The organism is Pedobacter heparinus (genome assembly GCF_032678725.1).
GTDB lineage: Bacteria > Bacteroidota > Bacteroidia > Sphingobacteriales > Sphingobacteriaceae > Pedobacter > Pedobacter heparinus_A.
In genome coordinates, this window is the sequence record NZ_JAVTSC010000018.1 from 1 (window position 1) to 57,135 (window position 57,135).

Sequence of the window (57,135 nt, forward strand, 5' to 3'; positions counted from 1 at the left end):
GTTGGGTATAAGGCAGCGTTTGTGTTGCTGGGAGTGTTTGAGCTGTATATCGGCGGCATGATGCTATCGGGTTTGAAGCTGGGTTGCAGTTGTGGGGGTGTGGTGAGTTTGCTTTCGTGGAAAGGGCACCTGGTTTTTAACGCTGGGTTTATGGGGGTGGCATGGTTGGGGATGAGGGGCTTGGCGGGTAAATGGCCGCTAAGGCGTTCGCTATAAAGCACCATGGTAGGGCTGTGCATGCCCCATCCCGTCATCTCGAGGGAAGCGCAGCGACGAGAGATCTCTTGATTAGGCATAGTTCAAGAGGTCTCTCCTATCGTCGAGATGACGGGTTGGGGCATGCACAACGATAACGAGATTATTAAGCTAATAATTAACTACTTACTTATAAAAAACATATTGAAACTAACTATTTATAAATAAACAAAATGACAAAACCTTTAAAAATAAACTTGATGATCATTGCCCTGGCAGTAGCCACCGTAGGCGCCTTTGCTACAAAACTGGCATACGCGCCTGCAGCAACAGCGGAAGTGTATACCTGGCACAGAACCTTCGGCGATCCGCTACCTAATGAACAAAGTTATTTTATAGGCACAGAAGAACAAGCTGCAAGTTACTATGGTTGCGACGGCAGCTTTGATGAGTGTGCAGTTGGTGTACCTGCTGATCCGCTTGGGTCTCCTGTGGTGGTGCTTTACCAGAACTAATTTTTTGGGCTGCGCCCCATACTTAAATCCTGAATATTACCGCGTCCGGAAGCGTGAATAGATTATAAATGTCTAATTATCAATTTTTAAAAAAACAAAATCATGAAGAGAAACTTCAAAACAAGTATGATGGTGGCTGCGCTGACAGTGGCTACCCTGGGCGCTTTTGCCACAACAATTGCAAATATGCCAGCGGCTAATGATGAGGAATATACCTGGCACCGGACAGGTGGCGAAGCCCCACCGGAAGAGACCAATCCTTTTGTGGGCAGTAAAACTGACGCCGAGAATTACTACGGCTGCAGCGGCACAGTAAACGAGTGTGCTGTAGGTACACCGAGCAACCTGAGCTTACCGCCAGAGGTGATTTACCAGCAGTAAGCCCCTAGGGTTAAACAGGGCCTTGAATTTGGGCAAGGCCCGGGGGCAGGAGAATGGTTCCTGCCCTCAATTAATCGATCTCAGATTGTGATGTAGGATTCCTGGAAAGGAGCTATGGGTTTGTTCTTTGATTTATGGTTTGATACAAGATTTTGAGCTTAATACCAGTATTTTGTGATTTTTGATTAATTAAATTTCTTTTTGATTAATTAACATCTTTTATTTAGCTTTGCTTCAGCAAGCAGTAGGTAATTGGATTTTTAAACTTAAATAACGAAATTTGATGAAACATCAATTGATTATGCCATCGTCTATAGATCATTTAAGGAATGCTATAATTGATAAGCTAATGGCTATTTCTAACAAGGATTATTTGGTCGCGTTAAATAAGCTTATGGAAAGTGCAGTGGAGAATGATGTTGTTCAACTTTCGCCCGAGCAGATCTTAATGCTAAAAATGAGTGATGATGACATTAAAAACGGTAATGTTATTGGTCAGGATGATTTAGACCAAGAAGATTTGAAATGGTTGAAGACACTGTAGCCTGGACTTCTACTGCAGTTAAACAAAGAAGGACTATTTTTGAGTATTGGACTTTAAAAAATCACTCAACTGCGTACGCTACGAAGCTAATGAAACTAATCAATAAGCGCGGTAAACTTATTGCAAGATATCCTGAATCTTATCAATTAACTATTTATCCTGGATCAAGAGTTTCTACTCTGGGACATTTTAGTATGATATATAAGATTTCAGGTCGGCAAATAATAATTACGGCTTTCTGGGACAATAGGCAAGATCCCAAAAAATTATCGGAAGTATTGTTATCAGCTTCGGGTAACAAAAAAATACTTCCTCAACACGTGATTGAGGGAATTAAAAGAGGACATGCTGATTTTGAAGCTGGTCGCAGCATTTCATTTGAGGAATTTAAAAAGAGGCTAGATGCGAAGCTGTGACTGGCCAATTTCCTTGTATTAAGCTATTTCAAAATTTAAATCCACCATTTATAGAATGAGATGCTTTTGTAATCTGCAAAAGCGAAGGCTTGATGCTATACCAGGTCTTCAATTAAAATTAACGTTTTTATTTAATGTGCAATGATGAATTGTTGCTCACGATTTACAAAATGAAAAACCGGCAGGGCTGCCTGGTTTTTAAAAGTGCGGGTAAACTGCAGCGGATTTTTAACCTGATGGAGGTTTTACATTTTGTTGGCGAAATGAAACTGCACAGTGCAGCTATCGACACCGGTGCTGAACAAAGATGCAGTAATCCTTATCCTTTACAATGTGCCGATGGTTTGGAGCGTTTACTGACCTGCTGTTTTGTACAGGAGGTAGTAGCGTTGGAGCTTAAAGTAAAACAAAGGGTTAAGTTTAGCTGGCAGGGCACAGCCAAGGAGTTTAAGGCTGCGGTTGACCGGATGATAGCGAAGCTGCCGCGATTTTTTTAACCGCCATGGCGTCATCTCCACTCCTTTGTCATTCCGAGGCACGAGGAATCTAGATCCTTCGCATTCGCTCTGGATGACAAATTCTTTATGCTACGCGCTTAAAACAACAACAACAACAAAAAAGAAAACCTGATTACTAACATTGCTAACAACAGGCTAACAAAGTTGCAATCGTAAAATAACCCATAAAAAATAGAAAATGGGGAAATACAAAAAAGGAATCCTTGGTCCGTTTCGCGGCAAGGTCGGAACGGTCGTTGGATCGAGCTGGAATGGTCAGTTTTATCTAAAAAGTGTCCCGGATTTTGGGGATTATCAACCCTCAACCGCACAATTAAATGTTCAGGCCAAACTGGCCTTTGTAACGGGCTTTTTAAAGCCGCTTAAACCAGTCTTAAATATAGGTTATAAGCATTTTAATAAGGGAATGACTCCCATGAACAAAGCAACTTCTTATCACTTAAAGAACGCGGTAACAGGTACAAGTGCGTTAAACTTTGCCATTGACTATACCAAAGTGATGTTTAGTGAAGGTAATTTACCTATGGCAGATCAGACTGAAGTGAATGTTACTGTAGTTAATAAACTTGATTTTGTTTGGGTGGATGATTCGGATGTGGACAGCAACAACGATACGGACTTGGCTGCTTTTCTGGTTATTAATCCAGCAAAGGGAAGTTATACCAGGATATTTGGTGCTGCGCCAAGATCAGCGGAAGCTTATGTGCTTGACCTTCCTGGATACAGTGGTGATGAAGTACAGGTTTACATTGCATTTATTAGTGCAGATGGTAAGCAGGTAAGTGATTCATTTTATGTAGGGGAGTTTATAGTCCTTTAATTCAATGGGGTGGTGCGCCGCACCACCTCTTTTTACTTTAAAAATAGAGTTATGATAAGAGATATAAATATTAAGTATTGGGGTATGAACGTGATTAACCTTGTAAATGAGGTTAAAAAAGAGCACCGGTTAATGGTGGGGTTAATGCTTTTATGGAGCATAGTTACCGAATTGTTTAGCAGCCCGGAGATGAGTACTGGGATTAACCAAAGTATTCCATTAATGGTGGTGTTAAGCTTAATCACCTTTTTATTGCTGCTGGAACTAAGCTGGTGGTTATTGACGAGGTTTTGGCTGCGGGTAGGATTGCCTGGAGTTGACAGTATATTTTTAAACTATAAAAATCTGGAAGTATGGCAGCAAATCGCATTTTTCTGGGCATCATTTTGCTTGGTGTTACTGGTGGGGCTGGGGTGTTTAGTAGCGGTAATTTAACCTACCCGTCATCTCGACCCGCAGGGAGAGAACTCTTGGTCACGCATAGTTCAAGAGGTCTCTCGTCGCTGCGCTCTGTCGAGATGACGACCGTCTATACATGTTGGGCGTATCTGCCTCATGCTGGGTGTGTCAAGATTTCAAACAATAGAGGTATGCCGGAGAGAAGGCATTGGCTGGTATGTGACCGTAGGGAGCTTAGCAGGCGCAGCCTTCGACCGGCTACCGAAATTGTTATACGAAGTTATGACTAATAGATCCTTCGCATTCGCTCTGGATGACAAAACGTTCGCTCTGGATGACAAAACACTCCCTCTGGAAGACAAAAGGTATCGCAAATCATTAACAAAACAAATTATGAACTATACAGAAGAAGAAACAATCAAAGGATCAGCGCTTCACTTGATGAACTTTATTACCATGGAATTGCTGCGCTATGGCTTTTTGATCGCCATGCACGATGAGCTGAAAGATTTAAAAGGGCTGGTAAAGGCCGAAGACAATAACTGGCTTTCTGAGCCCAGGGAATATGTATGTTTAGATGCCGAGCTGGAACTGTTAGGGCAAGTAAAAGATCCGGTAGTAAAAATTGTCATGAGCTCCATTGATAAAATAGCCCGATTTAAGGATACCTATTTAATGATCAACAACCTTGATGCCCTTGAGCTTGTCTTTACCGATGAATTTAACGAAGCAGCAGGCGAAATCTATCACACCTATGCCTTCGACATGGATTGCGATGGCAGCTATCATAGTATTTATACCAACCTGCTAACCTATTACTGGCCAATAGAGCTGATCCTGTTTTACATCGTAACCCAATTTATGCTCAATAAAGAAGAAGTATACGAAGCGGCAGATGAAAACTATCACCATTACCAAACTACAAAAGGATTTGAAATTTTAACGGAGAACAAGAACGCCTTACTGTTGCTCGATTTGATTGCAGCATTAAACAAAGACGGATACCACATTGGCGAATGTGATTTAAAAACAACTCATAAAAACAAAGATGGCAACATATAAAAACGGAATAAACGGAGCGATATCCGGGAAAATAGGAAATGTGGTAGGAGCTAGCTGGCGGGGCGTAGATTACCTGCGCATTTTAGCAGATCACAGCAACAGGACCTTTTCTGAAAAGCAACAGAACCAGCATTTTTTGCTGGGCATGGTGAGCAGCTGGCTGAAACCATTAAAGTACATTATTGAAATCGGTTACCAGCTATTTGTAACCGGCAAAACACCCATGAACCAATGTATCTCCTATCACATGAAAAATGCAGTTACAGGAAATACACCTATTGAATACCTGATTGATTTTGCAAAAGTGATTTTTAGCAGGGGCGAACTGCTGGTGCCTTTTATTAAAGAGATATTGACATTACTCGATGCCGTACTGCATATCAAATGGGAAAACGCATCAACATCCATATTTAGTAATGAAGATGACCGCGCAATATTTATCATATATAAGTCCTGACAAACAAAGCTTTTCAACCTTTCAGGATATAGCCCAAAGAGGAGATAAAGAAGCAATTTTGCAATTGCCGGCAAATTATGCCGGCGATACGATCCATTGCTGGCAGCATTTTGTAAATGCTGCAGGCGACGCGGTAAGTACCACCGTTTATTTGGGGGAGCTAAGGCTGGTGTAAAAAATGAGCGTCAATCTTGTATGAGCATTTTAGCCAGTGCTTCGTCTCTGGCATAAATGTCTTTTCTGAAGTTCAGTAGGTTGTTCCGGTCGGTAAAAGCCGTAAAATATGCAATGAACACGGGCACTTTATGTTTCAAAGTTATATATTGTTCTTTGCCTGATTGAATGACACCCTCTATTTTCTGTTCATTCCAGTTATCGTAGTTTAATAAAAATGTGGCCAGCTTAAATGGATTGGCCACACGGATACAACCATGGCTAAATGCCCTGGAGCTTTCATTAAAAAGCGATTTTGCCGGGCTGTCGTGCAAATAGATGTTGTAACTGTTTGGGAAAAGAAACTTAACCAGCCCCAGGGAATTCTGTGGGCCGGGTTTTTGTCGTACAATAGGGATGCCGTCTTTGTATCCGGTAATCTCCATTTTGTGAGCGTTTATATAATCCGGATTTTGCCTCATTGCAGGCATAATCTCCTTACGTACGATACTTTCAGGGACATTCCAATACGGATTAAACACTACATATTTTATATCTCCGGAAAATATCACCGTGCGGTGTACCGATTGTCCGACCACCACATTACTACTCCACAACAGGCTGTCTGCGCGGTAGGCATGTAGTTTAAACTCAGGAATATTTACCCCAAGATAGACGGAATCCATATGCACTGGCAGCCAGCGGCTGCGTTCCATATTGACCAGGATCTGCCTGATCCTTGTGGCGAGGGGTACATTCATCTCGCTGAGGGTTCCCCTTCCAATAGCCCCGTCTGCGGTTAGGCCATGCCTGGTCTGAAACTGCTTCGTTGCGGCTTCCAGCTCTTCGTTATAGTGGTTGTTGAGTGTGTCCCCCTTAAAATCGCCCAATTTAAAAAGTCTTTTTTTAACCTCGGCTATCAGTGTTGCCGAATCACCTGGTTTGTAAGATTTGGCCGGGCCTGTAATGGGTTTCCATGAATTCTGGTTTTGCAGGTCACGGTATTGGAGCAGGTGTTTCTTCAATAGGTCATACTGTCTGTATACCGGTGCTTCTGCTTTAGAAACCTTTTGAGGTACTTTAATCATACTGTCCAGATAGGCAGCATAAGACAACTTTTTGCGTGGCAAAAACCACTGCGAGGACTTGCTGATAGACGTATCCATACCTTCCCAGGCTAATTTTGCAAAGGCAAAGTAATTGGCGGTAAGCATCAGTTCCAGTTGCAAATCGGGTTTGCCTGTTCCCTTTGCGTACAACAAGGAATCCAATGTGTTTCGGTAAGGGATATCTTTAGAGATGCCCTCATTTTTGAGATTCTTTATCCGGTCTGCAAGGTTGCCTGCTTGCTCGATTAACCGTTTGTCTGCATACCAGGCATAAGCATGGTTGCGGCCTGTATAAAATTCACGGATGGACGGTGCATGATCTTTAAATAGAGGGTATTTGATCAGGAAGGTTTCTATTTCAACCGAATCTAAAAACCAGTTGTGTTCTGCGCTAAAGTTGCCCGGAATGGTTTTGTTCCAATCCTTAATGGCTTTTGATTTTTCGTGGTCTTGTGTTTTTGCTTTTTTCTCATTTTGCCTGCAGCTTGTAATGCTGATTGCACAGATGCAGAGTATGATGTAAATTTTACCCGAAGTCACTATTTTCATAGACAGAATTAAATGTTTAGATACTCAAAATAAGTAAAATATGATCAAATATTCCGCTAAGGTTGATATCGGGTTACAATTGGAGTTGGCTAATCTTACTGTGTTTGCTGTTTTATGCTGTATTTATTTAATTTTTAAATTAAATTAGCGTTTTTATGCGGCTATTAGATTATTTATTTGCGTTTTTTTGCGATTTTTAAAATAATTGTCTAGCTTTAAATAACGCATAAACTATGACAAAGCCCATACGTCACATCAGGATCCTCCGTTACTGCCTTCTGTTTGCTTGCTGTACAGCTTTTGTACAGGAAGCTGCCGGACAAAACCAGTCTTTTGTTGAATCGCATGGTGCCATTGTCCGGGGCAATCCGGCTTCGAATAAACTGGCCCTGGTTTTTACGGGTGATGAGTATGGAGACGGGGCGGCATTTATTGCAAATGCTTTAAAAAAAGAACAAGTGCATGCATCTTTTTTTTTGACTGGTAATTTTTACCGAAATAAACATTTTAAAAAAGTGATCGGACAGCTGAAGCAGGATGGTAATTACCTGGGTTCTCATTCGGACAAGCATTTGCTGTATTGCGACTGGGGTAAAAGGGACAGCTTGCTGGTTACGCGTGCACAGTTTGAAAAGGACATTAACAACAGCTATGCAGAATTGAAGAGATTCGGCATTGATAAAAAACAGGCTGCTTATTTTTTACCTCCTTATGAATGGTATAACCATGCCATCGCTGCATGGACATATGACATGGGGCTTCAGCTGGTTAATTTTACCCCTGGTACCCGCTCTGCTGCGGATTATACTTATCCGGAAATGGGCACAAAGTATGTAGACAGTGAAAAAGTGCTGACATCTATCCTCAGTTATGAGCAAAAGGACAAAAATGGTTTAAACGGCTTTATGTTATTGGTCCATATTGGAACCGATCCAAGAAGAAAAGATAAATTCTATACCCGTTTACCCGAGCTGATCCAGGCTTTAAAAGGCAAGGGCTATCAGTTTGTACGGGTTGATGAATTGTTGGGCGCGTTATGAGATTACTGGCAATTGATTTGGGTGGAACAAAACTGGCCGCGGCTACCTTTACGGAGCATGGGGTGGTTAGTACCAGGGATTCGGTTCTTTTAAATGGAAGAAAGGGCAGGCAGGTTGGCAAGCTGATCACCGATCTCGTTACAGAACAGCTCAGCTTTGCTGAGCAGCAGGCGGAGCCTGTTGTTGCCATTGCGGTTTCGGTACCCGGTATCAGCAATGTTAAAAATAACATGGTCTGGGCGCCGAACATCCCAGAATGGGAAGCCTATCCTTTGTTGAGAGAAATTGAGGCAGTTGGCGGAGGCATCCCGGTAACCATTGAAAGCGACCGGAGCTGTTATATTTTGGGTGAGGTATGGCAGGGTGCCGCCAAGGGTTGTCAGGATGCCATTTATTTATCGGTGGGTACTGGGATTGGAGCAGGTATACTTGCCGGCGGGCAAATTTTGCGCGGGGCAAATGATATTGCCGGTGCCATCGGTTGGCTGGCCTTGAGGCCTCCTTATCAGGACAGGTATAAGAATCATGGACATTTTGAATATTATACTTCGGGAGAAGGGATTGTGAGGCTGTGCAGGGAACTGTTGCATGCCCGCCCCGACTATAAAGGCGTACTCCGTAGCAAGGACCCTTCAGTGCTTTCTACGCAAAAGGTATTTGCTGCTTTTAAGGCCGATGATGAGATCGCGGTCCAGGTTTTTAAACAATGCGTGGAATACTGGGGGATGGCGGTAGCCAACCTGGTTAGCCTGTTTAACCCGGAAAAGATCATTATGGGAGGTGGGGTATTTGGCCCGGCAATTCCTTTGATCCCGGAGATTTATAAAGAAGCAAAAAAATGGGGTCAGCCCATCAGTACGGATTTGTTTGTTTTAGCCGGCTCGGCATTGGGTGCCGACGCGGGCTTATACGGGGCAGGTTATGCCGCTTTAAAAAACTTTCAGCGAATTCAACACTAAAGGTATGTTTAACAAAAAGATCGTTTTCCTATCCGCCTGCTTTGGTATGCTTTTGTTTGGTGTTACACTGATCACCCTTGGTTCGGTTGCGCCCATGCTGATCGGCAGGTTTAATCTGGACCAGCTTGCTTCGGGCACCTTATTTTCCATTCTGCCTTTTGGTGTGCTGACCGGCTCATTGCTGTTTGGCCCTTTCTGCGATAAATACGGATACAAATATTTGCTGGCTTTTTCAGCCTTGCTGATCGGTATTGGTTTCGAAGGGATTGCTTTTTCTTCTTCTTTTTTATGGCTTAAGGTTTGTATTTTCCTGTTTGGCTTGGGAGGCGGGGCAATTAACGGGGCTACAAATGCGGTGGTTGCCGACATCAGTATTAAAGATAAGGGGGCCAACCTAAGCCTTATTGGTGTGTTTTTTGGCCTCGGGGCGCTGGGTATGCCTTTTATCCTGGGCTTTCTGGAAAACGTAGTGTCAACTTCGGTGATTGTAGCCAGTGTCGGACTGCTCGCTTTTTTGGCAGCAGCTATTTTTGGCTGCATTAATTTTCCGCTGCCTAAACACATAAATGGTTTTCCCATCAGGAGGGGGCTTGCTTTGTTAAAAGACCGGATGCTGATGCTGATTGCGCTTTTTTTGTTTTGTCAGTGCAGTTTTGAAGCCATTGTGAACAACTGGACTACTACCTACCTGATTAAACAGATTGGGGTCTCGCAAAGCAAGGCGCTGTATGCCCTTTCTTTATTTGTAGTGGGCATGACCCTGATGCGTTTGCTGATGGGCAGTGTGCTCAGGAACCTGAGTATAAAAGCCATACTGACCATTTCCTTTGTATTGCTGCTGGCGGGGATAGCCTTGCTGAACACTTCAGTTTACCTGAGGGCAATTGCTGGCCTGGTATTGATGGGCGGAGGTTTGGCAGCAGGATTTCCGGTAATGCTGGGCATCGTGGCCACCCGCTATGCGGATCTTTCGGCAACGGCTTTTAGCCTGGTGCTGGTGATGGCGTTGTTCGGGAATATGGTGGTCAACTACCTGATGGGGATGCTGGCCAATACTTACGGGATCCGGTACCTGATCTATATGGCCCTTGCAGAACTTATCCTGATGACTTTACTTGGGTTCCTGGTTTTGGGGAACCAGAAAAATAAACAGCTTAAAATTTAAAATACATATGATGCTAGCAAAAGAATGGCTCAATAATGCAAGGGCAATTATGACCCAGATTGAGGAAACGCAAATGGATAACATCCGCAAAGCGGCGGAAATAATGGCCGACTCTATTGAGGCCGGCAGATGGGTACACACTTTTGGCTGCGGGCATGCCACCATCCCGATCGAAGAGATGTACCCCAGGATCGGGGGTTTTGTGGGCTTTCACCCGATGATCGAATTGCCCCTTACTTTCTTTACCCGGATTACCGGGGAAATGGGTGTACACCAGTTTGTGTTTTTAGAAAGGGTAGAGGGCTATGGTATAGAGATCATGAAAGGTTACAACTTTGATACGCGCGATACCATGTGGCTGTTCTCCCATTCGGGGATAAACAATGTGAACATTGATGTGGCGCTGGAAGCGAAGCGGAAAGGGATGAAAGTGATCGTGTTCGGTTCAGCAGCCGAAGCAAAAGGAAAGCAGACCCGCCACTCCAGTGGAAAGAATATTTTTGATATTGCCGACCTGGTGGTGGATTCCTGTGCGCCGATTGGTGACGCCTCTGTATCGCTCAAAAACCACCAGGATAAAATAGGACCGGTATCTACTATGGCATTCATCACCTGTGTATGGATGACGGTGACTACGGTTGCTGAAATACTGGCTGAAAGAGGAGTGAAACTGTACATCCATCCTTCGCATAATGTTCCTGGAGATGAAACGGCTAAAGACCGTTTGGAAGAAGCGTTGCGGGTATATAAGGAAAGGATTACAGGGGTTTAACGATTTATCTGCTATCTGATGTCGAAAAACTGCTGGTATTTTTTCAGTTTGGCATCGCCCGGGGAAAGTTCGGTAACCAGGTGGTCTACCGCGTTTAGGTTACAGACGGTTAAGTTTTGCGCTGCACCGATTTTTTCAGAAATGGTCAGGATGGCGGTTTTTCTGGCCGACCTGATCATTTGTTGTTTTACCTGCACTACTTCCCAGTCCTGCTCTGTTACACCTTCGCTTACAGAGATGCCATTGGTGCCCAGGAAGCAGAGGTCTGCCCTGATCTCTGAAAGTTGATGGATCACCGTAGAACCCATACAGATGTATGCATTTCTGGAAAGCTTTCCAGCGAGTAAGATCACATCGATGGTGGACCTTTGGGTGACTTCCAGGGCAACCAGGGGGCTAACAGTAAAGAATGTGCCTGTCAGATTTTCCGGGATCATTTTTGCCAGTTCGAGCATGACCGTTCCGCCGCCGGCAAGAATGGTCATGCCATCCTGGATTAATGTTAAGGCCTTTCTGGCGATTTCCTTCTTTTTTTCTTTAGCATATATAGCTGGTTGCTGAAAGGGATAATGAAAGAATTTTGAGATGGCACCTCCATGTACTTTAACCAGTTTGCCTTCCTGTTCCAGATCGGCAAGATCCCGCCTTATGGTATCCAGGGAAACATCCAGCTCGGTACAAAGATTGGCGGTATGAACTTTGTTATTGATATTGATCTGGTTTAAAATATAGTTTTGTCGCTCTTCTCTTAACATGGTGTCTTATTCCGGGAAATCAATATAACTAATTATTTTGAAACAGAGATTTCTTTCGTGATAAGGGGATATTTTTTTAAATTGCGTGGGTAGAGCTTAAAATCATCATGAAGAAATATTTTTTTATTGTATTAGTGCTAATTGGCATCAATACGCTAGCAAAAGCCCAGCAAAATAAAATGCCGACAGCTCAGGAAATGACGGCTAAAAATGTGGATGAGCTGGAAAAGCGACTGAAACTGAGCCCCACTCAGAAAAGTGTGATCTATACTTATGTTTATGACATGTCTAAACAGCAGCTTGACCTGATCAAAAGGCAGCAGGCAGGTACTTCAAAAGAGGATGATGTGACTAAATTTTATAAGCTTCAGAACGACACCAATGACAACATCCGTACCATCCTTAAGGGTGATCAGCTTCCTGAATTTGAAAAGGTACTGGAAGAAAGATTAAGTGGTATTGACCGGAAAAAGAAGAAGAAAAAAGGGAAACAAGAGGAAGACGTAGTATCGGATATTTCCGGGCTCAAAGTTAAACCCTAATGCTCGTTTTGCTAAAAATTGTTTGATTTTCTGGTTGAAAATTGTTTTTTCTTGTTTGTTCTCTTGGCTTTTTATGAATTTTTTGGTTTTTTTCTGATTTTTATTAAAAAGAATATATTTTCTAGTGTTTTTTATGCTTAAAGCTGGGTGTTGATCGATATTGAGTGCTGGTTTTGCAGAAAAAAGGATAACTTTGCTTCGCTAACCCTTATTTTATGGCCAATAAAAAAGTACTAAAAGTAGGATTGGATTCGGCGGCACCATTTCCGATGCATTCCGATTACAATTCTGAAAATTTTGAAGGATTTGAGGTCGATCTGCTTGGGGCCATTACCAGTCATCTCGGTTTAGCAGTGGAATACGAAGTTTCTTTATGGTCTACTATACTGGAAAAACTGTTTAAGGGTGAGCTGGATATCATTTGCTCTGCAGTAACGGTGACTGCTTCGCGCCAGCATATTCTTGAATTTAGCAATCCATACTTGTACTTCAGGTTGTGTGCGGTGGTTGGGCAGGAGGATACTTTAGCTGGTTTAAACCATTTTAAAAACAAAACCATCGGTGTGCGGGAAGCTACCGAAGCCGAAAAATATGTTCGGGAACAATTTCCCTCCAATAATATTGTATATGCGGTAACCAACAAGGAGCTGTACAGGAAGCTGGTTTCGGGAAAAATTGACCTTCTGGTGGATGATTCGCCCATAGCCGGAGGTTTCCTGCAAAAGAATAAGAAGTTGAAAATCGGCATGTTCCTGCCTAAAACGGATTCGTCTTATGCCATAGCGATGAAAAAAGGGGATTTGCAGCTTAAAACCCAGTTTAATGATGTCTTGAGGTTGCTAAAGGAAAATGGTACCTATCACAATATCTATAAAAAATGGTTTAGCGATATCCAGTTTTAGTCTTCGTTTACTACTACAGTAATATCCTTTTCCAGTTTAATGGTGTGCAGCACCTTGGTTTTTTCACTATAGACCACCACTTTGTTCTCGTCAAGGTATTGTACCAGGCGGTAAGGTGCCGAAATTTGAACATAGCGCCATTGGGTATAAAATTGTTCCTGTAATACTTTTTCTTCTGGTAAGAAAGTAACGACTACCTCAATATCCGTTACATGATCAATAAAGAAACGACTGCTGGTCTGCAATACCTGTTGCGCGGTAGGATTGCTGCGGAATTCTTCCAGTGTAATTTCACGGAGCTGATGGGCGGGTTTGCTGGGGTTGCGGTTAATTGCTTCCACGATCAGGTTGCTTACCTCATCTTTGGTTTTTAAGAATTTTCCGTTCCCAACCTTTAGTACTTTAAAATAGATTTTCAATGGCTTCATTTTATAAATGTAATAAAATTGGGATTGCATTTGATATTGCATCTCAATTAACTTAGCTTTGCACAAAAAATTTAAAGATACATGAGTGTTTTAGTAAATAAAGATTCAAAAGTTATTGTTCAGGGTTTTACTGGAAATGAGGGTACTTATCATGCTTCACAAATGATTGAGTACGGAACTAATGTTGTTGGTGGGGTAACACCTGGCAAAGGCGGACAAACTCATTTGGATAAACCGGTTTTTAATACGGTAAAGGATGCGGTTGATAAAGCCGGCGCAAATGTATCTATCATATTTGTTCCTCCTGCATTTGCAGCAGATGCCATTATGGAAGCTGCTGAAGCAGGAATTAAAGTTATTGTTTGTATCACCGAAGGTATCCCGACTAAGGATATGATCCAGGTTAAAGAGTATATCTCTGGCAAGGATTGTCGTTTGATCGGTCCTAACTGCCCTGGTGTAATTACTGCTGATGAAGCTAAAATTGGTATCATGCCAGGTTTTATCTTCAAAAAAGGTACAGTAGGTGTGGTATCTAAATCAGGTACATTAACTTATGAGGCTGTTGATCAGGTAGTGAAAGCTGGTTTGGGAATTACAACAGCTATCGGTATTGGTGGTGACCCGATTATTGGTACCACCACTAAAGAAGCGGTGGAGTTGCTGATGAACGATCCGGAAACTGAAGGTATCATCATGATCGGTGAAATTGGTGGTGGCATGGAAGCTGAAGCTGCCCGCTGGATCAAAGCCAACGGCACCAAGCCGGTAGTTGGTTTTATTGCCGGACAAACTGCTCCTGCAGGACGCAGAATGGGCCATGCCGGTGCTATTGTTGGTGGTGCTGACGATACTGCTGCTGCTAAAATGAAAATTATGGCTGAGTGTGGTATCCGTGTGGTGGAAAGCCCTGCAGAAATCGGTGCTGCTATGGCTGCCCTTTTAAAGAAATAAATAAAGATCTTCTTGTATAATGTAAAGGCTCTGGTGATTTAATTCATCGGAGCTTTTTGCTTTATTACAATGTGATGATGCTCATTTTTAGGTTTGAACAAACCAAAATAGCTTTTTGGCCGTATATTGTATTAAAATGTTAGATATGAAGACCTGGATGGACAAAACATTTGTGCTTGCTGTATTGTTGGTTTCAATGCAGCTGGCAGCCTGCGGTCAGCAGCCAAAAAAAACGGATACAAAAAAAGCAACCAATAATATGGAGTGGAATAAATTAACCAAAGAAGAAGAGGATGTGATTGTGCGCAAGGGTACAGAATATCCTGGTACCGGTAAGCTGTTAAACAATAAGGAAAAAGGCACTTATACCTGCAAGCGGTGTAATGCCGCATTATACCGGTCGGAATCTAAATTCGAATCGCATTGTGGATGGCCAAGTTTTGATGATGAAATTAAAGGAGCTGTGGAGCGGATTCCTGATGCGGACGGGATGCGTACAGAGATTGTATGTGCAAATTGTAAGGCACATTTAGGACATGTATTTTTGGGAGAGGGTTTTACTGCAAAGAATACCCGTAACTGTGTGAACTCTATTTCTATGAACTTTGTTCCCGATAAGAAATAATTTATTTCTGACTGATATTATTATAGTGCCCGGCGACAAACTGCCGGGCATTTCTTGTTTTTACGGATTTAGTTTACTTATGTTTGTCCGTTCACCAATTATAGTAAATATGAAGTATTGTTTATTGTTATGTGGTATGCTAATTTCTTTTATGGGTTTTACCCAGGATGTTTCAGAGGAACCGGCCTCAACTCCGGTGTATGAAAAATCAGCAGAATCCACATCCAAAAGCTCTTCTAAATTAATCTCAAAAACAGTTTACGCAACCTATTACGCCAGGAAATTTGAAGGCCGCAGAACAACCAGCGGGGCCAGGTACCGCAGGAGTAAAATGACGGCTGCACATATGTCTTTGCCTTTTGGAACTATCGTGACGGTGACCAATCCTGAGAACGGCGAATCTGTAGATGTTGAAGTAAATGACAGGGGGCCGCATTCGAAGAAATTTAAAATAGACCTTTCAGAAGCGGCAGCAAAAGCACTTGGCTTTTACAAAAAAGGCGTGGCAAAAGTTGAAATCAGTTATTTGCCTGAAGAAGACTAGCCTTTTAACTTTAATGTCGTTATAGTCAGTTTCTTGAATTTATTAACACCTTTTTTTGCAGCTCATGGTTCCTGAAAAGAAATAAATAACAAATTTCAGGCGTAATTACTGTGTCAATTTCTCCTTTTAGTGTTGATAAAAATGCCCGCTTGTTAACAACTATTGTTCTCTTATCAGGGGTCGGTACTTTATATTTGTTTACATAAAGTTCTTTAATAAATCACACACAGATTTTTAGTTAAAGTTTTAATATTTAGTTGCTTAAGGTTGCCGGAGGATTTCATGTCTTTTAAACTTTTAATAACTGGGTACGGATGGCTTGGCTACTGGATTTATGAAGCTTTAGGAATCAAATTACATTTACCCTATTAAATAGATGCTTATGCAAGAAGAAGAAGTATTATTAAAAGAAAACAAAGACAGGTTTGTTCTTTTGCCGATTAAATATCCTGAAATCTGGGAAATGTATAAGAAGACTGAGGCTAGTTTCTGGACAGCCGAAGAAATTGATCTGTCAGACGACCAGAAACACTGGGATAACCTGAATGACGGGGAAAGGCATTTCATTTCTCATATCCTGGCCTTCTTTTCGGCCAGTGATGGTATCGTAAATGAGAACCTTGCAGTGAACTTTATGAGTGAGGTGCAATTACCGGAGGCACGTTGTTTTTATGGTTTTCAGATCATGATGGAAAATATCCATGCAGAGACCTATGCTTTATTAATTGATACTTATATTAAAGATCCGGAAGAAAAGGATCGTTTGTTCCATGCCATTGACACGGTACCTGCCGTTAAAAGAAAAGCAGAATGGGCTTTGCGCTGGATAGACAATGGTAATTTTGCGGAGCGTCTGGTTGCTTTTGCAGCGGTAGAGGGGATTTTCTTTAGCGGTAGTTTCTGCTCTATATTCTGGTTAAAGAAGCGTGGTTTAATGCCAGGACTTACTTTTAGCAATGAGCTGATCTCAAGAGATGAAGGTTCACATTGTGAATTTGCCTGCCTGCTGTACAAAATGCTTAAAAATAAACTGAGCCAGGAGCAGGTGCATGGCATCATCAGCGATGCTGTTGAAATAGAAAAGGAATTTGTTACTGATGCATTGCCGGTTGCCCTGATCGGAATGAATGCGAAACTGATGTCGCAGTACATTGAATTTGTGGCCGACAGATGGCTGCAGGAATTGGGTTACGCTAAAATATATAATGCGACCAATCCGTTTGATTTTATGGAAATGATCTCTTTACAGGGTAAAACAAACTTCTTTGAGAAAAGAGTAGGTGATTACCAGAAAAGCGGTGTATTGACTTCAACGGAAGATAAAGCTGCGGCTTTCTCCTTAGATGATGACTTTTAGTACTTATTGGGGTTAGACAATAAGAAAATAGATAATAATTATAATTCGGTGCCGATGCTGGATTTTCCGCTCTGAAATTCAATATGCACTATAAATACCTGAAAATATGTTTGTAATAAAAAGAGATGGCCGCAAAGAAGCGGTAAGATTCGACAAAATAACGGCTCGTATCGAGAAGTTATGCTATGGTTTTAATGCTGAACTTGTAGATCCGATAGATGTTGCCAAGAAGGTGATTGAGGGTTTGTATGATGGTGTTACTACTTCAGAGCTGGACAATCTTGCTGCCGAGACTGCTGCCTCTTTAACTACAAAGCACCCTGATTATGCCTTGCTGGCTTCGCGCATTGCGGTGTCTAACCTTCATAAAAATACCACCAAGTCTTTCTCCAAGACCATGGAGTTGCTGTACAACTATATTGATTCCAAGACGGGAAAGCCTGCATCTTTAATTGCAGATGACGTTTGGGAAGTCATTGAAAAAAATGCGGATATTTTAGACAGCACCATTATCTATGACAGGGATTTTGGTTTTGATTATTTTGGCTTCAAGACCTTAGAGAAATCTTATTTGCTGAAGGTAGAAGGACAGATTGTGGAGCGTCCACAGCATTTATTCATGCGTGTTGCCGTAGGTATCCATAAAGGGGATATTGACAGTGCCATCCAAACCTATAACCTGATGAGCGAGCGTTGGTTTACACATGCTACACCGACCTTGTTCAATGCAGCTACACCTAAGCCTCAGATGTCATCCTGCTTTTTGCTAACCATGCAGGACGACAGCATTGAAGGGATTTATGATACGTTAAAACAAACGGCTAAAATTTCTCAGAGTGCGGGTGGTATTGGTTTGAGCATCCATAACATCAGGGCTACAGGTTCTTATATTGGTGGTACCAATGGCACGAGCAATGGTATTGTACCGATGCTGAAAGTGTTTAACGATACTGCGCGTTATGTAGATCAGGGCGGAGGTAAGCGTAAAGGTGCTTTTGCCATTTATTTAGAGCCCTGGCATGCAGATGTACTGAGCTTTTTGGACCTTCGTAAAAACCATGGTAAGGAAGAGCTGCGTGCACGTGATCTGTTCTATGCCCTTTGGGTATGCGATCTGTTTATGAGACGCGTGGAAGAGAACGGCGATTGGAGCCTGTTCTGTCCGCATGAGGCTCCGGGTCTGGCCGATTGCTTTGGTGCAGAGTTTGATGCTTTATATGAGCGTTATGAGCAGGAGGGCCGTGCACGTAAAACCATTAAAGCACAGGAATTATGGTTTGCCATCCTGGATTCGCAGATCGAAACAGGTACGCCGTACTTATTGTACAAGGATGCAGCCAACAGCAAATCTAATCAGCAGAACCTGGGTACCATTAAGAGCTCTAACCTGTGTACCGAGATTATAGAGTATACTTCTAAAGATGAGGTTGCGGTTTGTAACCTGGCTTCTCTGGCGCTGCCAAGATTTGTGATCAACGGTGAATTTGATCACCAGAAATTATATGATGTTACTTATCAGGCTACTGTAAACCTGAACAAGATTATAGATTATAACTACTATCCTGTAGAAGAGGCCAGAAATTCCAATATGCGCCACAGACCAGTTGGTTTAGGTGTACAAGGATTGGCTGATGCCTTTATTTTAATGCGCTTACCTTTTGAAAGCGAAGGTGCACGTATCTTAAATACAGAGATTTTTGAGACCATCTATTTTGCGGCAATGACAGCTTCTCATGACCTGGCTGTTAAAAATGGTCCGTATGAAACCTTTAAGGGTTCTCCTTTATCTCAGGGCAAGTTCCAGTTCGACCTGTGGAATGTTAAACCGGCAAGTAACCGTTGGGATTGGGAAACTTTACGCGAAAAAGTAGTAAAAGACGGGGTGTATAACTCTTTGCTGGTAGCGCCAATGCCTACGGCTTCTACTTCGCAGATTTTAGGTAACAATGAGTGTTTTGAGCCTTATACTTCAAATATCTATACCAGAAGGGTGTTGAGTGGGGAGTTCATCGTGGTAAACAAGCATTTGCTAAAAGACCTGGTATCTCTGGGTTTGTGGAACCCGGCAATGAAAGACAGGATCATTTTAGCCAATGGCTCTATCCAGGACATTGCGGAGATCCCTGATTATATCAAAGAATTATACAAAACAGTTTGGGAGATCAAAATGCGCAGCATCATTGATATGGCAGCCGACAGGGGTGCTTATATCTGCCAGTCGCAATCGCTAAACTTATTTATCAATGCACCGAATACTTCAAAACTGACTTCAATGCACTTCTATGCATGGAAGAAAGGATTGAAAACCGGTATGTATTACCTGCGCACACAAGCGGCTTCGCAAGCGGTTAAGTTTACTGTGGAGAACCAGGCGGGTAAAAACATGGAACCGGTAATTCCGGAGCATATTGAGCAAAGTGCCGAAGAGATCGTTGAAGGTCCGGTTTGCTCAATGGAAGAAGGCTGTATCAGCTGTTCAGGTTAATCGTTCATATTGGATATATCGCAAAGGAGTAAGGAGAAATTCTTACTCCTTTTTTGTTAGGATATTCCATAATTCCAGGGAACTAAATATTACGCCGATGTGAAAAAGGATGTCTGGCACATGTTGTATCTTTGTGCTGAATCATTTGTTTCTTAATCTTCGCCTTAACCGCACTATTGAATGGCAAAACACGAGATCATACCTTGCGAACGTTGCAACACTCCGATAGAGTGTAAGGCCAACTCGTATACCAAATGCCAGTGCAGTGTGGTTCACCTGGATTTGAACGAGGTGCAGTACATCAGCGAGCTTTATGACGGTTGTTTATGTGCCAGATGCCTGTTTGAATTGCAGCAGGAATACAGGGAAAGTATTGCCTCCTGATACCAGACTGGCTATCTGTAGCTTGTGTTCTTGACAACCTGGCCTCATCTTTTGATTTTTTTGGCTAACTTTGCGTCAAATTATTTGTTGATAAAGCATGGCTAAAGTAAAGGTTGGAATGGTGCAGATGAGCTGTACCGCTAATAAGCAGGAAAATTTAGATAAAGCAATTGTAAAAATCAGGGAAGCAGCGGCAAAAGGTGCGCAGATTGTTTGCCTGCAGGAACTTTTTACTTCGCTGTACTTTTGTGATGTTGAAGATTATGCAAACTTCGATTTAGCGGAAGCAATTCCGGGCCCTTCAACAGCTGCTTTACAGGTTGTTGCAAAAGAATTGGGTGTAGTGATTATTGCCTCGTTATTTGAGAAACGTACCGCAGGATTATACCACAATACCACTGCCGTTCTGGATGCCGACGGGGCTTACCTGGGAAAATATCGCAAAATGCACATTCCGGACGATCCCGGCTTTTATGAGAAATTCTACTTTACGCCCGGTGATCTGGGTTATAAGGTTTTTCAAACAAAGTTTGCAAAAATAGGGGTCCTGATCTGCTGGGATCAATGGTATCCGGAGGCTTCGCGCATTACAGCGCTTATGGGTGCAGAGATTATGTTTTATCCAACCGCTATTGGCTGGGCAACAGACCAGGATGAAGAGACCAATAAAGACCAGTATAATGCCTGGCAAACCATTCAGCGCTCACATGCGGTAGCGAATGGCCTGCCTGTGGTAAGTGTAAACCGCGTAGGTTTTGAACAGGATGGGGCCATGAAATTCTGGGGTGGCAGCTTTGCCACGAACGGCCAGGGCAGGATACTTTATTTAGGCTCGCATGACCAGGAAGAAACGGAAGTAGTGGAACTGGATCTGAGTGAATCCGATTTCTTCCGCAAACACTGGCCATTTTTAAGAGACCGTAGAATAGACTCTTATCAGCCGATCACCAGGAGATTTATTGATGAGGATTAGTGTATTCATCATATTGTTTTTTTTGAGCTTTTCTATTTACGGGCAGGCACTGGAAATCACGCCCCTAAATGAAAAACTGTATGTGTATACCACTTACCATACTTATGAGGGCCAAAAGGTTTCGGCAAATGCCATGTATCTGGTAACCGGCAACGGGGTTGTTTTATTTGACACGCCCTGGGACCAGGCACAAAACCAGCCCTTATTGGATGCCATAGAAAAACGGCACCATTTAAAAGTGATCAAAGTTTTTGCTACCCATTCTCACGAAGACCGGGCAGGTGGATTCGGCTTTTTTAATAAAAAAGGAATTCCTACTTATGCATCAGTGCAAACAAACGAGCTCTTAAGATCGGAGCATAAACCTGTTGCATTACATACTTTTGAAAAAGGGGCAAAGTTTCAAATCGGGATAGAGAAATTCCAGCTTGATTATTTTGGTGCCGGACATACAAAAGATAATCTGGTGGTCTGGTTCCCGGAATATAAGGTGCTGGATGGCGGCTGTTTAATTAAAAGTGCGGAAGCAAAAGGATTGGGTTTTGTTGGTGAGGCTGACTTAAAAGCCTGGCCAAAAACGATCCTGGCGATAAAAGATAAGTATAAAACAATCCGACAGGTTATTGCTGGTCATGACAACTGGAAAATACCCGGAGCTTTGGACAAAACTTTAGAACTACTAAAAAATAAAAATTGACGGATATAATTTTTTCAGCTTCCCCTAAAAAACAGGGTTATTCATTTCCTGCTGAATGGGCAAAACATGAAGCTACGTGGTTAAGCTGGCCACATAAGGAAGCCTCATGGCCCGGTAAGATGGAAACGATTTATGCGCCCTACTGCCAGTTTATAAAGATTGTTGCGGAAGGTGAAAAAGTACGCATCAATGTAAAGGGTGAGGCCATGAAAGCGGATGCAACCAGGCATTTGCGGGAGGCCGGTGCAGATTTAACCCAGGTTGAATTCTATTTTAACGAGAGTAATGATGCCTGGTGCAGGGATCATGGACCAGCCTTTGTGTTAAGAGACGCGGAAAAGGCCGTAGTAGACTGGGGCTATAATGCCTGGGGCGATAAATACCCTCCCTATGACCTGGATGATGTAATTCCTACTAAAATTGCGCAACATTTTAACCTGACCTTATTTACCCCGGATATTGTGATGGAGGGCGGTTCGGTTGAGTTTAATGGTGCAGGTACCATACTGACCACCACCGCATGTCTGCTGAATGAAAACAGGAATCCACAGCTGACTAAGGAACAGATTGAACAGTACCTGCTGGAGTTTTACGGTGCAGAACAGGTATTGTGGCTGGGCGACGGAATTGTAGGTGACGATACAGATGGCCATGTAGACGACATTACCCGTTTTGTAAATGAAGATACTGTTTTAACGGTGGTGGAGAGTAATCCGCTGGACGAGAACTACCTGTTGTTACAAGAGAACCTGGAGGCTTTAAAGGCCATGCGCTTAAGCAATGGCAAAGCATTGAATATTGTGGAGTTGCCGATGCCTTCGCCGGTGATCCATGAGGATACCCGTTTACCGGCATCGTATGCCAATTTTTATATTGCAAATGCTGCGGTGATCGTACCTACCTTCAGAGATGTGAATGATGAAAAAGCATTGCAGATCATCCAGCATGTTTTTCCTGACCGGAAGGTTGTGGGTATAGATTCCACAGATATCATCTGGGGCCTGGGTAGTTTTCACTGTTTGAGCCAGCAGGAACCAGCAATTTAACGATATTTATAAATCATATAACAATAGCATATAACCAAATAAAATACAGATGAAGTTATTAGAAGGAAAAACGGCACTTGTAACCGGTGCATCTAAAGGAATTGGCCGCAAGATAGCGGAGAAATTTGCAGAACATGGGGCTAATGTGGCCTTTACTTATTTATCATCAGTGGAAAAAGGGCAGGCACTGGAGCAGGAACTGCAAAGTTTTGGCACTAAGGTTAAAGGCTACCGTTCTGATGCCTCTAAATTTGATGAAGCAGAAAAACTGATCAGCGATATCGTGGCTGATTTCGGTGCACTGGATATCGTGGTAAACAATGCAGGGATCACTAAAGATGGTTTACTCATGCGCATGAGTGAAGAGAACTGGGACGAAGTGATCAATGTAAACCTTAAGTCTGTATTTAACGTGTCTAAGGCTGCTTCTAAGGTAATGATGAAGGCAAGGAAGGGGTCTATCATCAACATGAGCTCTGTGGTTGGTGTACAGGGAAATGCCGGGCAGGCAAATTATGCAGCTTCAAAAGCCGGCATCATTGGTTTCTCTAAATCCCTGGCGAAGGAACTGGGTTCCCGTAATATCCGTACGAATGTAATCGCCCCTGGTTTTATCCGTACTGAAATGACAGGTGTACTGGATCCTAAAGTGGTGCAAGGCTGGGAAGAAGGTATCCCATTGAAAAGGGCGGGCGAGACTGAAGATGTGGCAAATGCCTGCGTGTTCCTGGCTTCGGATATGAGTGCATACGTGACAGGACAGGTATTGTCGGTTTGCGGCGGAATGTTGTAGCACCAATATAGACATTTCTAAAAAAGGCAGCTTTATAAACCAGGCTGCCTTTTTGATTGATGTTATCTTTTATTTAAACAGGTATCTGCCACTTTTTTCTGATAAGACCGGTATCATGTGGTTTTTTTCAAAATAAGCATACCCGGTTTGCAGGTTTGTCCAGAATGCCCGATGCGCCGGAAACTGCTTCAGGTAGGTGTTCAGATTTCCCGCTGTCATTTTAAAAGGGAAAATGTGTACAGGAATTTGATCCTGACCAGCATTTTTTGCTTCAACAGCCAATACATAGACTTCCCTGATCTTATCATCTGTCAGCGGAATACAACCAACCGTTACACAGTTGCCATGTATGTAAATCTCGCCTCCGGGTTTTTCTTTCCCGCTTCTGAACCGGTCAACCTGGTTTGGATAGCTGATTCCAAGAGAAAGGTGAAAACTGCTTTTTGGGTTAAATACATTCAGGTAATAATAACCTTCAGGGGTTTGCAGGTCGCCCTCTTTTACCTTTGGCCCCAATATGCCCGACTGGGCACAGAAGTTATAGGTTCTAAATAATTGATGGGTTTTTTGCCCGTTTGTTTTTAGCCATAGTTCCAGTTTGCCCTCTGCTTTATAAGCTGCCATGTAAAGCTTAAATGGCCTGCCTATGCCCGCTGATCTGAGTGCTTCCTGCAAGCTGTTCCATTTTTCCTCATAAGCTGCGCTTACCCGGTCAAATTTTAGCTGCTCCGTTTTAAAATCTGCCTGGGCGAATGCGGGTGTTGTCATGGTCAGCAAAAAAATGAGTTTAACTAATACTTTCATATTTAGCGGAGGTTTGTCAAACAAACATAAATAAAATGCCTAGCAGTTTATTTTAAAATTTAGCATCTTTATCCAAACAGATATGAGCGATTCCCTTACCATATATACCGTACTGACCTTACTCGGCGCCTTAACAACAGGCATATTGTTTGCCTGGCTATTGTACGGTAAAACAGCACACCTGGATAAAAAGCTACGATACGGACTTGCTGTAATGCGCGCTGTTATGCTTACTGCAATCGGGTTTCTTTTGTTTTTTCCTTTGATCAGGAGTGTGTCTTACACTCCGGAAAAACCTGTCATTATCATTGGACAGGACAATTCCCTGTCTGTTGGGAATGTGGAGCCTGCTGGTTTTGATCAACTCAAGTATGCGCAGGACATGCAAAGCCTGGCCCGGAAACTCGGCGAAAAATATGAAGTAAAGATCTACAACTTCAGTGACAGCATTAAAAACGGATATGACTTTACGCATCAGGGAAAACTGAGCAATGCTGCCCGTTTGGTTGCCCAGCTGAATGACGAGTATTTAAACCGGAATGTTGGCGCGGTAATTATTGCCTCTGATGGCATATTTAACCGTGGAGGGAGTCCACTTTATGAACTGAATAAATTAAAAGCCCCGGTCTACACCATTGCTTTAGGCGATACCGTCCCTAAAAAAGACTTGCTGATTGCCAATATAAATGGCAATAACCTGGTTTATCTGGATAACGAATTCACTATAGAAGTACAGGTACAGGCTTTTGACGCAAAAGGGGAGGAAAGCCATATCGCGGTACTGGAAAACGGGAAAAAGATATATGAAGATCGCTTGTCCATTACCTCAGCAGCTTTTGTGAAAGACATTCCCATCAAACTGAAAGCCTCGAGGCTTGGGCTGTTGAAATATACCGTACAGTTGAGCCCGGTAAAAAACGAAGTCTCGGAGAAGAATAATGTGCAACAGCTCTTCGTTGAGGTGATTGATACCCGAATTAAAGTACTTATTGCGGCTGCAGGCCCGCATCCGGATATCACCGCACTTAAGCAGGCCATCAGTCTGAATAAAAATTTTGAAGTTAAGATTGCCCTGGCGGATGAGCTGAATGCACAGCGCCTGGATGATTATGGCCTGGTACTGCTTTACCAGCTACCCTCGGCAGTATATGATGCGGGTTCGTTTATGAACAGACTGGCTTCCGCACGTACGGCGGTATGGTATATACTGGGAGCGCAGAGTAATTTGAGTGCTTTTAACCAGGCTCAAAAACAGGTAAGTATGGCTGGAGCGAACAATACTATCCAGGAAACTTATAGCCATGTTAATCCCGGTTTTACCTCATTTGAGCTGGATGAAATGACGGCCAGGCAGATTGAAGGTTTTGATCCCTTACTGGCCCCGTTTGGTAAGCCGGTTGTGAGCGGCAATGCAACCATTGTACTGAACCAGCGCATTGGAAAGATCAATACCGAACATCCACAATTGTTCTTTATGACCGATAACGGGCGTAAATCAGCTTTCTTAATTGGAGAGGGCTTGTGGCGATGGAAGCTTTCCGAGGCCGGGGAGACCATGCAGGAACCGGTTGTTTTTAACAGCCTGATATCAAGGACGGTGCAATACCTGTCCCTGAAAGACGATAAGCGTAAATTTAAAGTGTATGCAGCAAAAAATACGTTTGATGAAAACGAAAACGTATTGCTCAATGCTGTATTGTATAACGATAGCTATGTTGCTGTAAATACCCCTGATGTAAGCATAACGGTTAGCAATGACCAGGGAAAGGAATATAAGTTCCTGTTTTCGAGAACAGCAGCTGCGTATCAGCTGGATGCAGGGGCATTGCCGCCCGGCAATTATACCTACAGGGCTGCAACACTGTTTGGTAAGCAAAGATATACAGCACAGGGTGTCTTTTTTGTGAATGCGATGGTTGCCGAATACCAGCAAACGGTGGCCAACCACCAGCTGTTAAATACGATGTCGGTACAAACTGCCGGTAAAATGTCTATGCCAGGACAATTGTTAACCCTGGCGGATGAGATCATTGGAAATGAGCAGATCAAGACTTTGAGCTATGAAGACCGTAAGTACGAAGAATTGATTAACTTTAAGTGGCTGTTTGCTGCGATCCTGGCTTTGCTAAGCCTGGAATGGTTCTTCCGTAAAAGAAACGGCGAAATTTAAATTACACCGGATATGCAGATCGATATGATGGAAACAATTGAAACGCTGGGTACCATCTCGTTTGCGATATCGGGTACTTTTGCGGCTATGCAAAGAAGGCTGGATCCATTTGGTGTTTTAATCATTGCTTTCATCACCTCAATTGGAGGAGGAACGGTACGTGACCTTCTAATCGGTGATACACCGGTAGCCTGGATGAGGGATGTGAACTATTGCCTGCTGATTTTATTAACCGCGGTCACAACCATTTTTTTTAAAACACACATTAAGAAATTTAAGGTCACGCTCTTCCTTTTCGACTCCTTAGGACTGGGCTTGTTTACGATGCTGGGCATTCAAAAAGGTATCATGTTTGGTTTAAGTCCTGGCATTTGTGTGGCCCTGGGTACCATTACGGGATGTTTTGGTGGGGTGATCAGGGATACGCTGTTAAATACCATCCCTATAATCTTTCATAAAGAAATATATGCTACAGCATGCATTTTAGGGGGGATTCTTTTTTATACCTTAAAGTATTTCCACCTGGAAAATGATATTGCCACCATCGTAGTGATTGCTTTTATATTTACTTTAAGGATTATTGTAGTTCGCTATAAGCTGGCGCTTCCCAGATTTGTATATTAATCTTTAGGAGCTTCTTTAATGATCACAAATACATCCTCGTTGTCTTTTTTCATGAAGTATTTTTCACGCGCAAACTTTTCGGCTGTACTTAAATTGGTGTTGAGTTCATTCAGATCATTCTTTACCTGCGAAATCTCTTTTACATAGAAATCTTTTTCTTCCTGAAGTTTGTTTACCTCAGACCTGAACTCATACTGGGAAACCATATCATTTTTGTCGAAAAACAACATCCATACGGCAAAGGCTGCTACAGACAGGAAGTATTTGTTACGAACAAGTTCTAATACGCGGTTCATAAAGTAAAGATATAAAAAATAACCATTCTCTTCATTGTCTGCATTTCTTTAAATTTTTTCTAAGGAAAAAAACTTAAAACAAAATGTTATCTTCTGGGAAGCGGCATAGCTTTCTTTGTTTTTCTGTTAAGGAAAAACAAGAAGTAATGCAGCCGATGAGCAGAACGGTAACATTTTTTGTCGGTAAAATTTTACCCAACAAAAAAGTCCTGCAATTGCTTACAGGACTTTTTTATGCTATTAAATCCGCCAAATTTATTTGATGGCGTATTTGAAATCTTTACCAATAAACCTGGCTGCAGCACCCAATTCTTCTTCAATGCGCAACAATTGGTTGTATTTTGCAATCCTGTCTGAACGGGAAGCAGAACCCGTTTTAATCTGACCGCAGTTTAAAGCAACCGCCAGATCGGCAATGGTCACGTCTTCAGTTTCACCTGAACGGTGCGACATTACCGAAGTATAGCCATTGGTTTGAGCTAAAGTAACCGCGTTGATGGTTTCCGTTAAGGAACCGATCTGGTTTACTTTTACAAGGATAGAGTTCGCTGTATCGTTGTCAATTCCGGTTTGCAACCTTTTAACGTTTGTTACAAACAAATCGTCACCTACCAGCTGAACACGGTCCCCAATTTTTTCCGTTAACAATTTCCAGCCATCCCAGTCATCCTCACCCATTCCATCTTCAATAGAAATGATCGGATATTTTTCTGTCAATGAAGCTAAATAATCCGCTTGTTCAGCGCTGGTGCGGATGGCACCTTTATCACCTTCAAATTTAGTGTAATCGTATTTGCCATCTTTGTAAAACTCAGAAGCAGCACAGTCAAATGCCAGGCAAATTTCTTTACCAGGTTTGTAACCTGCTTTTTCAATTGCTTTAAGGATGGTTTCTACCGCATCTTCAGTGCCATCAAAAGTTGGTGCAAAACCACCTTCATCACCTACTGCAGTAGAAAGGCCCCTGTCGTGTAATATCTTTTTTAAGTTATGGAACACCTCTGTTCCCCACCTTAAAGCTTCAGAAAATGAAGAAGCCCCAACAGGCATGATCATAAATTCCTGGAAGGCAATCGGTGCATCAGAATGTGAACCGCCATTTACGATGTTCATCATCGGAATGGGCAGCGTATTGGCGTTTACACCACCGATGTAGCGGTACAATGGCTGACGGCTTTCCTGAGCAGCAGCTTTGGCAACTGCTAAAGAAACACCTAAAATGGCATTCGCGCCCAATTTACCTTTGTTTTCGGTTCCGTCAAGTTTGATCAGTAAGTTATCGATGGCATTTTGCTCAAATACATCAACACCCTTTAATTCAGCAGCAATCTTATCGTTTACATTGGCAACAGCTTTTAAAACACCTTTACCCATATATACAGCTTTATCATTGTCGCGAAGCTCTACCGCCTCGTGGATACCGGTAGAAGCACCTGAAGGTACTGCTGCACGGCCAAGGATACCATTTTCTGTAATTACGTCTACCTCTATGGTAGGATTGCCACGGGAGTCAAGTATTTGCCGCGCATGAACATCAATTATTAAACTCATTTTTATTGGTTTTTTATTAGTTAATCTGCCTTAGTGTAAAAAGTACAATTACTAAGACAATATCCAAAGTTATAATAAATTTTAAATTATCAGTAAAAAAGGCCGTAATTACTTACGGCCCTTTATTTTAATGCGTTTTTTTTTTGCTGGTTAAGCAGCTTCCTTATCTGCTGCAAAAAATGTTTTATATACAATGCCCGCTAAAATAGCGCCTGCTATAGGTGCTACCCAGAACAGCCAAAGCTGGCCAAGCGCATCGCCACCAACAAAAATGGCCTGGCTGGTGCTCCGGGCAGGATTAACAGAAGTATTGGTTACTGGAATACTGATCAGGTGGATTAAAGTTAGGGACAAGCCAATGCCCAGTCCGGCAAAACCCTGATGGGCCCGCACATCTGTAGCACCCAGGATAATAAGGAGAAACATAAAGGTCATTACCACTTCAGTAACCAATGCGGCAGTCATATTGTATTTTCCCGGAGAAAGCTCCCCGTAACCGTTTGCTGCAAAATTTCCTATCGCACTGCCATTTCCAGTAACAATTACATAAAGTATGGCTGCGGCAAGAAGCCCACCCAAAACCTGTGAAATAATATAAGGAAGCAGCTCTTTTCCAGCTAAGCGGCCCGCCACCCAAAGCCCTACTGAAACGGCAGGGTTCATATGGGCAGAAAAGTGACCCATTGCATAGGCCATAGTAACTACCGTAAGACCAAAAGCGAGCGAGACGCCAAGAAAACCGATGCCGGCATCGGGATAATTACAGGCAAGAACGGCACTTCCGCACCCGCCTAAAACCAACCAAAAGGTTCCGATAAATTCTGCTGCAAGTTTTTTCATAGTTTAAGTATTTGTTTGTTAGGTTTTTAAAGATGTTTTCTTTAATGAATTTAACAACAAATATTTAAAATTCCTAATACGAAATTGTAGCCGGCGCTTCGCTTACTCCCACTTAAATACCTTAATTGCAACAGTATAGATGCCAAGTCCCCAGATCACCATGATCAGGATCTGGTGTTTTACATCCCACAGGCCTGCACCTTCAAAAGCAACTTTTCTCATTGCATCGTTTAAATAAGTAAGGGGCAAGGCGCGGCTGATGGGTTGAAGCCAGGAAGGAAAAGCGTCAATGGAAAAGAAGGTGCCCGATAATAAAAACTGGGGCAGTGTAATGATGTTTGAAATCGGTGGAATGGTACTTTCACTTTTTGCAATGCCTGAAACCACGAAGCCGAAACCCATAAATACAATGAGTCCGATCACAGAAAGCAGCAGCATATTTAAAACCGTAATTACCCCGTGTATTAAGGTAAAATGAAAAAAGAAATGACCAATGAGGATAATAAAAACAGCGCCGAGTAACGCGAAGCCTATCCTGGCCAGGCACTCACCGAAAACAATGCTCGACCTTTTAACCGGAGTGGCAAAAAAACGTTTGATCACCAGGTTCTGGCGTAAGGCGAAAAAAACAAAGGCGGTGCCAAATACACCGGTACTTAATAAGGAAAAGCCCAGTTGCCCGGGTAAAATAAAATCTATGGTACGGTAAATCCTTCCCTGTACGGTACTTTCATTGAGCTGGGCAACAGTTGGTTTCACATCCCTGGCATTCAGGTTATACAATAAATTGTTCAATACCGATTTCAGAATGCTGCCCTTATCAACCGATGCCGAAGTATACTGTACATTGGCCAGGTAGGCAGGTGTGCCGGCTTCATTCTTTTTTACATCGATCAAGGCATCAATATTACCTTTTTCCAGCCCGGTTTTTATTTCTTCAGGGCTTTCTCCTTTAACCAGCTTAATTACGGGTATCTGTTCCAGTGCCAGGATAATGGGGTTTTGCAGATCAGAACCCGGGGCAACTGCAAGCTTGACTTTTACACCTCCATTGCCCAGAAAGCCAAAAACGAGGATAAATATTAAAGGAAAGGCCAGCGTAAACACCACAGCAGAAGGGCTCCTCATGATGGAACGGAAACTTGCTTTGGCAAGGGCCAGTGTGGCTCTGGTATTATTGTAAGGTTTGCTCATGTCTGTTTAATTATCCTCCCGCCATTCTTTACCGGTCAGGTTAATGAAAACATCTTCCAGATTGGCTTTTTTGACTTCTTTTTTTCTTTCAAAACCACTGTTTACCAGGTTATCGATCAAATTGTCAGGAGTGTCGAGGGCGATGATCTCGCCTCGCTCTACAAAAGCAACCCGGTCGCACAGCTGCTCGGCCTCGTCCATATAATGAGTGGTAATCACTACAGTTGTGCCATTGTTACGGATATCAATAATGAGGTCCCATAAATTACGCCGGGCCTGGGGGTCTAAACCAGTTGTCGGTTCATCAAGAAAAATTATTTTGGGTGAATTGATGAGGGTAGTAGCGATAGAGAAGCGCTGTTTCTGTCCGCCGGATAAGGCTTTGTATTTAGCTTTGGCTTTATCCTGCAGGTTTACTTTTTCCAGCATTTCCATAGGTTTGATGTCTACATTGTACAGACCGGAAAACAGTTCCATCAGTTCAACCAGGTTCAGGTTTGGATAATAACCTGCCGCCTGTAGCTGTACACCGATGATCCTCTTGATTTTGCTGGCGTCCTTTTCTACCGAATAACCGTCTACGATAATCTCGCCCGAGGTTTTTTCCCGCAGGGTTTCAATGATCTCTAAAGTGGTGGTTTTTCCAGCCCCGTTAGGACCTAAAAGTCCGAAGATCTCGTTTTCATATACTTCAAAGCTAAGGCCTTGGACAGCAGTGAAATCATCGTATTTTTTTACCAGGTTTTTTACACTGATAATGGCATTTGTTGTATCCATGTTATAAATGTAAGAAGGTTTAGCCAAACAGAAAATGGGATTGGGCTAAACCTTCTAAAATGTCGGTAATATGATATATGCTGCCGGTGAAAGGGGTTACCAGGTCAGTTCGCCCTTAATCATTCCGATGAAATCATCGAACAGGTAACGCGAATCGTGCGGTCCTGGAGAGGATTCAGGGTGATATTGTACCGAAAATGCTTTTTTACCTTTTACGCGGATACCTTCGATAGACTGGTCATTTAAGTTAACATGGGTAATTTCTACCTTGTCAGAGTTCCTTACCTCATCAGGGACCACACCAAAACCATGGTTCTGAGAAGTTACCTCGCAGTGGTTTCTAATGATATTTTTTACCGGATGGTTTAATCCGCGGTGTCCGTTAAACATTTTCATGGTGCCAATCCCGTTAGCTTCTGCAAGTAACTGGTGGCCCAGGCAAATGCCAAACATCGGTTTTTCAGCAGCTAAAACTTTTTTAACCGTTTCAATAGCATAAGGCATTGCCGAAGGATCGCCGGGACCGTTAGAGATGAAATAGCCATCTGCACCCCATTTGTCCATTTCTTCAAAACTGGTTTTTGCAGGAAAAACCTGTACATAAGCATCCCTGTTGTCAAAGTTGCGTAGAATATTCTTTTTGATGCCCAGGTCTAAAGCGGCGATTTTATAAGTCGCGTCAGGTGAGCCATAGAAATAAGCGGCTTTGGTAGAAACCTGTGAAGACAATTCCAGTCCGTCCATGGAAGGTACTTCCGCCAGTTTAGCTTTCAGTTCTTCCAGATCAGTAATTTCAGAAGAAATGATGGCATTCATTGCCCCTTTATGCCTGATGTGACGCACCAGCGCACGGGTATCAATATCTGAAATGCCTACAATATTTTCATTTTGAAAATAATCCTGGATAGATTCTGAGGCTTCTTTACGGCTGAAACCGATGTTGTAGTTTTTACAAACCAGTCCGGCTATTTTAATGCTGTCTGATTCAATCTCTTCTCTGTGTATCCCGTAATTTCCAATATGCGCATTGGTGGTTACCATGATCTGACCAAAATAAGAAGGGTCAGTAAAGATTTCCTGGTATCCTGTCATTCCGGTATTGAAACAGATCTCGCCTGTGGTTGTGCCTATTTTTCCGGCTGCTTTACCGTAATATACAGTTCCGTCGGCCAATAACAAGATAGCAGGTAACTTGGTGTAGTTAGTCATTGTAATTATAATGAGAAATTAGGGGTGTGAAAAAAGAGAAAAAGGGGGATGCTGTTGCGGTTTTGATGCCGTTTATGTCTTTAACAAATGTGCTGTTAATTAACCCCTTCATTTCAGGGTACAAAGATAGGAGTTTGTGGGGTTTAATTCAAGATATTTTTTGAGATAGTAATTTAGCAATGTCACAAAAACAATAAAACAGTCTTTATTTCGATTGTAAAAACTAATTTTGCTTTAACAAAACTATAAATCATGTCGGTAAACAAAGAAGTAAAGCGAATAACAACGCATATATTGCAGGAAATGAAGCAGCATGGCGAAAAAATTTCTATGCTTACTGCATACGATTTTTCAATGGCAACCATCCTGGACGATGCCGGGCTGGATGTATTATTGGTTGGAGACTCTGCTTCTAATGTAATGGCCGGTCATGAAACCACACTTCCGATCACTTTAGACCAGATGATTTATCATGCACAATCTGTAGTTAGGGGTGCAGCACGTGCTTTTGTAGTAGTTGACCTTCCCTTTGGCTCTTACCAGGGGAATTCTAAGGAAGCTTTAAACTCTGCGATCCGCATCATGAAAGAATCTGGTGCACATGGTGTGAAACTTGAAGGTGGAACAGAAGTAGTGGATTCTATACAACGCATCATTACTGCAGGTATTCCTGTAATGGGACACCTGGGGTTAACCCCACAATCCATCTATAAATTTGGGACCTATACCGTTAGGGCCAAGGGCGAAGAAGAAGCGGATAAATTAAAAAGTGATGCATTGGCTTTACAGGAAGCCGGCTGCTTTGCCATAGTATTGGAAAAGATCCCAGCAAAACTGGGTGCAACAGTTTCCGAAAGTCTCCATATCCCCACTATAGGTATTGGTGCAGGCCCTGATTGTGACGGGCAGGTATTGGTGGTAAATGATATGATTGGTTTAACCAAAGGGTTTAAACCCCGCTTTTTGCGCCAGTATCTGAATTTGTACGAAGGCATTAAGGAGGCTGCGCAAGCTTATATCAGGGATGTAAAAGGCAATGATTTTCCAAACGAAAAGGAACAGTATTAATGCCGGTAACTGATAAAGATGTGCTGTACGAAGATAACCACCTGATTGCGGTATGTAAAAAGGCCGGAGATATCGTACAGATAGATGATACAGGAGATGAGCCTTTGGACGAACAGGTAAAGAAATACCTGGCCATCAAATACAACAAACCCAACAGTGCTTTTTTAGGGGTGGTGCACAGGTTGGACAGGCCGGTAAGCGGGGTAATCCTGTTTGCAAAAACCAGTAAAGCGCTGGAACGCATGAATGCTGTTTTTAAAAACCGGGAGGTAAAAAAGACCTACTGGGCTGTAGTGCGTAAAAAGCCTGCAAAAACATCAGGCACATTGATCCACTGGCTGATTAAAAATCCCCAAAAAAATGTAGTAACCGCCTATCCTGACGAAGTTCCGGGAAGTCAGCGCTGTGAATTGAGTTACCGCTTAATTGGAACATTGAACGATTATTATTTAATTGAGGTGGACCCGCTTACCGGACGTTCGCACCAGATCAGGGTGCAGCTGTCAACCATGGGTTGCCCGATCGTAGGTGACAACAAATATGGTTACCCAAGGGGAAGCCGAAAGGGCAGCATATGCCTGCATGCAAGGAGGCTCCAGTTTCTTCACCCCGTAAAAAAAGAGCCGGTAAATATATTTGCCAAACTGCCTGTTGATGGATTCTGGGAAAAGTTTGAGGGATTTTAACCATCCCTTTTTTAGAACTTTAATTTTTAACCTTCTGCCTGTTTTACAACTGAATGTGCTGCTATGTCTGAAAAATGCCAAGATGTTTGAGAACTAAGCGCATTTGACAGAATTTTATTCCTGCGCGGTTATGTAATTTTATTTTAATAAACCAAATGTAAACCATTCCTTATGATGATGCCTATGCACGCTTATGCTATCTTAAGATGAAAGCTTTCCGGATGTGATCCTGACCAGCTAATCACCTGACCAAACAGCAGGCGTCTGTTAACCATTAAATCCTAAACTAACCAAACTAAATTATGACGTTGTGCCTGGAAAGCCTTAATCTGATTAAAAAAGGCAATGATGCCTTATCGATCAAAGCGTTGTTGATTAAATTGACCAACCATGATCATCATTCTTTTCATGAACTTTACGATAGGTTTAGTACGCAGCTATATGCAAACATTTTGAGAATGGTAAGGGATCCGGATCTGGCACAGGAAATTTTGCAGGACGTGTTTGTGAAAGTATGGGAAAAGCGGGGGCTTATTGATCCTGAAAAACCTTTTCCTGCTTATTTGTTCCAGATCTCCAGGAATATGGTTTACGATCATTTCCGAAAACTGGCCCAGGAAAAAAAACTGGAAACACACTTGCTTGCCAATGGAACAGATACCTATACCCATATTGAAGAAGAGCTTATATTTAAAGAAAGCAACCAGCTGTTTTTAGATGCCGTAGATAAACTCTCGCCGCAGCGAAAGCAGGTATTTACATTATGTAAGCTGGAGGGCAAGAGCTATAGTGAGGTGAGTAACCTGCTTCAAATTTCCACTTCAACCGTGAGTGACCACCTCTTGAAATCAAACAAATTCATTAAGGCCCAGCTGCTGCTGTCAGATTCGGTAGCTTTCATATTGACGGGACTTATCTTTAAAGTGTTGTGCCTCTCCTGATGGCCTACTGAAAAAATAAAATAAAAAAAATAATAAACAGAGCAGGGACTTTGCTGCGCCGAACCGTATTACCTATAAATGGCTTCATGATTTTGCATCAGCACCCTTGCTTTTTAAAATCATCACCATAAAAGGAAATATAGAAAAATGAACAACCGGCAAGAGCTCACATTATTATTTAAGCGTTACCTGGCAAATGAGTGTTCGGAGAAAGAAGAGCAGGTTTTCCTGGAATTGCTAAGATCTGGGGAACATGAAACGTTCTTAAAGGATTTGATCGATAGCGAACTAAAACAGGAACCTGATCCGCAGTTTAAGGATTTGCCCCAGGTTAAAGAAGACCTGGCGCATGCGAAGCGGCAGATTCTTCTGCAGATCAATGCCGGGAAAATTCAGCAACATCCTGCTAAAAAGAAATTATGGTTTAAAATAGCGGCCATATTTTTATTGTTTGCAGGAGCCATATTCTTTAAAGTACATGTAGGCAAACAAAACCTGCAGGTAGACGTAGAACCCGGCGGAAATAAAGCCATTTTAACCCTCGCCGATGGATCGGAGATCATTTTAGATCAGGCAGGTAAAGGTAACCTGGCTCAGCAGGCCGGTGTTCAGATTGTTAAAACAACAAATGGGCAGCTGATATACACCGTCAAGGAAAGTTCCGATTCCAGTAAGGGTATCGCAGGCAATTTAACCAATACCATTTCAACACCAAGAGGTGGACAGTACCAGGTAAATCTACCCGACGGTACCCGGGTTTGGCTCAATGCCGCATCTTCACTAACATTCCCCTTAAGTTTCGCTAAACTGAAAGAGCGGAAGGTCGAGTTGAAAGGAGAAGCTTATTTTGAAGTGGAAAAGGATGCTGCAAGGCCCTTTATCGTTCAATCAGACCGGCAAACCGTACAGGTATTGGGTACTCATTTTAACATCAATTCTTACGAAGATGAGCCGGATACTAAAACTACCTTATTGGAAGGTGCTGTAAAAGTTACTGCGTTAAGCGGAGCAAAGAACGAACCGGCTTTCTTAAAACCCGGGCAACAGGCCCGGACCAGCGCTGGTTCCAAACCTATAAATGTGTTGCGGGTAGACCCTATGGCTGAGATCGCCTGGAAGAACGGTCAGTTTTTCTTTGAAAATGAATCTATTGAAAATATTATGAAACAGATTTCCAGGTGGTATGATGTAGAAGTGATTTATGAGGATGATGTAGCGGGAAAAACTGTTTGGGGCTCTGTAACACGGTATACTAATGTATCGAAGGTATTGTCCATACTGGAATTAACCGGAGAAATCCATTTTAAAATAGAAGGAAGGAGGATCATTGTGCACAAATAATTTTACCTGAAACAGTACAAATCCGTGACCCGATTGCCGTCGGAGCCACGGATGAATATCGGGCTCTTGTTAAAAAAGTCTTTACAACTAACAATTATAACCAATAAACCCAATAACCAAATGTATGAATTTTTACGATCTATTTAGGTCTGCAGGCAGTATGCGCAGGTCTAATCAAATATCGCGTATTATGAAGTTGATCATCATCATCATGACTACACTATTAATGGAAGCGAGCGCTTCAGGTTATGCCCAGAAAATCACTTTCTCTCAAAAGGGCAGTTCCATTAAAACAGTGTTTAAAGAAATAACAAAACAAACCGGCTACCAGGTGATCTGCGATGGCGAACTGATTAAAGCTGCCCGGGCAGCTGATGTCAGTTTTACACAGGCTACCTTACAGGAGGTGTTTGACGAATTTTTTCCAAGAAAGTCCATCAAATGGACCATCGCGGACAAAACACTCATTATCCGGAAAGACAGCAGCCAGACAGCAACGGTATTACCGGTTGTTGTAAAAAAAACCGACCGGGTAGCTGAGTTAAGAAAGCTTGTTAAAGAGATCCGTGGTACCGTCAGAGATACCGTTGGTCCTTTGCCGGGAGTGTCAGTTGCGGTGAAAGGGAAAACGCAAATTGGAACCACCACCGATCTGAACGGTAAATACCTGCTGGACGTGGTTGACGAAAACGCCATAGTGGTATTCAGTATGGTGGGCTTTGTCACGCAGGAAATTCCGGTAAGGGGCAAGTCCGTGATCAATGTAACCCTTAAACCAGCTAATAATCAGCTGGAGGAGACTGTTATCGTTGCTTTTGGTAAGCAGAAAAAAGAATCCGTTATCGGGTCCATTACCACGATCAACCCTGGTGAACTAAAAGTGCCTTCAAGTAACCTTACTACTGCATTGGCAGGCCGTTTGGCCGGTGTTATCGCTTATCAGAGGAGCGGCGAGCCCGGAGCAGATAATGCAGAATTCTTTATCAGGGGTGCAACTACTTTCGGTTATAAAAAGGATCCTTTGATCCTGATTGATGGAATGGAGTATTCTACCCAGGATCTGGCCCAGCTTACCCTGGATGATATTGAAAGCTTTTCTATCTTAAAAGATGCTTCTGCCAATGCTTTATATGGTGCCAGAGGTGCCAATGGCATCATCCTGATCACTACCAAACAAGGTAAAGAAGGTAAACCAAAAATCAATATCCGTTACGAGAACTCCCTATCTTCAGCCACAAAAAATGTAGAACTGGCAGATCCGATTACCTATATGCAACTGCATAACGAGGCTTATGTTACCCGTCAGCCAAACGTGCCTACTCCTTACTCCAGAAGCAAAATAGACAATACCATAGCTGGTACAAACCCGGTTGTGTTTCCGGCAGTAAACTGGCAGGACCAATTGTTGAGAAATACCACCATGAACCAGCGTGTCAATTTTAACCTGGGTGGCGGTGGACAGGTGGCAACCTATTATGTTGCGGGCGCGCTTAACCAGGACAATGGTATTCTGAAAGTGGATAACCGCAATAATTTTAACAGTAACATTGACCTTAAAAAGTACAACATCCGTTCAAATGTGGGTTTGAATGTGTCAAAGTCGACCCACGTAGACATCCGTTTGAACGGAAACTTTGAGGATTACAACGGGCCTTTGGATGGTGGACAGGGCATATACCGTAAAATTATGCGGACAAGCCCGGTACAGTTCCTGCCGTATTATCCGGTAGTTCCGGGTACCGGCGGAACGGCCAAACACATCATGTTCGGAAACCTGGAACAGGGGCAATATCTCAATCCTTATGCCGACATGGTAAAGGGATACAAAGAATCGGCTAGGTCCTTAATGCTGGCGCAAATAGAACTGAAACAAGACCTGTCCTTTATTACGCCAGGTCTGGCTGTTAATGCCATGGGTAATATCAACCGCGAGTCATTCTTTGACCTGCGACGTCAGTATATTCCTTTTTGGTATTCGGCAGGAAGTTATGACAAGCTAACTGATACTTACAGATTAACCCCGTTAAATCCAGATTTTGGTACAGATTACCTGAATTTTGTACCGGGAGAAAAAAAGGTTTCTTCAGTAATCCATCTGCAATCAGCATTTACCTATAACAGTACCATCAAACAGAAACATGCTTTAGGAGGTACGCTGGTTTTACTGATGGATTCCAAGCTGGATGGCAATTCAAGAGATTTACAGGAATCACTGGCCTCCCGAAACCTGGGGGTTTCAGGAAGGGCAACCTATAGTTATGACAACCGCTATTTTGCAGAGTTTAATTTCGGTTACAATGGTTCAGAACGCTTTTATAAAACAGAAAGGTTCGGTTTCTTCCCTTCTGCAGGTTTGGCCTGGCAGATCTCTAACGAGAAATTCTTCAAACCTTATACCGATGTGATCAGTAAACTGAAGATCCGTGGAAATTATGGATTAGTAGGTAACGATGCCATAGGTGGTAAAGACGAACGGTTCTTCTACCTATCTGAAGTAAACATGAACAATGCAGGGATGGGGGCTACTTTCGGAAACAATGGTGGTTATTCCAGACCTGGGATTTCTGTAGGTCGTTACGAGAACCAGGACATTACCTGGGAAACAGCTGCGAATTCCACATTTGGATTGGAGCTTGGGCTTTGGAACAAACTGGACATTATAGCCGAGTATTTTACCGAGCACCGGTATAACATCTTGATGGAAAGAAGTTCTATACCCAAAACCATGGGACTGCAGGGGGATACACCTAAAGCAAATGTGGGTGAAGCCAATTCCAAATCTTACGAATTGCAGCTTGATTACAACAGTACAGTTGGAAAAAATCTGGTTTTAGGGGTGCGAGGTAACTTTACTTATGCAAAAAATCGCTTCAGGGCTTACGAAGAACCAGAATATCCATATCCATGGAGTTACCGTGTTGGTCATTCTACTGCACAAACCTGGGGCTATATTGCCGAACGGCTTTTTGTTGACGATGAAGAGGTGAGGAGTTCTCCACTGCAGAATTTCGGAAATAACCCGACCATGGGTGGCGATATCAAATACCGCGATATCAATGGAGATGGGGTAATCAATGTGAATGACCAGGTGCCAATTGGTTTTCCAACACGACCAGAAATTGTATATGGTTTCGGTTTTTCAGCTTCTTATAAAGGATTGGATTTTAATGCTTTCCTGCAAGGATCTGCACGGTCTTCGTTTTGGATAGATCCTGAAGCTACCGCACCTTTTGTCGAATACCGGGAAGATGCCAACGACCTACCTGGATATCGGTTGCAAAATCAATTGTTGGCCGCTTATGCAAATAATCACTGGTCTGAACAAAACCGTGACCTGTACGCTTTGTGGCCACGTTTAAGTGCATATCCTGTGCAAAACGGTGCAGGTGGGTCTTTATCATCAAACAATACCCAGAAAAGCACCTGGTTCATGCGTAACGGTTCTTTCCTAAGGGTAAAACAAATAGAAGTAGGTTATTCCTTACCAAAAAAACTGATACAAAGAGCAAAAATTGACCGCTTAAGGATTTATGCCACGGGGAGCAATTTGTTTGCCTTCAGTAAATTTAAACTATGGGATGTGGAAATGGGCGGTGAAGGACTGGGATACCCTGTACAAAAAGTTCTGAATTTTGGTATCCAGGTAGGATTTTAATAACAAACGATCATGAAAAAAATTAATATCATATTGCTCATTACCATTATCGGCACTTTCTTGTCCTGCAAAAAATTCCTGGATGTAGTTCCGGATAATGTTGCAACTATAGATTATGCCTTTAACCTGCGATCTTCTGCAGAAAAATATTTGTTTACCTGTTATTCTTATATGCCAGCCAATGGGCATTTTAATACCAATCCGGGCTTTTCAGCTGCCGATGAGATCTGGTATCCAAATCCACCTATAGATGTGACCACAAACTTTTTCAGCATCGCACAGGGGCTGCAAAATATGGCAAATCCTTTCGGTAATTTCTGGAGCGGCACCCGTGGAGGTAAACCTTTGTTTCGCGGAATAAGGGATTGCAATATCTTTCTAGAGAATATCAATAAGGTAGAAGAGATGAATATATGGGAAAAGGAGCGTTGGAGTGCGGAAGTTAAATTCTTAAAGGCATATTATCATTTTTATCTTTTAAGAATGTACGGGCCTATCCCCTTGATGAAAGAGAACTTGCCGATTGCAGCGAGCCCTGATGTGGTTCAGGTTCGCCGCGAACCAGTGGATAGCTGCGTAAATTACATTGTAAAGCTATTAGACGAAGCTGCCGAAAATCCCAACCTTCCTGAAAATGTTGCCGGAACAGAGAGTTCTGAACTGGGACGGATTACAAAAGGTATTGTTAAGGCTTTAAAAGCAAAAGTTTTGGTTACCGCTGCAAGCCCTTTATTCAATGGTAACTCTGAATATGCTGATTTTAAAGACAAGCGGGGAGAGGCACTTTTCAGTAATGTGTATGATGCAACAAAATGGGAACGAGCTGCTCAGGCATGTAAGGAAGCCATTGATTATTGTCATAGCCAGAATGGTAAACTGAGCACTTTTCCAGGTCCGGCTACCTATATTGTTAACGATACCATCAGGAAACAACTGGAAATTCGTACTGCCATCACAATACGGGATGCAAATCCGGAAGTGATCTGGGCAAATACCAGTAGCAGGGCCGATGTAAACATGCAACGCTGGTCTATGCCTATCATTGCAACCGGGGCTACCAGTGGAAGCGGACCAAAAGGTATTCTTGCTCCTACATTAAAAATGGCCGAAATGTTTTATACAGAACATGGACTTCCAATAAACAGTGACAGGACCTGGGATTATGCAGGGCGTTATGAGCTCAAGACCGCCGAAGAAAAAGATCGTTTTTATGTGAAACTAGACTCCAATACCGTAAAATTACATTTCGACAGAGAACCTCGTTTTTACGCCAGTATAGGGTTCGACCGCGGAATATGGTTTGGGAACTGGGTAAATAATAATGATGTCACAAAGCCTCTTAATTTTGTACAGGCAAGGGCTTCAGAAATTTCAGCACGCCAGGGGATCAGTAATTATTCCATCACCGGTTACTGGATAAAAAAGCTCGTAAATATTGAAACATTTGGTGCCGCCGACGGAAACGTCACCAGCAATACCGTTACCTATCCATGGCCGGAGCTGAGGTTATCCGATCTCTATTTATTATATGCCGAAGCGTTGAATGAAGTAAATGGTTATAGCCCAGCCACAACAGAATATATTAACCTTGTCAGGGCCAGAGCCGGAATCCCATCAGTAGAAGAAGCCTGGGATCAATTTTCCACACAACCGGGATACTATAATGATAAAAGTAATTTAAGAAAGATCATCCATCAGGAACGCGCTATTGAACTTGCTTTTGAAGGACAGCGTTTCTGGGATCTGCGCAGGTGGAAGGAAGCACATAAAGACTTAAATCAGCCCGTAAAAGGCTGGGATATTACCCAAAAAAGTGCAAACTCGTTTTACCGTTCGGTATTGCTTTACAATCAATACTTTACGATGAAAGAATATTTATGGCCAATAGAGCTTGGAGAAATGCAGATTAACAAAAACCTGGTTCAAAACCCAGGCTGGTAATTAAATATTGATCCTAAAAAACTAGAAATATGAAACATTTTAAAATAACCGTCTTATTGTTCACCATGCTTTCGGCAGTGTTGTCCTCCTGCAAAGAGGAAACTATTACACCCCTTTATGGTACAAAAGGAGCACCTAAACCTATTACAAATGCAACTGTTCAGAATATAGCAGGTGGGGCGGTAATTAGCTATACCCTTCCTGATGATGCCAATCTGTTGTATGTAAAAGCAGAATACGAACGGCAAGGCAAAATGGTGGTTTCCAAATCTTCCTTCTATAAAAAAACCATTCTTGTAGAAGGGTTGGGGGATACCAATCCCAGGGAAGTTAAACTATATGCTGTAGGAAATGGAGAAGAATCCTCTACACCAATTCAGGTAACAATAAATCCGCTGGCTCCACCTATTTATGACGTTATGGAATCTTTAAACATCAGGGAATCTTTCGGAGGAATGAACGTTAAGTTCGACAACGTGGAATCAACCGGTGAAAGACCATATAATATAGTGATTGGAGTTGTAGTATGGGATGAGAAACTTAATGAATGGAAAGACGTTGATGCTTATTATACCGGTTTGGCAGAAGGTAGCTTCTCTGTTCGTGGTCTGGAAGCAAAACAGCAGAAATTCGGTTTTTTTGTGAAGGATATCTGGGACAATAAAACAGATACCCTGGAAAAACAATTGACGCCGATTTATGAAGAGGAATTAAAAGCACCTGATGATGCCAGGAAAAAATTCCCTATACCGCAAAACAGGCCGCTTCCTATTGATGGTTCTTTAATATTAGAGCCAGGTAACCTAAGTTCATGGCCTTTTAGTGCTTTGTTTGATGGAGTAATCGGCAACAATGGTTTTCACTCCAATGAAAGAAATCCATTACCGGCCTGGTTCCCGATGGATTTGAAAAAAGTTACCCGTTTAAGCCGTTATAAAATATGGCAGCGTCAAAATCCGGATGGTGGATATTTATATTCACATGGTAATCCTCACGAATGGGAAATCTGGGGCACCAATACACCTAGTGACCCCAACAGCTGGGTAATGCTAGACCATAGGATCATGGTAAAACCTTCAGGACAGCCAATAGGCTTGTTATCTAACGACGATGTGGAAGTTGCACGTTTGGGCCACGAATATGAGTTTCCTCTTGATGCGCCTCCGGTGAGATATATTGCCTGGAAACAAATTGACAACTGGGCCTCTATCCAGGGTGCTTTAGGGTTCCTGCACTTGTCGGAAATGAAATTATGGGGCCAAATACAATAATTAATTATTCAATAAATTGAAAAAATCATGTATATAAATTCAATTATCCGCAATTGCCTTTTTTTCCTTTTGGCAGGAGTGCTTTTCGCTTCATGCGAGAAAATGGATGCAACATACAAGGAATTCCTGAATGGCGGACAGGTCGTTTATAACGGTAAACCAGAAGGGCTTCAGGCCTTTTCAGGTAATAAACGTGTCGGGATAAAATGGTATATTATTTCAGATCCTAAAATTACCAGTGCTAAAATATTCTGGAATAACCCAGGTCATATAGAAGGAGATCCTGTGCTGCCGAATCAGCGGCCGGCGGGGAAGGATTCAATCACCATAGCTATTAATCGTGGTTCTGGCACTGACTCTGTAATCACGTTTATTGACAGACTGAAAGAAGGTATTTATACTTTTTCTGTATACATGTATGATGATAAAGGCCACTCATCCGTAAAATCTGAAGTCATAAGTGATGTATATGGAGATAATTATCAGAACTCCATTGGTAACAGGCCTACGGATATGCCACAGCTGAATATTTTAAACGGCAAAAGCGATCTGTACATCCCATGGTATGGGGTAGCCCAGCAGGCGGTAAGGATAGATTTGATTTATACCAATACTGCAGGCATAGTAAAAACGGTTCAGAAATCTAAAATCCCTAACCCAACAGATCCCCGCAGAGGAATGATCTGGCTGGATAAGGATACACTGTTCAACTTTAAGGATGCGGCGGGCGCAAAACTCAGGTACCGTACTGCTTATCTCCCGGAAGAGACCGCTATTGATACCTTCTTTACAGAATATACCGATATAGGTTATAAATATTATGTACCGCCGACCCCTCCGTCAAAAGATGATAACCTGGCCTTAAGCAAAAAGATTACCACCAGCAGCGCTACCGGAACTTCACTTACCGATGGTGACAGGTCAAACACCAATAAGTGGCAGCCAAGCAGCGGTGAGCGAGCCGATTTAAATGTTTGGTTTTATGTAGACCTTGGATCTGTAAAAGACTTTAATTCCACACAGGTTTACTTTACCAAAGACCCTGCTAAAATCACTTACTATGAAATCCTGTATACCGATGCAGCAACGATTGCAACAGATACAAAATGGAAAAGAGCATATATCAAATTTGGGGCTCCTGAAGAAGAAGACATATTTGTTTCCACAAATACCGATAATACCGCGCTCGTTAATCTGAAAGGCCGGTATATAAAAATTAATATTGGCTTAAGAGACGAAGCAACAAACATCAACGTCTCTGAAATTGAGGTTTATCATAAGGATAAATTGTAAGTTTTTTAAATGTCGTTCTCAGCGCTCTTTTTTTTGAACGTTAACAGACCTATAGGATGCTGTATCCTATAGGTCTTTAATGCTAATCTAATGGTTTTCAGCCAACCTGTTTTATATGGAAAAAAAATCTAATCCAGATTGAAAATTATGAAACTAAAATATTTTTTTCCAGTCGTACTTCTTTTAATGCTTTTTTTCTTGGCGGGATGTAAGAAAAAAAAAACTGATCTTATTGATCAGCCAGCCCCAGCAGGAATAAATCCCGCAGGGCAGGTTGAAGAGGATAAGTATGGCACAATGATCAACCTGGAGGCAGATGGTCCTGGTGATACGTATGGGCTTCTTAACCGGAAATTAGGAGGGACAGCTTATGAGGTGCCAGACTGCGGACACCCGGTTCCACATATTACAGAAGAATTTGACAGCGGGCTAAATAAAAATGTATTTGCTTTTTTTGCCCATGTGTCCCTCGATGATGACCGCTGCGGTGCAACGGACAGGCAAAGAACAGAAATTAAAACCTATGGATCATCTCCATCTGCCGGAAAGGCATTTAATGGAGATGAAATGACCTTTAAATGGAAGTTTAAACTGGATGGAGCCTTTCAGCCTTCATCTGGTTTTACACACATCCATCAAATCAAGGCTGGGGATGGTACTAATGAAGATTCTCCATTAATTACCATTACGCCCCGCTATGGTAGTCCGGATAAAATGGAAATTATTCATACCGGTAATACCACAGCTACTACGCTGGGTAAGGTTAAGGCAGTTGATCTCGCGTCCTTCAAGGGAAATTGGATTGAAGCTACTGAGAAAATAAAATTTGGTACACATGGTACTTATGAACTGATATTAAAAAAAGTAAATGATGGATCGGTATTGTTATCTTATGCTATAAATGACATTGACTTGTGGCGTACAGCAGCTACATTTTGTCGTCCGAAATGGGGTGTATACCGTAGCTTGAGTAATGCTGTCCGATTGAGGGATGAAAAAGTGCTGTTTGCAGATTTTGCAATCGGAAAAAAGTAAAATAAATCTGAAAATAAAATTGATGTGTATGGTGGTCAGCTTCACCTGTTTCCTGTTAGATAATTAAGATGAATAAATTGTTGTTGATCGCATTTATGGCAGTAGCTGTTATCGGATGCAAAAAAGATAGTTCCCAGGTGGTAAAAATGAACAATACGCTGATGGGCAAATGGTCAGTGCTATCCAATAAAATAGTTTATTATGATCAGTCCGGCCAGAAAGAATACGAAGAAGTATTGGATAACACCAGCATTGCTGCCGAGATTACCTTTACGAAAGACCTTAAGGCCAGTTTGGTAAGCCGTAGTGGAGAAGTGTTGAATACGCGTTATAACCTGGTAGAGGAAAGCAATATCATTTACCTTGAACTCTTTGATGCAGCAATTTTTGACGCGAACGTATGGACTATTGCTGAAGCATCAGCAAAGGACATGACCTGGACCGGGAATTTCAGCAACATCAAATATGAAGACAAAGACACCGGAGAAATTATAGAAGCGCCAAAAGCGATACTTACCCTCAAATTTAATAAGCAATGACAATTCAGGAATCATCAGCTCAACTTTCACGCCGTGCCTGGCTGGGTAAAGTTTCCGTTCCGGCCTTAACCCTGGCCGCTGCAGGCATGATCAGTGCTAAAGTGCCCGAGAACGCAGCCAAATCAGCCATTTATGATGTCAGGGATTATGGCGCAAAGGGGGATGGAAAAACGCTGGATACTGCAGCTATACAGGCTGCAATAGATGCCTGTAATGCAGCCCAGGGAGGTACAGTATTAATTCCTGCAGGTGTATTTATGTCGGGTACGCTGCAGCTTAAATCCAACATAACATTTTATTTATCTGCGGGTGGCAAACTGCTGGGGAGCCCGAAGAGAGAAGATTATACAGCTGGCAAAGGCGTACCATCTGGTAACGGGAATATTGTTTTCCTGTATGCAGTAAACGCAGAAAGATTAAGTATTGAAGGCAAGGGCAGTATCGACGGGAACGGACTGGCATTTTACAACGGAAAAGGGGACAATACAGGCCCCGGACAAAAAGGCATTGATGGTAATTTCGACCGGCCACACCTGCTCATTTTTTACCAGTGTACCGAGCTTCGGTTGCACAATACCTTTTTACAGGCCAGCGCTTATCACTGTATCCGCTTGCTGCAATGTAAACAGGTGTACATAGATGGCATAAGGATCTATAACCGTGTCAATAAAAACAACGACGGTTTCCATTTCAGCAGCTGTCAGTACGTGCACATTACCAATTGTGATGTGCAATGTCAGGATGATGCCTGCGCTTTATTTGGCAGCAATAAATTTGTCACTGTTACCAACTGCAGTTTCAGTACCCGCTGGTCTATATTTCGTTTTGGCGGTGGCGAATCCCAGAACATTGCTGTTTCCAACTGTCTCATTTACGATACCTACGGCTGCCCGATAAAAATCAGTGCAGGCAGGGCCAGTATAGAGAATTTCAGCTTTTCCAACATTATCATGAAAAATGTAACCGGGCCCATCGGAATTGGCTTTAGTGGTACATCCAATAATAACCAGGGCAATAATCCACCCGCAGGCAAATCTTTTATCCGCAACATTTCATTTAATGGGATCAGGGCATCTGTGGTTGCAGTGCCTGTACCTCATCCCGATATCCATTTTGAACTCAATTTCAAGGAAGGGGAAAAAAACTCCTGTATTACCCTGAACGCCATGGACGATTGTTACCTTGAAAACATCAGCTTTACGGATGTACATGTAACCTATGCTGGTGGTGGTACATTAGCCCAGGCCGGTAAACACGATGTTCCAAAAATTGCTGCCGAATATTTTGGTGTCTGGGATACCGCACCGGGAGGCCCCCCGGCCTACGGTTTGTATGCCAGGAATGTAAAGGGTTTAACCCTGCAAAATGTAAGGTTCGAATTGGAGAACGACGACAGCCGGCCGGCTATTGTTTTTGAAAATGTGCAGGATGCGGCCATAAATGGCTTAAGTGTACAAGGCAGCACAAGTGCGCCCTCCTTGTTAAGAATTGTCAATTCAAAAGACCTGTTATTTACCGCTACCCGTGTTTTAACACCTTGCCAGGTATTGCTTAGCCTGGAAGGCCCTTCAAATGAAGGTGTTCAGATTGATGGCGGCGATCTGAGAAAAGCAATAAAACAGGTAGCTTATAGTGGAGGGGCCAATGAAAATTCACTGAAATTAAGAACATAAAAACATGAAACAAATCATGCTCCTGCTGATGCTGGTGCCGGTAATAGGTTTAAGCCAGATTAAAAAAAATCCGGCACCGGTACAAAAGAATCCCATAAAAAAACAGGTCTTGGATTCGGTACTTTTCAAAGGCGTAAACAAGATCCTGATAGAAAATGATAAATCTATCAATCAAAACCTGTACCTGCTGCAAACCGAGTTGGTAAAAAAGGGTTACCAGGTCAGCATCAGCCGAAAGCTGTTTAGGGTTTCCACTAAAGATTCTATTATTGAAGGCGGTAGGGCAGCCTATGTTTTTAATGGGCAGATCAATGCCAATAGTATTGAACTAAGCGGCAAATACAATTTTAAGGCAGCATCCTCCATATTGGGAGAAAGCAGTCATGTTTTTAAATACGATATCGCATATTCAGGTGCAGAAAAGGCCATTTCCAAAAAATTATTTGTACTTTTAATGGACATAGCAAATCATATAGATGGTAAAAAAACATATATAGATGAAACAAGAAAAAAACGCGGGGCTATCTTTTAGTCTGCTTGTTTTATTTGTAGTCTTATTGCTCAATACCGCAGTTAACGCTCAGACCAAGCCCCTTTATCAGATCAGGCAGGCCAAACAAATCATGGTTTTAATGGATGCCGTAAGAAAAAACAAGCCGGTTGAAAAACTATACCTGCAGCTGGATAAGTTCAATTACCTGGCCGGTGATACCCTTTGGTTTAAAGCTTATTTACTGGAAGGCCCTTACTTAATGCCCTCTACAAAAAGTGGGATATTTTATGTAGAACTGATCAGCCCTGATAACAGGCTGATAAAAAGGATGAAATTTCCTGCCCAATATAGTTTAGGCTTGGGCAACATCAGCCTGGATGAATCAGCGCTGCCAACCGGCAATTACCTGCTTCGTGCCTATACCACCTGGATGCTTAATTTTGGGGAGGCCGCCGCTTTTACCACAAATATTTATATCAGCAATGCCAAAATACCCCCGGTCTCGGCAAGTTTAAAACGGACAGCTAAAGCAGATGGACTACCCGCGGCTACTACAGGTACAGCCACAAGTTTAACTATAAATAATACTCCGGAAAAGGCTGAGCTTGAAATTGCCCTGACTGCCGAAGGAGCAGCCAGAGATGTGCAGGGGTATTACCTGGTTGGCCAGTCCAGGGGCGTAGTTTGCTATGCGGTTTCGGTTAGCTTAAAAGAAGGGAAACTGGTAAACAAAATAGAAAAGAGCTTATTCCCTACCGGCATAGCCCGTTTTACCCTGATCGATAAAAACCTGCAGCCTTTAAATGAGCGAATGATCTATATCGACCAGCAGGATCAGCTGAAGCTGGATATCAGCAGTACACAGACTACTTACAAAAGCCGGGACAGCATTGCCCTGCGTATCCGTGTTACCGATAAAAACAATGAACCTGTGCAGGGCAGTTTTTCGATGGCAGTAACCGACGATAACCAGGTTGTGCAGACTAAGCCTAAAAAGGGAAATCTGAATACCTATATGGTATTGGCTTCAGAACTGATCAATCAGGATAAGGACGCTGATGCATATACCAATGGCACAGTTGCCGCACAACAGCAGTTAGATAGCCTGGCACGTATTTACGGCTGGCTGGGTTATCACTGGAATGAAGCGTTAAACAGCAAAGAACCGAAGTATAAGGCCGAGCCGGAATTTATGATCACTGGGAGGGTAAGTTCTGCTTTCTCCGGGATGGGCGAAGCAAAGCTGAGCTTGTTTGTAAAAAAGCCACTGCTGTTTATGGATACTGTTGCCGGTCCAGACGGGCGCTTTGTTTTCAAAAACCTGCCCATTGCAGATACCGCAGTTTATAAAATCCAGGCCACCAATAAAAAGGGTAAAAATTTCTTTGCTAACCTGGAAGTAGATGAATGGGTGCCTCCGGTATTCAGCCCATTGACCGTAAATTATTCAACAACAGCTGTACTAAAAGACACGGCATTCCTGCAAAAAGTTGAAAAAGCCATCGCATTAAAACAACAACAGGATAAATCCAGTGGTACCCTGTTAAATGAAGTGAACATAGCAGCAAAAAAGCTGGTTAAGGGTTCGTACAACCTCAACGGTTCAGGTGAGGCCGACCAGGTATTGACAGAACAGGATCTGTTGAAAGAAGGCAAGAGGCCGCTATACGAGCTCTTAATGGCACGTATACCTGGTTTGTCGGTTGGCAGTTATGTATTTCCGCCATCTAAAAGGAGAAAGTTCGGGCTGATGCTGAAAAACCAGCTGGTCAAAGTGATCATGGATGGCATAGACCTGGACCAGACCTATGAATACTGGCAGCTAATGGCAGATACTGATGATTCCGCAGAGGGCCTTCAGGAGCGGTACCAGCATATCAAAACAGGCCTGGACAATTTTAAAGCCGAAGATGTAAAAGGGATAGAAGTGATGTACAATGCAAGTTATAACGTAAAATACAACAATAAATTTTTAAGTTCAGCCGAAACCTCGTTTAACGGAAGAAGTGGACTAACCGGGGTCGGAGGTTCTTCGGGCATAGATTACACCTACATAGAAATTACCACAAGGAGTGGCAAGGGGCCTGCGATGAAACAAACGCCCGGAACCTATTTGTACAAGCCACTTGCATTTTCACTGCCCCAAAAATTCTATAGCCCTAAATACCTCAACAAGGAGATCTCCGGAACCGATATCCGTTCTACGATTCATTGGGAACCCAATATCATTACCAATGAAAAAGGAGAAGCCACCATTTCCTTTTATGCCGCCGATCTGCCGGCCAGCTATACCATTGTGATAGAAGGGAGCGATATGAATGGCGGGATGGGGTCTGTCATCAAGCCAGCTTATATAAAAATAGCCCCTTAAAAGGCTATTTGCAATCTGTTTTGGTAAATACCAGGGTAGGACTAAATTTTAAGGCCGAGCGGTCCTTAAAAATCATTTTACCACCTTTTTCCATCACCTCGCCCGTACCTTCGTAAATGTTGCCATCGTCTTTTTTAACAAAAACCACTTCTCTTACCGACCGCATGCCTTCCGAATCAAAGGTATATTCGGCAATAATCGTATCACCTTTCATTTCGCCGGCAATTTTACCCTTGTTGCTGTCCTTTTCAAATAAATTATAATTCAACTCACCGGTCAGCTCTTCACCGTCTATGTTCAGCTTAAGCGATGCGGTATCCCTGTTTTTAATGTAAACATAACAATCGTTACTGTGCGCTTTAGGATGAGTTGCCGTAAATGTGGTGTCTACCGCTATAACTTTTGAAGCACTGTCGTTTGCCTGTTTATTTGTATTTTCATTGTTACAGGATGCCAGGACCGATAGGGCAGCCACGCTGATGACCATTGATGATAATTTCATAACCGTATTTTGTTAACACTTAGAACAAATTATTCTGCTGTTTTGTTTTTTGCTGCTTCCCAGCCAATCATTGCTGTTTTTCTGGTACTGCCCCAATGGTATTCCCCAATTTCCCCGGTTGATCTGATCACCCGGTGGCAGGGAATTAAAAAAGCCACAGGATTGTCTCCAACCGCTGTTCCAACTGCCCTGCTGGCTTTTGCATTGTTCATGCTGCCGGCAATGGCGCCATAGGTGGTCAGTTTTCCCATAGGTATTTTAATCAGGGTTTCCCAAACCTTAAGCTGAAAAGGCGTTCCTTTTAAATGCAGCTTGATCTCCGAAAGCCGGTGCCAGTCCTGCGTAAAAATATAGAGGGCGTTTTGCTGGATCATATCCAATAACTGCCGGTATGCTGCATTGGGGAAGTTCTTTTTCAGTTCTTCAACGGCCTGGGTTTCATCCTCAGCAAAGGCCATGTAACAGATGCCTTTAGTTGTTGAGGCTACAAGGAGTGATCCAAAAGGGCTTTCGGCAAAACTGTAATTGATCTGGAGCTGCGCCCCACCGTTTTTAAACTCACCCGGTGTCATGCCTTCAATATTGATGAAAAGATCATGCAGACGGCTGGTGCCGGATAAGCCTGTTTCATAAGCCGCATCAAACAAAGTAGCCTGTTTATCTTTTAAAATCCCCTTGGCATATTCCACACTCAAATACTGCAGAAACTTTTTAGGGCTTACCCCGGCCCAGTCCTTAAACATTCTTTGAAAATGAAAAGGACTCAGGTGTACTTGTTCAGCAATCGCTTCCAGGGAAGGCTGCGCTTTGAAATTCAGCTTTAAGTAATCAATAGCCGCTGCAATTCTGTTGTAATCAATTTTATTGTTTTCCATGATTTGAAATCTATTCAACAAAATTACCACCATAAAGAAAGGTATAAAACCCGAAACTTGCGCTCTTTGTCAAGAGACTCAACTATCTATTCCAAATTAAATATTTCATGCGCTCGCATTAATAGCTATAAAATGACAACTGAAATATGTTTTAAAAAAAGATTTTCAGAGCAGGGCCTTTTCGCTTTCCATACGTATTAATATAAATTCAGAATATTTTAAAACGCTTCATCAATGACCCGACTTCAATATTTAATCATCCGCTGTCCAGGCAGCATTGCAATTGTAATTTAACCAAATAACCTTTATGATGAAAACAATCTATTTAAAGTTAGTATTGCCAATAGCTGTAATTTGCTCACTTGGCACTGCCTGTAAGAAAAAAGCCAATCCGGCCAGTGAGGAGGAGGACAAGCCGGCAAAAGTAAGTAACCTAAACAGTTATACAGGTAAAACCAGGATAAAACTGAGCTGGACCTTGCCGGGAAATGCCGATATCCAGAAATGCCGTGTTTATTGGAACGGTGAAAAAGAATCTACAGAAATGGCTGTAACGCCTGGTAAAAACCAGATGGAGGTAGTAATAAGTAATTTAGAAGAAGGAACGTACGATTTTACAGTATATGCCTATAACAGCAAGGGAGATGTTTCTGATAAAATGCCCGTGAAAGGGAAGGTACTGGGAGAAACTTACGAAGAGGGCTTGAGCAACAGGGAAATTAAGAGCACTGTATTTAATGAAACTGAAGGCACTGTTGCCATTTCATGGAACAGTGCCGGAGTAAATGTAATTGGTACTGAAATAAAATACATAAATGCTGCAAGTGTGGCACAGGATTTAACTGTAGCTCCATTTGCAAGTACTACTACATTAACTAATTTTAAAAAAGCAGCGGTGTTTGAATACCGCACCTTGTATAGGCCCATAGGCGCAATAGATACCTTTTATACTGCTTACGAACCTGTTGAAGCCAATCCGGCGCAGCCCGGAGGCGGAACGGCAACAGACGCTCCGCTGGGGAGTGGATGGGTAGAGTATTCACCTTTACGTAAAATCCACCTTGATGATGCAGCTGGTTTGCAGATATTTAACTGGTCAGCTTCTAAGTCTGTTGGCAACCCGATCTGTGCCGACTATAATTATCAAAGTGCTACCGGAGATGAAACCTTCCGGATTTTAACTACACAGTCTAACCGGTCAGAAATCAGGATACACGATGATTATTCAACGGGGAGCCGACAGTTCCAGGGCTATCTTACGATTTATTCCCCTTTAAATGATGAATGCGTAATGCAGATATTTGGAAGCGCTGAAGGCGCCACCCAGATGATGATCAGAGGTTATACTGCTTCCGGCGGATCGCTAAGAGGACTTAGCCAAACCCTGGTGACCGATATTTACAATAAAGAGGTCCGGGTAAACGTGATCCATTTACAGGAAGATAAGGGTGCAAAGATTATCATTTACATTAACGGGGTGAAAAAAGCAGAACTGGTTGATAACGAAGCCGTAACCAATTATATGAAATACGGCAATTATGGGACAATGAAAACCGGACAGGCCGTTGTAAAATGGAGAAATGCAAAAGTATTCAGAAACGGTACAGCTCCGCTATAATATAAAAGATTCAGAAATCATCTGGTGTATGATGACAGATCGTATCTACAAAAAAGAAGCGGGAATGATCATACCGATACATTCCCGCTTAATCTAAATTAACGCTCTCAGATATATAGACGTTATATTAAACAGATTATTGTGTAGGGCTGAATTTTTTTCTAATTGTCAAATCCTACAGCCAACCCGGCGCTATTTATAAAATTCGTATCTTCGTGTGGGGGATTAACAATGTATGCTTGAGTATCACAAACTCAATGATAGCGAACTGACCGACCTGGTCAGAAAAAGTGATGAACTGGCATTTGCCGAAATTTACCAGCGCTACTGGACCCTCATGTATATGCATGCCCTTAAAATGCTGCAGAATGAAGAAGATGCCAGGGATGTGGTACAGGAACTTTTTACCACCTTATGGAGCCGCTGCCAGACCATTACTTCAAGCATCAACCTTTCCGGCTACCTGTATACCATTGTGAGAAATAAAGTGCTCGACCTGATCGCACAAAAAAAGATCAGGACCGGCCACCTGGAATCTTTAGCCTTGTATATGGAAGAGCACCACAATAAAACACTGGAAGACCTGGCAGAAAGAGAAATGATGCAGGCCCTTGACCATGAGATCAGCCAGCTGCCCGGTAAAATGAAAGTGATTTTCCAGATGCGTGTTAAAGAACATAAAACCTATAAAGAAATTGCCGAAGCGCTGGATATCTCAGATAAAACGGTAAAAAAGCAGGTCAACAATGCCATAAAGCTCATTAAACCCAAGTTAAATGGTTTTACAGGCTGGCCATTACTGTACTATTTTTTAAGCAGATAAAATTTATTTTATTTTTTTCTACTACTTCTGTTCTCCTCATTCGTTTATATAATAAACACCACAATACTAAGGGAATATGGAGCAGGATGTACATCAACTACTCGGCAAATACAAAGCGGGAACCGCCACGGAACAGGAAACTACCCTGGTAAACCGTTGGTATACTGCTGAAGCAGCCCGGCATAACATGCCGGAAGGCCCGGCCGAACCCTTGCAGGAAGAACAGCTGATCTGGAACCGCATAAAAGCAGCTATCCCGCTAAAAGCGGAACTGCCTGTATCCACCAGGCCAAAAAAACTGACTGATTTCAGGTGGCTGGCCATAGCCGCTTCCCTCATTTTAGTGTTTTCTGTAGGAATTTACGTTTATAAGAATACATACAGCCATGAAGCTTCAATGGCAAAACTAAGGGCACATGACATCAAGCCCGGTGGGAATAAAGCTACGCTCACCCTGGCAGATGGAACCCAGATTGCTTTGGATGATCAGGCCAATGGAGAGATCGCGAAACAAGCGGGTGCCAGCATCAGTAAAACTGCCCATGGTCAGCTCATTTACACGGTTAAAGGCAATCCTTCCGGCGAAATAACTCACAACACCATCAGCACACCCAGAGGCGGTCAATATCAGGTTAACCTTCCAGATGGGACCAAAGTCTGGTTAAATGCCCAGTCTTCTTTAACTTTTCCTACTGTTTTTACCGGTAACCGGAGATTGGTGAGACTTAAAGGAGAAGGCTATTTTGAAGTAGCTAAGCTGCAGATCAGTAAAGGGCCGGAAAGTAAAGATGGAAGAAAAAAAATGCCTTTTATGGTAGTGGCTGACAAGCAGACCGTATTTGTTTATGGTACACATTTTAATGTCAACAGCTATGCTGACGAAGGGAGCACGAAAACAACACTATTGGAAGGTAGTGTAGACGTATCAAGTGTTGTAGAGCGGCAACAGGCTTCGAAAGCTATATTTAAAATTGCAACACTCAAACCCGGCCAACAAGCGGAATTCAGTAACGGACGCCTCAAAGTTCAGCCAGCGGATGTAGAGGAAGCTGTCGCCTGGAAAAATGGCAAGTTCAGATTCAGCAACGAAAACATCGAAAGCCTGATGCGTAAAGTAGCGCGCTGGTACGATGTAGATATCGAATACAAAGGCAAAATATCAAAAGAAGGTTTCGGCGGACAGGTATCCCGCTCCCGCAATGTTTCCGAAATTTTAGAAGTTTTACAATTAACCCGATTGGTCCACTTTGAAATAGAAGGAAGGAGGATTATCGTTTCATCAGAATAAATAACCGGTAGTCCTTACAAAAAAAAGCCAGATTCCGACGGCCATCGGAACCTGACCAATGTTCGGTTTATCATTTAACTATTGCGTCTAAACAATTCATCAACAACAACCAAACTTATCAAATGTACAAAATTTACTTACTGATTTTATGCAGACTTAAGGGCTGCATGCCTAAACTTTTAAGGGTTATGAGATTAGCTGTCCTATTGCTTATTGCTGTGGTTTTCCAGGTTCAGGCCGGTACCTATGCACAAAGAGTAACCTTAAGTGAAAAAAACAGCAGTCTTAGCGGGGTGCTGGAAAAACTGGGTGCACAAAGCGGCTACGACTTTATTTACGGACATACCCTGCTTCAAAGTGCAAAACCCATCACCGTTGAACTTAAAAATGCCCAGTTCAGCGATGCCTTAAAAAAAGTATTTGAAGGGCAGGATCTTACCTATACCATCAGGAACAAAACCGTTGTGGTATACCAGAAAGAAACGTCCTTATTAAATCGCATCAGCGATTATTTTAAGGCCGTTAACATCAGCGGAAAAGTAACCGATGAAAAGGGTGCAGGCCTTCCCGGCGTTACGGTGCAGTTAAAAGGAACATCCACTATTGCTTATACCAATGCTGCGGGTAATTATTCCATTACGGTGCCCGATGAAAATGCTGAACTGGTATTTACCTTCATTGGTTTTGGCCCACAGGAAATTAAGGTGGGCAATAAAAC

At 42.6% G+C, this 57,135-nt stretch carries 58 protein-coding genes (1 of these 58 only partly in view); 46 read left to right on the forward strand and 12 right to left on the reverse strand.

What is annotated here, in order from left to right:
- From R2Q85_RS22005 to R2Q85_RS22055, 11 genes are all read left to right on the forward strand, one after another.
- On the forward strand, nucleotides 1–216 hold a 216-nt coding region (locus R2Q85_RS22005), incomplete at its 5' end, for a MauE/DoxX family redox-associated membrane protein (RefSeq protein WP_410478905.1).
- 212 nt (nucleotides 217–428) lie between these two features.
- On the forward strand, nucleotides 429–710 hold the full coding sequence (locus tag R2Q85_RS22010) for a hypothetical protein (RefSeq protein ID WP_316813961.1): 282 nt from the start codon (nucleotides 429–431) through the stop codon (nucleotides 708–710).
- A gap of 102 nt (nucleotides 711–812) precedes the next feature.
- Nucleotides 813–1,091, forward strand: a complete 279-nt coding sequence (locus R2Q85_RS22015; protein ID WP_316813962.1) for a hypothetical protein — start codon at nucleotides 813–815, stop codon at nucleotides 1,089–1,091.
- 283 nt (nucleotides 1,092–1,374) lie between these two features.
- Nucleotides 1,375–1,635, forward strand: coding sequence for a hypothetical protein (locus R2Q85_RS22020; RefSeq protein WP_316813963.1), 261 nt, complete (start codon nucleotides 1,375–1,377; stop codon nucleotides 1,633–1,635).
- A complete protein-coding gene (locus R2Q85_RS22025) occupies nucleotides 1,617–2,051 on the forward strand; it encodes a type II toxin-antitoxin system RelE/ParE family toxin (RefSeq protein WP_316813964.1) in 435 nt (144 codons plus the stop codon). The genes R2Q85_RS22020 and R2Q85_RS22025 overlap by 19 nt, the downstream gene beginning before the upstream one ends.
- 170 nt (nucleotides 2,052–2,221) lie before the next feature.
- Entirely contained in the window at nucleotides 2,222–2,548 is a 327-nt protein-coding gene (locus tag R2Q85_RS22030) for a hypothetical protein (protein ID WP_316813965.1), read from the forward strand.
- Nucleotides 2,549–2,747: 199 nt separating this feature from the next.
- Nucleotides 2,748–3,389: a DUF6266 family protein gene (locus tag R2Q85_RS22035; RefSeq protein ID WP_316813966.1), complete on the forward strand. Its 642-nt coding sequence runs from the start codon at nucleotides 2,748–2,750 to the stop codon at nucleotides 3,387–3,389.
- A gap of 51 nt (nucleotides 3,390–3,440) precedes the next feature.
- A complete protein-coding gene (locus R2Q85_RS22040) occupies nucleotides 3,441–3,824 on the forward strand; it encodes a hypothetical protein (protein ID WP_316813967.1) in 384 nt (127 codons plus the stop codon).
- A gap of 357 nt (nucleotides 3,825–4,181) precedes the next feature.
- Nucleotides 4,182–4,850, forward strand: coding sequence for a hypothetical protein (locus R2Q85_RS22045; RefSeq protein ID WP_316813968.1), 669 nt, complete (start codon nucleotides 4,182–4,184; stop codon nucleotides 4,848–4,850).
- On the forward strand, nucleotides 4,837–5,307 hold the full coding sequence (locus tag R2Q85_RS22050) for a DUF6266 family protein (protein WP_316813969.1): 471 nt from the start codon (nucleotides 4,837–4,839) through the stop codon (nucleotides 5,305–5,307). The genes R2Q85_RS22045 and R2Q85_RS22050 overlap by 14 nt, the downstream gene beginning before the upstream one ends.
- On the forward strand, nucleotides 5,273–5,482 hold the full coding sequence (locus tag R2Q85_RS22055) for a DUF6266 family protein (protein ID WP_316813970.1): 210 nt from the start codon (nucleotides 5,273–5,275) through the stop codon (nucleotides 5,480–5,482). Before R2Q85_RS22050 ends, R2Q85_RS22055 begins: the two co-directional genes overlap by 35 nt.
- Before the next feature lie 10 nt (nucleotides 5,483–5,492).
- On the opposite strand, the gene R2Q85_RS22060 is transcribed toward R2Q85_RS22055, so the two are convergent.
- Complete coding sequence (locus tag R2Q85_RS22060; RefSeq protein WP_316813971.1) at nucleotides 5,493–7,118, reverse strand: murein L,D-transpeptidase; 1,626 nt, start codon at nucleotides 7,116–7,118, stop codon at nucleotides 5,493–5,495.
- A gap of 233 nt (nucleotides 7,119–7,351) precedes the next feature.
- Here R2Q85_RS22060 and R2Q85_RS22065 point away from each other — a divergent pair, with 233 nt between their 5' ends.
- The 4 genes from R2Q85_RS22065 to R2Q85_RS22080 are packed head-to-tail and all read left to right on the forward strand — an operon-like array spanning nucleotide 7,352 to nucleotide 11,054.
- On the forward strand, nucleotides 7,352–8,158 hold the full coding sequence (locus R2Q85_RS22065; protein ID WP_316813972.1) for a polysaccharide deacetylase family protein: 807 nt from the start codon (nucleotides 7,352–7,354) through the stop codon (nucleotides 8,156–8,158).
- Nucleotides 8,155–9,117, forward strand: coding sequence for an ROK family protein (locus R2Q85_RS22070; protein ID WP_316813973.1), 963 nt, complete (start codon nucleotides 8,155–8,157; stop codon nucleotides 9,115–9,117). The genes R2Q85_RS22065 and R2Q85_RS22070 overlap by 4 nt, the downstream gene beginning before the upstream one ends.
- Nucleotides 9,118–9,121: 4 nt before the next feature.
- Entirely contained in the window at nucleotides 9,122–10,282 is a 1,161-nt protein-coding gene (locus R2Q85_RS22075; protein WP_316813974.1) for an MFS transporter, read from the forward strand.
- Nucleotides 10,283–10,289: 7 nt separating this feature from the next.
- Nucleotides 10,290–11,054 (forward strand): sugar isomerase domain-containing protein, encoded by a 765-nt coding sequence (locus tag R2Q85_RS22080; RefSeq protein WP_316813975.1) that lies wholly within the window; start codon nucleotides 10,290–10,292, stop codon nucleotides 11,052–11,054.
- 11 nt (nucleotides 11,055–11,065) lie between these two features.
- Here the strand turns inward: R2Q85_RS22080 and R2Q85_RS22085 are convergent, their stop codons facing one another.
- Nucleotides 11,066–11,809, reverse strand: a complete 744-nt coding sequence (locus tag R2Q85_RS22085) for a DeoR/GlpR family DNA-binding transcription regulator (RefSeq protein WP_316813976.1) — start codon at nucleotides 11,807–11,809, stop codon at nucleotides 11,066–11,068.
- Between the two features lie 107 nt (nucleotides 11,810–11,916).
- Here R2Q85_RS22085 and R2Q85_RS22090 point away from each other — a divergent pair, with 107 nt between their 5' ends.
- Nucleotides 11,917–12,351, forward strand: coding sequence for a hypothetical protein (locus tag R2Q85_RS22090; RefSeq protein ID WP_316813977.1), 435 nt, complete (start codon nucleotides 11,917–11,919; stop codon nucleotides 12,349–12,351).
- A gap of 215 nt (nucleotides 12,352–12,566) precedes the next feature.
- Complete coding sequence (locus R2Q85_RS22095; protein ID WP_316813978.1) at nucleotides 12,567–13,253, forward strand: transporter substrate-binding domain-containing protein; 687 nt, start codon at nucleotides 12,567–12,569, stop codon at nucleotides 13,251–13,253.
- On the opposite strand, the gene R2Q85_RS22100 is transcribed toward R2Q85_RS22095, so the two are convergent.
- Nucleotides 13,250–13,681: a hypothetical protein gene (locus tag R2Q85_RS22100; RefSeq protein ID WP_316813979.1), complete on the reverse strand. Its 432-nt coding sequence runs from the start codon at nucleotides 13,679–13,681 to the stop codon at nucleotides 13,250–13,252. The genes R2Q85_RS22095 and R2Q85_RS22100 overlap by 4 nt on opposite strands.
- An 81-nt stretch (nucleotides 13,682–13,762) precedes the next feature.
- Here R2Q85_RS22100 and sucD point away from each other — a divergent pair, with 81 nt between their 5' ends.
- From sucD to fabG, 10 genes are all read left to right on the forward strand, one after another.
- Nucleotides 13,763–14,635 (forward strand): succinate--CoA ligase subunit alpha, encoded by an 873-nt coding sequence (gene sucD / locus R2Q85_RS22105; RefSeq protein ID WP_316813980.1) that lies wholly within the window; start codon nucleotides 13,763–13,765, stop codon nucleotides 14,633–14,635.
- Nucleotides 14,636–14,780: 145 nt separating this feature from the next.
- Nucleotides 14,781–15,260 (forward strand): methionine-R-sulfoxide reductase, encoded by a 480-nt coding sequence (locus R2Q85_RS22110; RefSeq protein ID WP_316813981.1) that lies wholly within the window; start codon nucleotides 14,781–14,783, stop codon nucleotides 15,258–15,260.
- Nucleotides 15,261–15,411: 151 nt separating this feature from the next.
- A complete protein-coding gene (locus R2Q85_RS22115; protein ID WP_316813982.1) occupies nucleotides 15,412–15,804 on the forward strand; it encodes a septal ring lytic transglycosylase RlpA family protein in 393 nt (130 codons plus the stop codon).
- Nucleotides 15,805–16,186: 382 nt separating this feature from the next.
- Entirely contained in the window at nucleotides 16,187–17,161 is a 975-nt protein-coding gene (locus R2Q85_RS22120; protein ID WP_316813983.1) for a ribonucleoside-diphosphate reductase small subunit, read from the forward strand.
- A 106-nt stretch (nucleotides 17,162–17,267) separates the two neighbouring features.
- Nucleotides 17,268–19,646: a ribonucleoside-diphosphate reductase subunit alpha gene (locus R2Q85_RS22125; RefSeq protein ID WP_316813984.1), complete on the forward strand. Its 2,379-nt coding sequence runs from the start codon at nucleotides 17,268–17,270 to the stop codon at nucleotides 19,644–19,646.
- A 180-nt stretch (nucleotides 19,647–19,826) separates the two neighbouring features.
- Nucleotides 19,827–20,030: a cysteine-rich CWC family protein gene (locus R2Q85_RS22130; RefSeq protein WP_316813985.1), complete on the forward strand. Its 204-nt coding sequence runs from the start codon at nucleotides 19,827–19,829 to the stop codon at nucleotides 20,028–20,030.
- A 97-nt stretch (nucleotides 20,031–20,127) separates the two neighbouring features.
- Nucleotides 20,128–21,003: a carbon-nitrogen hydrolase gene (locus R2Q85_RS22135; protein ID WP_316813986.1), complete on the forward strand. Its 876-nt coding sequence runs from the start codon at nucleotides 20,128–20,130 to the stop codon at nucleotides 21,001–21,003.
- Nucleotides 20,993–21,700, forward strand: a complete 708-nt coding sequence (bla, locus tag R2Q85_RS22140) for a BlaB/IND/MUS family subclass B1 metallo-beta-lactamase (RefSeq protein ID WP_316813987.1) — start codon at nucleotides 20,993–20,995, stop codon at nucleotides 21,698–21,700. Before R2Q85_RS22135 ends, bla begins: the two co-directional genes overlap by 11 nt.
- Nucleotides 21,697–22,746, forward strand: coding sequence for an agmatine deiminase family protein (locus tag R2Q85_RS22145; protein WP_316813988.1), 1,050 nt, complete (start codon nucleotides 21,697–21,699; stop codon nucleotides 22,744–22,746). The genes bla and R2Q85_RS22145 overlap by 4 nt, the downstream gene beginning before the upstream one ends.
- Nucleotides 22,747–22,795: 49 nt before the next feature.
- Nucleotides 22,796–23,539, forward strand: coding sequence for a 3-oxoacyl-[acyl-carrier-protein] reductase (fabG, locus tag R2Q85_RS22150; RefSeq protein WP_316813989.1), 744 nt, complete (start codon nucleotides 22,796–22,798; stop codon nucleotides 23,537–23,539).
- Nucleotides 23,540–23,608: 69 nt separating this feature from the next.
- Here fabG and R2Q85_RS22155 read toward each other — a convergent pair whose 3' ends face one another.
- The gene (locus R2Q85_RS22155; protein ID WP_316813990.1) at nucleotides 23,609–24,343 is read right to left on the reverse strand and encodes a murein L,D-transpeptidase family protein; all 735 of its coding nucleotides are present in this window, start codon (nucleotides 24,341–24,343) and stop codon (nucleotides 23,609–23,611) included.
- Between the two features lie 82 nt (nucleotides 24,344–24,425).
- Between R2Q85_RS22155 and R2Q85_RS22160 the strand changes: the two genes are divergently transcribed.
- Complete coding sequence (locus tag R2Q85_RS22160; RefSeq protein WP_316813991.1) at nucleotides 24,426–26,513, forward strand: hypothetical protein; 2,088 nt, start codon at nucleotides 24,426–24,428, stop codon at nucleotides 26,511–26,513.
- Between the two features lie 12 nt (nucleotides 26,514–26,525).
- The gene (locus tag R2Q85_RS22165) at nucleotides 26,526–27,137 is read left to right on the forward strand and encodes a trimeric intracellular cation channel family protein (protein WP_316813992.1); all 612 of its coding nucleotides are present in this window, start codon (nucleotides 26,526–26,528) and stop codon (nucleotides 27,135–27,137) included.
- On the opposite strand, the gene R2Q85_RS22170 is transcribed toward R2Q85_RS22165, so the two are convergent.
- The 6 genes from R2Q85_RS22170 to carA form a co-directional block, all read right to left on the reverse strand.
- Nucleotides 27,134–27,433, reverse strand: coding sequence for an FtsB family cell division protein (locus tag R2Q85_RS22170; RefSeq protein ID WP_316813993.1), 300 nt, complete (start codon nucleotides 27,431–27,433; stop codon nucleotides 27,134–27,136). The two genes, R2Q85_RS22165 and R2Q85_RS22170, sit on opposite strands and share 4 nt — an antisense overlap.
- A 255-nt stretch (nucleotides 27,434–27,688) precedes the next feature.
- Entirely contained in the window at nucleotides 27,689–28,984 is a 1,296-nt protein-coding gene (eno, locus tag R2Q85_RS22175; RefSeq protein ID WP_316813994.1) for a phosphopyruvate hydratase, read from the reverse strand.
- A gap of 150 nt (nucleotides 28,985–29,134) precedes the next feature.
- The gene (gene aqpZ, locus R2Q85_RS22180; RefSeq protein WP_316813995.1) at nucleotides 29,135–29,824 is read right to left on the reverse strand and encodes an aquaporin Z; all 690 of its coding nucleotides are present in this window, start codon (nucleotides 29,822–29,824) and stop codon (nucleotides 29,135–29,137) included.
- Nucleotides 29,825–29,926: 102 nt separating this feature from the next.
- Nucleotides 29,927–31,018, reverse strand: coding sequence for an ABC transporter permease (locus R2Q85_RS22185; protein ID WP_316813996.1), 1,092 nt, complete (start codon nucleotides 31,016–31,018; stop codon nucleotides 29,927–29,929).
- A gap of 6 nt (nucleotides 31,019–31,024) precedes the next feature.
- Entirely contained in the window at nucleotides 31,025–31,795 is a 771-nt protein-coding gene (locus tag R2Q85_RS22190) for an ABC transporter ATP-binding protein (protein ID WP_316813997.1), read from the reverse strand.
- Between the two features lie 96 nt (nucleotides 31,796–31,891).
- Nucleotides 31,892–33,004 carry a glutamine-hydrolyzing carbamoyl-phosphate synthase small subunit gene (gene carA, locus R2Q85_RS22195; protein ID WP_316813998.1) on the reverse strand — a complete coding sequence of 371 codons (1,113 nt, stop codon included), beginning with the start codon at nucleotides 33,002–33,004 and terminating at the stop codon, nucleotides 31,892–31,894.
- Nucleotides 33,005–33,256: 252 nt separating this feature from the next.
- Here carA and panB point away from each other — a divergent pair, with 252 nt between their 5' ends.
- The 13 genes from panB to R2Q85_RS22260 all read left to right on the forward strand — a co-directional run bounded on the left by panB (nucleotide 33,257) and on the right by R2Q85_RS22260 (nucleotide 51,311).
- Nucleotides 33,257–34,072, forward strand: a complete 816-nt coding sequence (panB, locus tag R2Q85_RS22200) for a 3-methyl-2-oxobutanoate hydroxymethyltransferase (protein ID WP_316813999.1) — start codon at nucleotides 33,257–33,259, stop codon at nucleotides 34,070–34,072.
- Nucleotides 34,072–34,758: an RluA family pseudouridine synthase gene (locus tag R2Q85_RS22205; protein WP_316814000.1), complete on the forward strand. Its 687-nt coding sequence runs from the start codon at nucleotides 34,072–34,074 to the stop codon at nucleotides 34,756–34,758. The genes panB and R2Q85_RS22205 overlap by 1 nt, the downstream gene beginning before the upstream one ends.
- Nucleotides 34,759–35,060: 302 nt before the next feature.
- Nucleotides 35,061–35,699 (forward strand): RNA polymerase sigma-70 factor, encoded by a 639-nt coding sequence (locus R2Q85_RS22210; RefSeq protein WP_316814001.1) that lies wholly within the window; start codon nucleotides 35,061–35,063, stop codon nucleotides 35,697–35,699.
- 147 nt (nucleotides 35,700–35,846) lie between these two features.
- Complete coding sequence (locus R2Q85_RS22215; RefSeq protein WP_316814002.1) at nucleotides 35,847–37,040, forward strand: FecR family protein; 1,194 nt, start codon at nucleotides 35,847–35,849, stop codon at nucleotides 37,038–37,040.
- 190 nt (nucleotides 37,041–37,230) lie between these two features.
- Nucleotides 37,231–40,695, forward strand: coding sequence for a TonB-dependent receptor (locus R2Q85_RS22220; protein ID WP_316814003.1), 3,465 nt, complete (start codon nucleotides 37,231–37,233; stop codon nucleotides 40,693–40,695).
- 12 nt (nucleotides 40,696–40,707) lie between these two features.
- The gene (locus R2Q85_RS22225; RefSeq protein WP_316814004.1) at nucleotides 40,708–42,636 is read left to right on the forward strand and encodes a RagB/SusD family nutrient uptake outer membrane protein; all 1,929 of its coding nucleotides are present in this window, start codon (nucleotides 40,708–40,710) and stop codon (nucleotides 42,634–42,636) included.
- A gap of 29 nt (nucleotides 42,637–42,665) precedes the next feature.
- Nucleotides 42,666–43,907 carry a DUF4959 domain-containing protein gene (locus R2Q85_RS22230; RefSeq protein WP_316814005.1) on the forward strand — a complete coding sequence of 414 codons (1,242 nt, stop codon included), beginning with the start codon at nucleotides 42,666–42,668 and terminating at the stop codon, nucleotides 43,905–43,907.
- Nucleotides 43,908–44,009: 102 nt separating this feature from the next.
- Nucleotides 44,010–45,200: a DUF4998 domain-containing protein gene (locus tag R2Q85_RS22235; RefSeq protein ID WP_316814006.1), complete on the forward strand. Its 1,191-nt coding sequence runs from the start codon at nucleotides 44,010–44,012 to the stop codon at nucleotides 45,198–45,200.
- A gap of 186 nt (nucleotides 45,201–45,386) precedes the next feature.
- Nucleotides 45,387–46,235 (forward strand): hypothetical protein, encoded by an 849-nt coding sequence (locus R2Q85_RS22240; RefSeq protein ID WP_316814007.1) that lies wholly within the window; start codon nucleotides 45,387–45,389, stop codon nucleotides 46,233–46,235.
- Nucleotides 46,236–46,303: 68 nt separating this feature from the next.
- The gene (locus R2Q85_RS22245) at nucleotides 46,304–46,774 is read left to right on the forward strand and encodes a hypothetical protein (protein ID WP_316814008.1); all 471 of its coding nucleotides are present in this window, start codon (nucleotides 46,304–46,306) and stop codon (nucleotides 46,772–46,774) included.
- A complete protein-coding gene (locus tag R2Q85_RS22250) occupies nucleotides 46,771–48,447 on the forward strand; it encodes a glycoside hydrolase family 28 protein (RefSeq protein WP_316814009.1) in 1,677 nt (558 codons plus the stop codon). Before R2Q85_RS22245 ends, R2Q85_RS22250 begins: the two co-directional genes overlap by 4 nt.
- 4 nt (nucleotides 48,448–48,451) lie before the next feature.
- A complete protein-coding gene (locus R2Q85_RS22255) occupies nucleotides 48,452–48,979 on the forward strand; it encodes a hypothetical protein (protein ID WP_316814010.1) in 528 nt (175 codons plus the stop codon).
- A complete protein-coding gene (locus R2Q85_RS22260) occupies nucleotides 48,945–51,311 on the forward strand; it encodes a hypothetical protein (protein ID WP_316814011.1) in 2,367 nt (788 codons plus the stop codon). Before R2Q85_RS22255 ends, R2Q85_RS22260 begins: the two co-directional genes overlap by 35 nt.
- 4 nt (nucleotides 51,312–51,315) lie before the next feature.
- Here R2Q85_RS22260 and R2Q85_RS22265 read toward each other — a convergent pair whose 3' ends face one another.
- Both R2Q85_RS22265 and R2Q85_RS22270 read right to left on the reverse strand, forming a co-directional pair.
- Nucleotides 51,316–51,813, reverse strand: a complete 498-nt coding sequence (locus R2Q85_RS22265) for a hypothetical protein (protein ID WP_316814012.1) — start codon at nucleotides 51,811–51,813, stop codon at nucleotides 51,316–51,318.
- Between the two features lie 29 nt (nucleotides 51,814–51,842).
- Complete coding sequence (locus R2Q85_RS22270) at nucleotides 51,843–52,688, reverse strand: methylated-DNA--[protein]-cysteine S-methyltransferase (RefSeq protein ID WP_316814013.1); 846 nt, start codon at nucleotides 52,686–52,688, stop codon at nucleotides 51,843–51,845.
- A gap of 307 nt (nucleotides 52,689–52,995) precedes the next feature.
- Between R2Q85_RS22270 and R2Q85_RS22275 the strand changes: the two genes are divergently transcribed.
- The 4 genes from R2Q85_RS22275 to R2Q85_RS22290 all read left to right on the forward strand — a co-directional run.
- Nucleotides 52,996–54,306 (forward strand): DUF4998 domain-containing protein, encoded by a 1,311-nt coding sequence (locus R2Q85_RS22275; RefSeq protein WP_316814014.1) that lies wholly within the window; start codon nucleotides 52,996–52,998, stop codon nucleotides 54,304–54,306.
- A gap of 235 nt (nucleotides 54,307–54,541) precedes the next feature.
- Nucleotides 54,542–55,129: an RNA polymerase sigma-70 factor gene (locus R2Q85_RS22280; RefSeq protein ID WP_316814015.1), complete on the forward strand. Its 588-nt coding sequence runs from the start codon at nucleotides 54,542–54,544 to the stop codon at nucleotides 55,127–55,129.
- 76 nt (nucleotides 55,130–55,205) lie between these two features.
- A complete protein-coding gene (locus tag R2Q85_RS22285; protein WP_316814016.1) occupies nucleotides 55,206–56,417 on the forward strand; it encodes a FecR family protein in 1,212 nt (403 codons plus the stop codon).
- Nucleotides 56,418–56,605: 188 nt separating this feature from the next.
- Nucleotides 56,606–57,135 carry the 5' portion of a TonB-dependent receptor gene (locus R2Q85_RS22290; RefSeq protein ID WP_316814017.1) on the forward strand. Its footprint extends 2,842 nt past the window's final position, so only the first 530 of its 3,372 coding nucleotides appear in the window; its start codon is at nucleotides 56,606–56,608; the stop codon falls past the right edge of the window.

What these genes read in the sequence shown, in the direction of transcription:
- R2Q85_RS22010 (WP_316813961.1), top strand. Translation starts at nt 429, where the DNA reads ATGACAAAACCTTTAAAAATAAACTTGATGATCATTGCCCTGGCAGTA.
- R2Q85_RS22015 (WP_316813962.1), top strand. Translation starts at nt 813, where the DNA reads ATGAAGAGAAACTTCAAAACAAGTATGATGGTGGCTGCGCTGACAGTG.
- R2Q85_RS22020 (WP_316813963.1), top strand. Translation starts at nt 1,375, where the DNA reads ATGAAACATCAATTGATTATGCCATCGTCTATAGATCATTTAAGGAAT.
- R2Q85_RS22025 (WP_316813964.1), top strand. Translation starts at nt 1,617, where the DNA reads ATGGTTGAAGACACTGTAGCCTGGACTTCTACTGCAGTTAAACAAAGA.
- R2Q85_RS22030 (WP_316813965.1), top strand. Translation starts at nt 2,222, where the DNA reads ATGAAAAACCGGCAGGGCTGCCTGGTTTTTAAAAGTGCGGGTAAACTG.
- R2Q85_RS22035 (WP_316813966.1), top strand. Translation starts at nt 2,748, where the DNA reads ATGGGGAAATACAAAAAAGGAATCCTTGGTCCGTTTCGCGGCAAGGTC.
- R2Q85_RS22040 (WP_316813967.1), top strand. Translation starts at nt 3,441, where the DNA reads ATGATAAGAGATATAAATATTAAGTATTGGGGTATGAACGTGATTAAC.
- R2Q85_RS22045 (WP_316813968.1), top strand. Translation starts at nt 4,182, where the DNA reads ATGAACTATACAGAAGAAGAAACAATCAAAGGATCAGCGCTTCACTTG.
- R2Q85_RS22050 (WP_316813969.1), top strand. Translation starts at nt 4,837, where the DNA reads ATGGCAACATATAAAAACGGAATAAACGGAGCGATATCCGGGAAAATA.
- R2Q85_RS22055 (WP_316813970.1), top strand. Translation starts at nt 5,273, where the DNA reads ATGACCGCGCAATATTTATCATATATAAGTCCTGACAAACAAAGCTTT.
- R2Q85_RS22060 (WP_316813971.1), bottom strand. Translation starts at nt 7,118, where the DNA reads ATGAAAATAGTGACTTCGGGTAAAATTTACATCATACTCTGCATCTGT.
- R2Q85_RS22065 (WP_316813972.1), top strand. Translation starts at nt 7,352, where the DNA reads ATGACAAAGCCCATACGTCACATCAGGATCCTCCGTTACTGCCTTCTG.
- R2Q85_RS22070 (WP_316813973.1), top strand. Translation starts at nt 8,155, where the DNA reads ATGAGATTACTGGCAATTGATTTGGGTGGAACAAAACTGGCCGCGGCT.
- R2Q85_RS22075 (WP_316813974.1), top strand. Translation starts at nt 9,122, where the DNA reads ATGTTTAACAAAAAGATCGTTTTCCTATCCGCCTGCTTTGGTATGCTT.
- R2Q85_RS22080 (WP_316813975.1), top strand. Translation starts at nt 10,290, where the DNA reads ATGATGCTAGCAAAAGAATGGCTCAATAATGCAAGGGCAATTATGACC.
- R2Q85_RS22085 (WP_316813976.1), bottom strand. Translation starts at nt 11,809, where the DNA reads ATGTTAAGAGAAGAGCGACAAAACTATATTTTAAACCAGATCAATATC.
- R2Q85_RS22090 (WP_316813977.1), top strand. Translation starts at nt 11,917, where the DNA reads ATGAAGAAATATTTTTTTATTGTATTAGTGCTAATTGGCATCAATACG.
- R2Q85_RS22095 (WP_316813978.1), top strand. Translation starts at nt 12,567, where the DNA reads ATGGCCAATAAAAAAGTACTAAAAGTAGGATTGGATTCGGCGGCACCA.
- R2Q85_RS22100 (WP_316813979.1), bottom strand. Translation starts at nt 13,681, where the DNA reads ATGAAGCCATTGAAAATCTATTTTAAAGTACTAAAGGTTGGGAACGGA.
- sucD (WP_316813980.1), top strand. Translation starts at nt 13,763, where the DNA reads ATGAGTGTTTTAGTAAATAAAGATTCAAAAGTTATTGTTCAGGGTTTT.
- R2Q85_RS22110 (WP_316813981.1), top strand. Translation starts at nt 14,781, where the DNA reads ATGAAGACCTGGATGGACAAAACATTTGTGCTTGCTGTATTGTTGGTT.
- R2Q85_RS22115 (WP_316813982.1), top strand. Translation starts at nt 15,412, where the DNA reads ATGGGTTTTACCCAGGATGTTTCAGAGGAACCGGCCTCAACTCCGGTG.
- R2Q85_RS22120 (WP_316813983.1), top strand. Translation starts at nt 16,187, where the DNA reads ATGCAAGAAGAAGAAGTATTATTAAAAGAAAACAAAGACAGGTTTGTT.
- R2Q85_RS22125 (WP_316813984.1), top strand. Translation starts at nt 17,268, where the DNA reads ATGTTTGTAATAAAAAGAGATGGCCGCAAAGAAGCGGTAAGATTCGAC.
- R2Q85_RS22130 (WP_316813985.1), top strand. Translation starts at nt 19,827, where the DNA reads ATGGCAAAACACGAGATCATACCTTGCGAACGTTGCAACACTCCGATA.
- R2Q85_RS22135 (WP_316813986.1), top strand. Translation starts at nt 20,128, where the DNA reads ATGGCTAAAGTAAAGGTTGGAATGGTGCAGATGAGCTGTACCGCTAAT.
- bla (WP_316813987.1), top strand. Translation starts at nt 20,993, where the DNA reads ATGAGGATTAGTGTATTCATCATATTGTTTTTTTTGAGCTTTTCTATT.
- fabG (WP_316813989.1), top strand. Translation starts at nt 22,796, where the DNA reads ATGAAGTTATTAGAAGGAAAAACGGCACTTGTAACCGGTGCATCTAAA.
- R2Q85_RS22155 (WP_316813990.1), bottom strand. Translation starts at nt 24,343, where the DNA reads ATGAAAGTATTAGTTAAACTCATTTTTTTGCTGACCATGACAACACCC.
- R2Q85_RS22160 (WP_316813991.1), top strand. Translation starts at nt 24,426, where the DNA reads ATGAGCGATTCCCTTACCATATATACCGTACTGACCTTACTCGGCGCC.
- R2Q85_RS22165 (WP_316813992.1), top strand. Translation starts at nt 26,526, where the DNA reads ATGCAGATCGATATGATGGAAACAATTGAAACGCTGGGTACCATCTCG.
- R2Q85_RS22170 (WP_316813993.1), bottom strand. Translation starts at nt 27,433, where the DNA reads ATGAACCGCGTATTAGAACTTGTTCGTAACAAATACTTCCTGTCTGTA.
- eno (WP_316813994.1), bottom strand. Translation starts at nt 28,984, where the DNA reads ATGAGTTTAATAATTGATGTTCATGCGCGGCAAATACTTGACTCCCGT.
- aqpZ (WP_316813995.1), bottom strand. Translation starts at nt 29,824, where the DNA reads ATGAAAAAACTTGCAGCAGAATTTATCGGAACCTTTTGGTTGGTTTTA.
- R2Q85_RS22185 (WP_316813996.1), bottom strand. Translation starts at nt 31,018, where the DNA reads ATGAGCAAACCTTACAATAATACCAGAGCCACACTGGCCCTTGCCAAA.
- R2Q85_RS22190 (WP_316813997.1), bottom strand. Translation starts at nt 31,795, where the DNA reads ATGGATACAACAAATGCCATTATCAGTGTAAAAAACCTGGTAAAAAAA.
- carA (WP_316813998.1), bottom strand. Translation starts at nt 33,004, where the DNA reads ATGACTAACTACACCAAGTTACCTGCTATCTTGTTATTGGCCGACGGA.
- panB (WP_316813999.1), top strand. Translation starts at nt 33,257, where the DNA reads ATGTCGGTAAACAAAGAAGTAAAGCGAATAACAACGCATATATTGCAG.
- R2Q85_RS22205 (WP_316814000.1), top strand. Translation starts at nt 34,072, where the DNA reads ATGCCGGTAACTGATAAAGATGTGCTGTACGAAGATAACCACCTGATT.
- R2Q85_RS22210 (WP_316814001.1), top strand. Translation starts at nt 35,061, where the DNA reads ATGACGTTGTGCCTGGAAAGCCTTAATCTGATTAAAAAAGGCAATGAT.
- R2Q85_RS22215 (WP_316814002.1), top strand. Translation starts at nt 35,847, where the DNA reads ATGAACAACCGGCAAGAGCTCACATTATTATTTAAGCGTTACCTGGCA.
- R2Q85_RS22220 (WP_316814003.1), top strand. Translation starts at nt 37,231, where the DNA reads ATGAAGTTGATCATCATCATCATGACTACACTATTAATGGAAGCGAGC.
- R2Q85_RS22225 (WP_316814004.1), top strand. Translation starts at nt 40,708, where the DNA reads ATGAAAAAAATTAATATCATATTGCTCATTACCATTATCGGCACTTTC.
- R2Q85_RS22230 (WP_316814005.1), top strand. Translation starts at nt 42,666, where the DNA reads ATGAAACATTTTAAAATAACCGTCTTATTGTTCACCATGCTTTCGGCA.
- R2Q85_RS22235 (WP_316814006.1), top strand. Translation starts at nt 44,010, where the DNA reads ATGGATGCAACATACAAGGAATTCCTGAATGGCGGACAGGTCGTTTAT.
- R2Q85_RS22240 (WP_316814007.1), top strand. Translation starts at nt 45,387, where the DNA reads ATGCTTTTTTTCTTGGCGGGATGTAAGAAAAAAAAAACTGATCTTATT.
- R2Q85_RS22245 (WP_316814008.1), top strand. Translation starts at nt 46,304, where the DNA reads ATGAATAAATTGTTGTTGATCGCATTTATGGCAGTAGCTGTTATCGGA.
- R2Q85_RS22250 (WP_316814009.1), top strand. Translation starts at nt 46,771, where the DNA reads ATGACAATTCAGGAATCATCAGCTCAACTTTCACGCCGTGCCTGGCTG.
- R2Q85_RS22255 (WP_316814010.1), top strand. Translation starts at nt 48,452, where the DNA reads ATGAAACAAATCATGCTCCTGCTGATGCTGGTGCCGGTAATAGGTTTA.
- R2Q85_RS22260 (WP_316814011.1), top strand. Translation starts at nt 48,945, where the DNA reads ATGAAACAAGAAAAAAACGCGGGGCTATCTTTTAGTCTGCTTGTTTTA.
- R2Q85_RS22265 (WP_316814012.1), bottom strand. Translation starts at nt 51,813, where the DNA reads ATGAAATTATCATCAATGGTCATCAGCGTGGCTGCCCTATCGGTCCTG.
- R2Q85_RS22270 (WP_316814013.1), bottom strand. Translation starts at nt 52,688, where the DNA reads ATGGAAAACAATAAAATTGATTACAACAGAATTGCAGCGGCTATTGAT.
- R2Q85_RS22275 (WP_316814014.1), top strand. Translation starts at nt 52,996, where the DNA reads ATGATGAAAACAATCTATTTAAAGTTAGTATTGCCAATAGCTGTAATT.
- R2Q85_RS22280 (WP_316814015.1), top strand. Translation starts at nt 54,542, where the DNA reads ATGCTTGAGTATCACAAACTCAATGATAGCGAACTGACCGACCTGGTC.
- R2Q85_RS22285 (WP_316814016.1), top strand. Translation starts at nt 55,206, where the DNA reads ATGGAGCAGGATGTACATCAACTACTCGGCAAATACAAAGCGGGAACC.